The following is a 46,113-nucleotide window of genomic DNA, read 5'->3' on the forward strand; positions in this document are numbered from 1 at the left end:
TCGGAAAGGCGCCATCCATTTCAAGCGCCACCCGGCACTCAATTTACGAGGGGCGGCAGTCTAAGGCCGACTTGAGGGCTCAGCAACTGAAAAGACAGCGAATTTGTCCGACAAAGCCCGGAAAGTGCTCTATGGCAGCCTTTGCGATGGTTATCGGAGTGCGTTTATAGCAAGAAATTCAATCGAGCGGCTGTATAGAGAAGACAAACGGCTGCGCCACGCGGGTCAGGCGTGGCGCATTGGCTGTCCGCTCTACGACTCAGCGCTTGAGTTTACGCTTGTTGCGGTATTGGTCGATCACGACCGCCACCACGATGATCAGGCCCTTGATGATGTCCTGGATATACGCATCCACCCCGACAAAGGTAAACCCGCTCGCCATCACCCCGAGGATCAACGCGCCGATCACGGTGCCGGTGATGCGCCCTACCCCGCCCGCCAGGCTGGTGCCGCCGATCACCGCCGCAGCAATCGCGTCCAGTTCATAGGACATGCCCATACCGGCCTGGCCGGTAGCGGCACGCGCCGAAGCGACAACACCGGCCAGGCCCGCCAGCAACCCGGCAATGCTGTAGACGATGATCAGATGGCGCTTGACGTTGATCCCCGACGTGCGCGCCGCCTGCATGTTGCCGCCGATGGCGTAGGTGTACTTGCCGTACTTGGTGTAGCGCAGGGCGATATGGAAGATCACCGCCACCACCAGAAAGATGATCACCGGCATCGCACCATGACCAATCGCCGTGTAGGAGTCCGACAGCATGCTCACCGGCTGGCCTTCGGTGTAGTAACGCGCCAGGCCACGCGCCGAGACCATCATGCCCAAGGTGGCAATAAACGGCGGGATACCGGTAACGGCGATGATACTGCCGTTNATCGCGCCCGCCAGCAGCCCGACACCTAGCCCGGCGATCACTGGTATCCACACGGGCAAGTCGGTCAGTGAAGGAAACACCGCTCGGGCGAAATCCGAGGTCTGGGCCAGACTCGCAGCGATCATCGCTGACAGCGCCAACACAGAGCCGGAGGACAGGTCGATACCGGTGGTGATGATCACTTGGGTCACACCGATCGCCAGCAGGCCGATGATCGACACTTGCAGGATCATCAGCACCAGGCGCTGGGAGTTCATCAGGAAGCTCTGGTCACGCACGATCCAGCCGAACAGTTCAAATACCAGGCCGATGCCAATCAGCACCAGGAAGATACTCAACTCGGTCGGAAAGCGCCGACGACTCTTGACCGGTGCCGTTGCTGGCTTGTTTTCCAGTATCGCGTTCATAACCCACCTTCAATAGAAAACTGTGTGGCGAGGGAGCTTGCCTTAGTGAACCGCGGACATGCCCGAGGCCACAGCGCTCGCCAGTTCTACGGTATGTTCGAGACATTGGGGCCGCTTCGCAGCCCAGCGGGAGCAAGGGCTTGTTTTCCAGTATCGCGTTCATAACCCACCTTCAATAGAAAACTGTGTGGCGAGGGAGCTTGCCTTAGTGAACCGCGGACATGCCCGAGGCCAGTTGCATGACTCGTTCCTGGGTCGCTTCGCTGCGGTCGAGGGTGCCCATCAGTTCGCCTTCGTGCATCACCATCACCCGGTCGCTCATGCCCAGCACTTCCGGCAGTTCGGAGGAAATCATGATCACCGCCATACCTTCGCTGGCGAGGAAGGAAATCAAGCGATAGATCTCGGCCTTGGCGCCGACATCGATGCCACGGGTCGGCTCATCGAGAATCAACAGGCGTGGGTTGGTCATCAGCCAACGCGCCAGCAGGGCTTTTTGCTGGTTGCCGCCGGACAACGTGTCGATGCACTGTTCTAGGGATGGGGTTTTCACCCGCAGCTTCTTGCACATGTCTTCGCACAAGGCGCGCAGGGCCTTCTGCTGGATAAACCCGTTGCCCGAGTAAAGCGGCAGCACGGCCATCTCCATGTTTTCCAGGACCGACAGGCACGGGAACAGGCCGCTGAGCTTGCGGTCTTCGGTCAACAGCGCAAAACCCTTCTCGATGGCCATGTGCGGATCGCTGATGCGCACCACCTGGCCATCGAGGCGAATCTCGCCACCGTCGCTCGGGGTGATGCCGAAGATCGTTTCCGCCACGTTGGTGCGGCCCGAGCCCATCAACCCGGCGATGCCGAGGATTTCACCGGCGTGCAGATCGAATGACACGTCCTTGAACACACCGTCCAGGCGCAGGTCACGCACCGACAACAGCAGTTCGCCAATGGGCGTCTCGCGCACCGGGAACAACTGGCTCAGTTCACGGCCGACCATCATCGAAATCAGGCTGTCGCTGTTCATGCTGTCGGCGCGCTGCAGACCGATGTAGTGGCCGTCACGAAACACCGCCACTTCGTCGGCAATGGCGAACACTTCGTTCATTTTATGCGTGATATAGACGATGCCTTTGCCTTGGGACTTGAGGTCGGCAATGATCGAAAACAGGTGGGCCACTTCCTTCTCGGTAATGGCTGAGGTCGGTTCATCCATGATCAGGATGTCGGAGTCGTAGGACACCGCCTTGGCAATCTCGACCATCTGCCGCTCGGCGATGCTGAGGTTGCCGACATGTTCTTCGGGGTCAAGGTTGATGCGCAGGCGTGCCAGCAATTCGGCAGTGCAGCGGTGCATTTCACGGTGGTTGACCATGTGCAGGCTGTTGAGCTGCTCGCGACCGATCCAGATATTTTCGGCGATGCTCATGTGCGGCATCAGGTTGAGTTCCTGGTGGATCATCGCGATCCCGGCCTTCTGCGCCGCCAGCGGTGTTTCAAACACAATCGGCTTGCCACGTAGGCGAATTTCCCCCGCGTCAGGCTGGTAGATACCGGCGATGATTTTCATCAGCGTCGATTTACCCGCACCGTTCTCGCCCATCAGCGCCAGCACTGAACCCGGGCGTACCCGCAATTGCACATCGGCCAGGGCCACGACGCCGGGAAAGCCTTTGCTGACGTTGATGATCTCCAGCAGGTACGGCTCATCGACAGGTAGTGCGGTTGGCTGGATACCCACCAACGGGGTGCTCGAAGCAGTCGCTGAAGCGAACATGATCAGGTACTCCATCAGCAAGGTCGCGGTGGCAACCTTGCGTGCTTATTGTTGTTATGGGGCGGACGGGCTATTTGAACGTGTCGACGTTTTGCGGCGTGATCAAGCGGTATGGCACCCACACGGCCTGTTCAACCGGCTCGTTTTTGGCCATCTTCACGGCGGTGTCGATGGAGCCGTCGGCCTGACCTTTCGCATCCTGGAACACCGAGACCGCGAGGCTGCCTTTCTTGATCGCGTTCAAGCCGTCCGGCGTACCGTCGACGCCTGCGATCAGAACGCTGCCCTTGTCGACGCCGGCCTGTTGCAGGGCCATCGCGGCACCAATGGCCATTTCNTCNTTGTTGGCCAGAACCGCATTGAATTCGCGACCTTGGGTCAGCCAGTCGTTGACCAGGGTCATGCCCTTGTCACGCAGCCAGATGCCGGTCTGTTCTTGCTCGATGGTAATGCCGGGGTATTTGGCCAGGATTTCCTTCACACCTTTGGTACGGTTGGTGGTGGAGTTGTTCGCCAGGTCACCCAGCAGAATCACGATGTCGCCCTTGCCGCCCATTTTGTCGGCCAGGTATTGCATCTGCATTTCACCGGCTTCCAGGTCGTTGGAGGCCACCGTGACCACGCCTTTGGGCAGCTTCAGGTCATCGGGGCGACGGTTGACGTAAACCAGCGGGATGCCGGCCTTGACGGCGGCTTCGGTGATTTTCTTGGTGGCGGCGGTGTCCACCGGGTTGACCACGATGGCATCGACTTTCTGGCTGATGAAGCTTTCGACCTGGCTCAACTGCTTGACCACGTCGCTGCGGGCGTCTTCGAATTGCAGCTGCACGCCGTCGGGATAGGACTTGGCTTTCTTGTCCATGGACTCGCGCAGGTAGGTCAGCCAGGTGTCATCGAACTGGGACATGCTGACGCCGATCTTCATGTCGGCGAGGGCAGCGCCACTGGCGAACATCAGGGACAAGGCCAGTGAGGCAAAACGGATCTTGGTCTTCATGAAAAGTCTTTCTCCACATTCTTGTTGGTTTTATGGATGAGGCGTGACGATTTTCAGTAAGCAGGCAAGCGGGAAACGCGTTTAAAACCTGTGCGAGGCAGTTCGCTGGAAATGACTTTATTGGAATATTATTTCTATATCAACTCATTTTAGAATTTTATTCTGATTTTATTCCATGACGCTCAAACGGGCCCAATTCCACCACCTGGCGCCGCTCGAAGCTCAGCCGCGCAGCGTCTAGAACACGGGTGGCCGCCAGTGCATCACGGGCATCCACGGGCAGTGGGCCACCGCTCTGTAACGCGGTTTGTAGCTGCAAATAGAACTGATTCCAGCCCCCGCGCTCCGACGGCACCCGTTCACGCACTTCGCCCTGTTCGAACCAGCCCCAGCGGCGATGCTCCTCCACGCCCCAGCGCTCACCCTCGGATTTCGGCGATAGCCCGGCGAGCGCTGAGGCTTCCTGCCCGTCCAGGCCATCGACGCTGTAACAACCTTGAGTGCCGGTTACGCGAAAACGCGGGCCGGGGGTGTTTTGCAGGCAACTGCCGCCCAGGTGCGAGATCACTCCGTTGGCGTGTGTCAGGGACACAAAGAAGCCGTTGTCGAAGGCCTGGTCTTTTTCCAGGTAATCCAGTTCGGCGTACACCCGGGTCACCGGGCCGAACAGCAGCAACGCCTGATCCACCAGATGACTGCCAAGATCGCGCAGGAAGCCGCCGCCACTGCTGTTGTTTACCGACTGCGGCGAGTAACGCTCAATCCGCGATTCGAAACGGGTGACCTTGCCCAGGGCGCCGGACTCGATGAGTTTGCGCACGGTGAGGAAGTCCGAGTCCCAGCGGCGATTCTGGTAGACGCTGAGCTGTACGCCCTGGCGCTCGGCCATGGTGATCAGGGTCTGGGCTTGCTGAGCATCGGCGGCAAACGGCTTGTCGCTGACCACCGCCACGCCGTGTTCGATGCCGTCGAGTACCAATGCCGGGCGGCCCTTGAGCGGCGTCGACACCACCAGCACATCGATCCCGGCTTCGACCAATTGGCCGATGCTGTCGAAGGCCGGTACGCTCGGGTATTCCGCCGCCAGCAACTGCCGGCGTTCCGGGGAACGGGTGACCACGCCCACGAACGTCGCCGCCGGCAGGCTGCTGATCAGCGGAGCATGGAAAAACCGGCCGCCATGGCCGTAACCGACAAGTCCGATGCGCATGAGTGAATTTTCCTTATAAATAGAACGCAGTCCCTGTGGGAGCGGGCTTGCCCGCGATAGCGGNAGNACAGTCAACATCANTGTTGANTGTCNGATCGCTATCGCGGGCAAGCCCGCTCCCACAGGGGATTGTGGTTAGCCGTAAAAATGGGGGCGGTCTGGCAGGGTGAGTTTTACGATTTGACCGCTGTTTTGGGCTTCGATGCAGGCGTCGGCAGCGACGGCGGCGGCGAAGCCGTCCCATGCTGACGGGCCACCGACCTGCCCCGCTCGCACGCCATCAATGAACGCCTGCAACTCGACGTCATAGGCCGCGATGAAGCGATCCTTCCAGTCCATCAAAATCGCGTTCGACAACTTCGCGCCACTGCGCAGTTGAACCTGCGACGGTTCCGGCAGCTTGGCGATACCGGTCTCCCCCACCACTTCGCACTGGATGTCGTAGCCGTATTGGCAGTTCACAAACACTTCCACGTCGATGCGCGTGCCCTTGGCGGTTTCCAGCAGCACAATCTGCGGGTCGCGCAGGTGGGCCAGGGCCTTGCTGCTCTTGCGTGGGAACACCACTTGCACGGACACGTAATCGTCATCGAGCAACCAGCGCAACACATCCAACTCGTGGATCAACGTGTCGGTGATGGCCATGTCGGTCTTGTAGTTCTCACCCACCGTTGGGTTGCGGTGCGCGCAATGCAGCATCAACGGCTCGCCGATCTGGCCGCTGTCGATCACCGTTTTGAGTGCGCGATAGCCTTCGTCATACGGGCGCATGAAACCGACCTGAACCAGGCGCTTGCCGTGGGCCACTTCGGCCTCAACGATGTTGCGACAGCCTTCGGCGGTGACGGCCAGGGGCTTNTCGCAAAACACGGGTTTGCCGGCGGCGATGGCGGCGAGCACGAATTCTTCGTGGCTCGGGCCCCAGGAGGTCACCAGAATCGCCTCGACNTNCGGCGCCTGGATCAGCGCGTGGCCGTCGGGGTAGACCTCGGCGGTCAGATTCAGGTCGGACACCACTTTGGCGGCTTGCTGCANNTTGATGTCGGTCACCGCAACTACCTGGCTGTTAAGCAAGGTCTGGCTGCAACGACGAATGTGGTCCTGGCCGATGGCCCCGGTGCCGATGACGCCTAACTTTAATGACATGTAAGGACTCCTTATGTTCGATTCAGGGCAATCAGTACTGACGGGCCTTGGCCAGTCGTTCATTGAGGTTCTTGGCCACCGCGTTGGTGCTGGCGCTGGTGGAGACTTGCGCCACGCCGACCCGCCACCACGACAGGTAGCCGTGAATCATGGTTTTGGGCAGGACCTTGATGTCGATCAGCGTCGATACGGTCTGCAAGCGCGCATCCGCCAGTGCAGCTCTCAGCTCTTCAACGGTGTTCACTTTGTAAGTCTTGCAGCCATAGGCCGCCGCGCTCATGGCGAAATCCACCGGCACCAGGCCGCCGTCGAGCTTGCCGGTCTCGGGGTTGCGGAAGCGAAATTCCGTGCCGAAGCTGTCCATGCCGTTGCCGATCTGCAGGTTGTTGATGCAACCGAACGCCATGTTGTCCAGCAGCACCACGTTGATCTTGCGCCGCTCCTGGATCGAGGTGGCAAGCTCCGAGTGCAGCATCATGTAAGAGCCATCGCCGACCAGCGCGTACACCTCCTTTGTCGGTTCAGCCAGCTTCACGCCGAGGGCCGCGTTGATCTCGTAGCCCATGCATGAATAGCCATACTCGACGTGGTAGGTGTTGACGCCTTTGCTGCGCCAGCTGCGCTGCAAGTCGCCGGGCAGGCTACCGGCGGCGGCGACGATGATGGCGTCATCGGCCAGGGTGTCATTGAGCACACCGAGNACNCGGCTCTGGGTCAGGCACGAGCCGGTCAGTTCGATGAATTCGCGCAGTACGGCCGGGTCCATGTGGTCGTTGATTTCCGGGGAGAAGTCTTGAGACTGGTACTCGATCTGATAGAGCCGATCGACCTCCTCATCCAGTTGGGCCTTGGCCTGACGCGGTTGATCGCCCCACGCGGAACGGTAATCGCCCAGTGCTTCGGCCAGCGCCAGCAAACCGGTTTTCGCATCCGCCAGCAGTTGCACGCCATCCAGTTTCAGGGCATCGCACGGGCTGATGTTGAGGTTGAGAAACTGCACGTCCGGATGCTGGAACAGGGATTTCGACGCGGTGGTGAAATCGCTGTAGCGGGTGCCGATGCCGATGATCAGATCGGCGTCTTTTGCCAGCAAGTTCGCCGCCAGGCACCCGGTTTCGCCAATCCCGCCGACGTTCAGCGGATGGCTGGACACCACCGCGCTTTTGCCGGCCTGGGTCTCGGCGAAGGGAATGTCGAAGCGTTCGGCAAACGCCTGTAATGCCGCGTTGGCCCCGGAGTATTTGACCCCGCCACCGCAAATGATCAGCGGCTTGCGCTTGCCTTTGAACAGCGCCAAGGCATCGCCGAGCATCGCTTCGGTGGCCGGACGACGCTCGATTCGGTGCACGCGTTTTTGCAGGAAGTAATCGGGATAGTCGTAGGCTTCGGCCTGCACGTCTTGCGGCAGCGCCAGGGTCACAGCGCCGGTTTCGGCGGGGTCGGTGAGCACGCGCATGGCGTGGATCGCGGCGGTCATCAACTGTTCGGGACGGTTGATGCGGTCCCAGTATTTGCTCACCGAACGGAACGCATCGTTGGTGCTGATGCTCAGGTCGTGGAATTGCTCGATTTGCTGCAGCACCGGGTCAGGTTGGCGGCAGGCGTAGACATCGCCGGGCAACAGCAGCAAGGGAATGCGGTTAGCGGTGGCCGTCGCGGCGGCGGTCAGCATGTTCGCCGCGCCCGGGCCCACGGATGCGGTGCACGCGTAGATCTTGCGGCGCAGGTGCTGCTTGGCAAAACCGATGGCGGCGTGGGCCATGCCCTGCTCGTTGCGGCCCTGGTGCACCACCAGGTCGCCGCTGTCCTGCTCCAGGGCCTGGCCCAGGCCCAGCACGTTGCCGTGACCAAAAATGGTGAACACACCGGCGACAAATTTGCTCTGGACGCCGTCGACCTCGATGTACTGGTTATCGAGGAATTTCACCAGAGCCTGGGCCATGGTCAGTCTTGTTGTGGTCATAACTGATCCTTCAATACACGCAGAAAACTTGTAGGGGTTCTTCATTAGCCTTGGGATTTTTGTAGGTNAGTCTTGTTGTGGTCATAACTGATCCTTCAATACACGCAGAAAACTTGTAGGGGTTCTTCATTAGCCTTGGGATTTTTGTAGGTGATTCATGCTTGCTCCAATGGCCTGCTCGATGTTGGCCAGGCCATGGACGCTGTCGGCAAACGGTTCGAACGACAGATAGCCGCCATACCCGGTGCTGAGCAAGGTGTCGATCTGCGCAGCATTGCCGAGGATATCGCCCTCGCCGACCAGCACGCGGTGGCCGTCGCGNATCGTCTTCANTGGNGCGTCTGCATCTTCCACGCCGGAGATATGCACCAGCCCGGTCAGTTCCGGGAAGAACTCATGCTCGCTGGCCAGGTGATGATGAAAGGTGTCGTGCACCAGGCGGAACACATCCAGCCCACCGACTACCTTGATCGCTTCCACCGCCGTGCGTTTAAGCCGCAGCGAGCATTCTTCGAAACCCAACGGCTCGATGAAACCGAGAATGCCGTGATCGCGCAGGATCGGCGCCAGTTCACTCAAGGCGGTGCGCAAACCTGAAGCGCGCTCGGCTTCGCTACGAGTATCCGCGCGATCATTCAGCGGGCACATGACCAACCCCTGCGCGCCGCAATCACGAGCATAAGCCGCCAGTTTCAAGGCCAGCGTCCGGCGCTCGTCATTCCACACATCAAACGGGTACAGCGCGTTGATCGACAGCACGCTGATGCCTTGGGCCACGCACAACTCACGGACATGCGCGGCCGAGGTGCCTTCCTCGATCTCGACGCCTTTAAGGTCGTTGCGAATCTCGATGGCGTCAGCCTTGAGGGCCACCGCCAGGTTGATGAACGCGGGCAGGGACAAACGTGGGGCGACCATACGGTTCAAGGCGAAACGCAGGGGTTTGCTCATTATTGTTGTTCTCCGCACAGATGAATCACTTGGCTGTCGGCATGCTGAATTCAGGGCCCTTGGCGATGCTGTCGGGCCAGCGTTGCATCACGCTTTTGTAGCGGCTGTAGAAGCGGATGCCTTCTTCGCCATAGGCGTGATGGTCGCCGAACAGCGAGCGTTTCCAGCCGCCAAACGAGTGCCAGGCCATGGGCACCGGAATCGGCACGTTGATGCCGACCATACCGACCTTGATACNNCGNGCAAANGCCCGGGCGATGCCGCCGTCGCTGGTGAAACACGACACGCCGTTGCCGAATTCGTGGGCGTTGATCAATGCCACGGCGCTGGCGAAGTCCGGGACGCGGACGATGCCCAGCACCGGGCCGAAGATCTCTTGCTGATAGATGCTCATCTCGGTCGTGACGTTATCGAACAGCGTCGCGCCGACGAAGAAGCCGTTCTCCGCGCCCGGCACCTTGAACCCACGACCGTCGACAATCAGCTGCGCACCCTGCGCCACGCCCTGATCGATAAACCCTTCGACCTTGGCCTTGTGTTCAGCCGTCACCAACGGCCCCATGTCGCTGTCGCCCTGCATGCCGTTGCCGACCTTAAGCTGATCGATGCGCGGCAGCAGCTTGGCAATCAGCTGGTCACCGACATCACCCACCGCCACGGCAATCGAGATCGCCATGCAGCGCTCGCCGGCCGAGCCGTAAGCCGCGCCGATCAAGGCGTCTGCGGCCTGGTCCAGATCCGCGTCGGGCATGACAATCATGTGATTCTTCGCCCCGCCCAGCGCCTGAACGCGCTTGCCGCGCGAGGTGGCTTGCTGGTGGATGTACTCGGCAATCGGCGTCGAGCCGACAAAGGAAATCGCCTCGATGTCCGGGTGTTGCAGCAGCGCATCGACCGCTGTCTTGTCGCCCTGGACCACGTTGAACACGCCGTCCGGCAAACCGGCTTCGGTCAACAAACGGGCCATCAGCAAGCTGGCGGACGGGTCGCGTTCGGAGGGCTTGAGGATGAAGCAGTTACCGGTGACCAGCGCCAGCGGGATCATCCACAGCGGCACCATCACCGGGAAGTTGAACGGCGTGACCCCGGCGCACACGCCCAGTGGCTGGCGCAGGTTCCAGTTGTCGATGCCGCCGCCGATGTTGTCGCTGAATTCGGTTTTCAGCAGGCTCGGCGCGCCACAGGCGTATTCGACGATCTCGATGCCACGGGTGACTTCGCCCTTGGCGTCGGAGAACACCTTGCCGTGTTCGCGGCTGATGATTTCGGCCAGTTCATCGTGATGACGGTCGAGCAATTCCTTGAACTTGAACATCACCCGCGAACGGCGCAGGGACGATTGCTCGGACCAGGCCGGGAACGCTTTCAGGGCCGAGGCAACGGCGTCATCGACGGTTTTCTCGCTGGCCAGCCCGACACGCGCTTGCACCTCGCCGGTGGCCGGGTTGAAGACATTGCTGAACCGCTCGCTGCCGCTGTCTTGCACTTGACCGTCGAGGTAATGGCCGATGACCGGGGCGTTGCTCATTGTTCTTGTTCTCCGTGCAGANTGTTCTCCGTGCAGAAAGTGGATCAGAGGTCGAGCAGCCAACTGTGCTGCGGATCGTTATGGAACTGCCAGACGCGTTTCGGCCCGGCCATCACGTTCAGGTAGTACGACTCGTAGCCATANGGCACGCTGACCGGGTGATAACCCTTGGGCACGACCACCAAGTCGCTGTTTTCCACGGCCATGGCTTGATCGATGCTGCGGTCGTCGGTGTAGACGCGCTGGAACACGAAACCCTGGGGCGGGTTGATCTGGTGGTAATAGGTTTCTTCGAGAAAGCTCTGGTGCGGCAAATCGTCGGTATCGTGCTTGTGCGGCGGGTAGCTCGATGAGTGCCCCGAGGGCGTGCGCACTTCCACCACCAGCAGCGAATGGGCCGGCTCGCTGTCAGGCAGGATGTCGCAGACGTAACGGGTGTTGGCACCCTTGCCGCGCACGCTGCGTTTCATAGTGTCGGGTTTTATCAGCCGAGGGCCGAGGCCTTTTTCGGTTGAGCCCGGTGCGGCGCAGACGGCGATCTGCACATCGCTCAACGCAACGACCTGAGCCTGACTGCCCGGCGGCAGATAAGCGGCAAACGGCGATTTGTCTTCGAACACCGACTGGCGATCACCGAGGTTGTCCCAGTCGAACGCGCCCTGCCCCGGCGCTTCGCCCTTGATGCTGACCCGGCCGCTGAGCAGCACCAGGCACAGCTCTTTATCGCCCGCCGCCACTGGCAAGGTTTCGCCCAGGCTCAAGCGGTAAGCGGCGAAGCCGACATATTCCAGCTCACCTTTACCCAACTCGACCATGGTCCGGCCACGGGCGTTGCTTTTGACCAGCAGGCTCATAGCGCAACCCTCTCGTCGAGCAAGGCACGCAAGGTGTCGTAGCCTTTTTTCGCGTAGACGTAACTCGGTGCCACGGCCGGGTCTTGCTCGGCCTCAACCACCAGCCAGCCGTGGTAATCGTTGGCCAGCAATACATCGAGCAGCTCGGCAAAGTCGATATCGCCATCGCCGGGCACGGTGAAGGTGCCATTGACGATGCAGTCCGGAAAGCTCCACATCTGATTGCGCGCCAGTTGCACCACCGGCTTGCGTACGTCCTTGAAGTGCACGTGGCAGACGCGGTCGATGTGTTTGCGCAAGACGTGCAACGGCTCGCCGCCGCCCATGTAGCAATGGCCCGAATCGAACAGCAGACCGACTTCGCTGCCGCTCAGTGCCATCAGCTTGTCGATGTCGGCCGGGGATTCTACGTAAGCGCCCATGTGGTGGTGATAGGCCAGGCGCACGCCTTGGGACAGGGTGAAACGCGCCAGTTCGGTGAGCTTGTCGGCGTATTCCTGCCAGGCCTGCTCGCTGTGNAAGCGCGGGCGTTCCACCAAGGGGATGCGCTGACCCTGAATCGAGTCGGCCACTTCACCGTAAACCAGCACCTTGGCGCCGTTCTTCGCCAGCAGCTCGACATGGCTGCCAATGGCGTCAATTTCTTCGGCCACCGAACGGCGCGCCAGACGGCTGGAATACCAGCCGGACACCAGCGCCAGACCGTAAGGCCGCAGCACGTCCCCGACGCCTTTTGCGTTCTTGGGGAATTTGCCGTTGAGCTCAAAACCCTCGTAGCCGATTTCCTTGCCTTCGCTCAGGGCGGTGCTCAGGGGCGTTTCGCCACCCAGCGCCGGCAGGTCGTCGTTGCTCCAGGAGATCGGGTTGATGCCAATTCGGATTGCGGGCATGGCTGCACCTTTATTGTTTTTCAGCTTCACTGATATCTGGTGTGTGTGGAAGCTGGCTTGTCGAATCGACAANCGTTGAATGTGCCGCCGTCTTCGCGAGCAAGCCCGCTCCCACAAGGGGTCAGCGTCAGTCCATCAAGCGCGGGCGGTGCGCCAGGCGTTGATGAGTTCGACGAAGGTGCCCTGCACCTGGTGGATCAGCGTCTCATCATTAATCTCCCCCGCCATCCACGCGCGGCTCGGTTCCTGGAAGATCGTCCTCCCCACCGCGAACCCGCGACAGGTCTGGCTCTGGCTCGCTTGTTGAAACCCTTCGGCCAGTGCCGCCGCCGGCGCATTCAGCCCCAGCAACACCACGCCCCGGCAATACGGATCTCGCTCCTGAATCAACTCATCAAGCTGCTTCCACTCCTCGGCGCTCTGCGCTTCGATCTTCCACCACGCCGGGTAAATCCCCAGGTTGTAGAGGCGTTTCAGCGCGCGATACAGCACGTCCGGGTGCGGCGACGGATGATCCTTGGGCGGGATGATTTCCAGCAGCAGTTCATGGCCGCTGACCTGGGAAGCCTGGTACAACCCCTTGAGTTGCGCTTCCTGTTCCAGGCGCAGCATCGGCTCGTCGTCAGGGTGGAATTGCACCAGGCACTTGATGATTTGCTCCTGCGGCCAGGCGATCAGATTGCTGCCAATCGAGCGCCCATGTTCGAACGCCAACGGCCGCGAGCCCTGCACTTCCACCGGCCGCGCCACCCACCAGCCGCGCCCTGTAGCGGCGTTCAGCGAGTCCTGGCCGAAACGTTGATCGGCCAGTAACCCGACATCAGCCTCGATCCCTTGCTCACGCAAATCCGCTTCAACCCGCTCCACGGCTTTGATAAAGAGTTGCTTGAGTTCGCAGATGGCGTTGAGGTCGCGACCACCCTTGTGCGCCAGTTCCACCAGTTGTCCACGGTGATCAAAGGCAAAAATGAACAGTTGCTTCCACTGTTTGCGCGGGACGCTGACCTGATGCAGACGCTGCAGCACGTCGTCCTGATCCGGCCGGGTGATCGGCACCGGGCTGTTGAACAGGTAATCGAGTTCGGCACGGGTCGGCATCGCTGGGGCACAGGCATGACGCGACACCACGAGACCACCGCAGGCGTTGGCCAACTGGCTGCAGCGCTCATCGCTGGCATCGTTTATCCAGCCGCTGAGGAAGCCCGACATAAACGCATCGCCGGCCCCCAGCACATTCAGCACTTCAACCCGCACGCCCGGGTAAATTGCGCCATCCTCCAGCCGCGCTGGCACCGCCCCGTGGATCACCGTGCAACCCTGCGGCCCGAGCTTGACCACCAACGTGGCATCACTCAGGCGCCGAACATTGCGCAACGCCGTGAGCAAATCCTCCGAACCGCCCGCAATCAAAAACTCTTCTTCCGTGCCGACGATCAAGTCGAAACGTGGCAGGATTTTCTGCACATGCTGGCTGACATTCTGGTCGGCGACAAACCGGGTTTCACCATCCGCCTTGCCCGCCAGGCCCCACAGCACGGGGCGGTAGTCAATATCCAGCACCCGNTTGACGTTGTGCTTCTCGGCGTAATCCAGGGCCTGGATGCTCGCCTTGTACACGCCATCGGTGGAGAAATGTGTGCCGGTGATCAGCAAGGCTTTGCTGGAGGCAATAAAGGCTTCGCTGATGTCCTCAGCGCGCAGCGCCATGTCGGCGCAGTTTTCGCGGTAGAACACCAAGGGGAAGGTTTCGCGGTCCTTGAGGCCCAGCAGGACCAGGGCGGTAAGGCGCTCCGCGTCGACCTTGATGCCGCTGACATCACAGCCTTCACGGGCCAGGGATTCCACCAGGAAGCGGCCCATGTGGTCGTCCCCTACCCGGCTCAGCATCGCCGACTTGAGCCCCAGCCTCGCGGTGCCGAACGCAATGTTGGCGGACGATCCCCCAAGGTATTTGGCGAAGCTTGAAACATCTTCCAGCCGCGCCCCGACTTGCTGCGCATAGAGGTCGACGCCAAGGCGCCCGAGGCAAATCAGATCCAATTGACGCCCACTGGCAAAACGAGTCTGGCCCATGCTGGCTCCTGTTATTTTTATCAGCCTGCGTTCGGGGCGTTTCAGGCGCCGAACGCTCTTGGTGGGATGCAGACTAAAACGACCGGGACCGAACAATCAATAATTATTCCAAATAATTTTTACGTGGAATATTTTTTCCAATAAACTTTTACAAAAGCATTCCAGACACAGTGCATCGTTTCAGCAAACCGCATGCCGGCCGCAAGCTCAAGATTTTATTCCGGCCTACCCTGTAGACTGCGCACAGCCAACCTATTGTCAGGGGACGACGCAACCGTCAGCCCTATAAGAACAAGCCAGAAGGATTCCCTATGTCCCGCACCGATCAGCCGGCTACGACCGAGAGCACGCCCGAANACCCTCTCGCCAGCCCCCCGATCAATGCCGAGCGCCTGTTGCAGCTGATCACCGACGAATATGAAAGTCTGCCGCGCCAGCTCAAACGCATCGCCAGCTACATGAGCCAGCAAAGCGACCGGATCATGGTTGACCGCATCAGCGACATCGCCCGCGAATGTGAAGTGCACCCGTCGGCCATCGTGCGGTTTTCCCAGCGCTTCGGCTTCAGTGGGTTCAGTGAGATGCAGGCGCTGTTTCGCGAGGCCTACACCCACAAGACCACGCCGGTGCAGAACTACCAGCAGCGCATCCGCAGCATGATCGCCAACAAATCGCAGAAAGCCAGCGGCGGCGACCTCGCCCGCGAGTGCATCGACGCGACCCTGTCGGGCATCGAACGGCTGGGGCTGGAACTGGACGATGTGGCGTTTGAGAAGGCCGTGGACCTGGTGGTCAATGCCGACAATATCTACGTGGTCGGTGTGCGCCGCTCCTTTGCGGTGGCCGATTACCTGGTCTACAACCTGCAACACACCAACAAGCGCATTCACCTGATTTCAGGCCTGGGCGGCAGCTACCGCGAACAGATGCGCAGCGTGCGCGCCAATGACCTGGTGATTGCCATCAGCTTTACGCCCTACGGCAAAGAGACCCAGCACTGCCTGCGCATTGCCCAACATCACCAGGCCAAGACCCTGATCATCACCGACAGCAACCTATCGCCCCTGGCCAAACGGGCGAACGCGGTGCTGTTGGTGAATGAAGGGTCATCGTTTGCCTTCCGCTCGTTGAGCGCCACCTTGTGCCTGTGCCAGGCGTTGTTTATTGCCGTGGCGTACCGNCTGGAATTGAAGGTCGACGAGATACACGAGCAAGTCGGTTTCGAGGATTAGCCCCGCGCCGTTTGCACGTCGCCGAACCTCAGCTAAGGTAGTCCATCCCGACATGGACACCTGAAGGAGCGGCGCTATGAAACTGATCGGCATGCTGGATTCGCCCTACGTGCGGCGCGTGGCCATTTCCGCCAGACACCTGGGCATCGACCTGGATCACGAGTCGGTTTCGGTGTTCCGCCACTTCGAGCACTTCCAGCAGATCAACCCCGTGGTCAAGGCGCCGACCCTGGTGCTGGACGACGGCGAGGTGTTGATCGACTCGACGCTGATCATCGACTACCTCGAAGCCCTGGCCGCCCCCGGAAAAAGCCTGATGCCCGCCGACCTCAAGCAACGGCTGCGCGCATGGCGCCTGATCGGGCTCGGGCTGGCGGCGTGCGAAAAATCCGTTCAGCTCTACTACGAACGCAACCTGCGCCCGGCCGAAATTCAATACCAGCCGTGGGTTGAGCGGGTTGAAGGTCAACTCGCAGCAGCCTATTCAGCGCTTGAACGCGAACTGGAAAAACAGCCACTGGCAAACGGCGCCTTGATAGAGCAAGACGGCATCACCCTCGCCGTCGCCTGGAGCTTCACTAACCTGGTGACACCGGACCAAGTCGACGCCTCACGCTTCCCGCGCATCGCCGAATTCACCGCGCAGGCAGAAAAGCTTGAGGCCTTCATCAGTACCCCGATAACCTGACCGGCCCCCTCGAACGGACCCGACCATGACCGCCGCCGAACAACCTGCCCCGGCGCTGCACGACGGGTCCGCTAGGCGCTTTCTGCGACTTGCGACGAGTACGCAGGATAATCGATGTAGCCATGCGCTCCCCCGCCGTAGTAAGCCTCCCTTCCCGCTTCGGCCAGTGGCCAGCCATGGCGCAAGCGATTGACCAGATCGGGATTGGCTATAAACGGCCGGCCAAAAACCACCAGGTCGCTTAATCCTTCTTCGATGGCCTGCTGCGCGGTTTCAAGGGTGAACCCGCCCGACACCATCAAGGTGCCGTCGTAAGCTGCGCGGAAGTCTTTTTGAAAGTCTGGCGTGCCGAGATGGCTCGCATGCAAGTAGGCAATCTGGCGTTGCGACAGTGCTCCGGCCAGAGCGAGCCAAGTGGCCTCTTCGCCATCGAACGGGTGCAGATCCGCCAGGTGGGCAAAAGGCGACACGCGCACACCCACCTTCGAACCGCCGATCTGCGCACTCACCGCATCGACCGTCTCAAGCAGTAATCGCAGGCGATTCGCGATCGGTGCACCACCGTAACGGTCTTCACGCGTGTTGAAGCCGCCGTTGATGAACTGTTCAAACAGATACCCGTTGCCGGCGTGAATTTCGACGCCGTCAAAACCTGCCGACAGGGCATTGGCCGAGGCCAGGCGAAAGTCTGCAATGACCTGCCGAATCCCCTCGGCATCCAACGCCACGGGCGCACTCGCCGGAACTTGCGCAGGCTTGCCGTCGCTGTCGTAGGCATGCACCAACGTTTGACTGGCGGGCATGGCCACAGGCGCGACAGGTGAGCGTCCTTCCAACAAGGAAGAATGCGAGACGCGCCCCACATGCCAGAGCTGGAGGAACATGCGTCCCCCGGCTTGATGAACCGCATCAGTCACCCGCTTCCAGCCTTTAATTTGCGCTGTGCTGTGGATCCCCGGGGTGTACAGGTAGCCGCGTCCCAGTGGAGAGACCTGCGCACTTTCACTGATGATCAAACCGGCTCCGGCGCGCTGGGCGTAATAGGTCGCCATGTCTTCAGACGGCACGGTGCCCTCGACGCGAGCGCGGGTCATCGGCGCCATGACGATACGATTTGGCAGCAACTGATCCGCGAGGTCATAAGAGTCGAAAAGTGATGACATGAGTGATTCCTCCGCGTGATCTCAGGCATGTGACGGGAAGTACGGCAGAACGTACTCGCCGAGTTCGTCGAGGATTTCGCCATAGGGTTGACGGCTGACCTTGGGGTTGAGCGCGATATGCGAAACCCCGGCAGATTGCGCGTGCTCCAGGTAATTGCGCAGGCCGTTGCGCCCTGCCCGGAAGCCACCCTGAATGCGCTGGAATGGCTGATCCGGGTTGTCGCTGAGGTCGAAATAGCCGCCCAGGCCCAACGGCTTAAAGGCGTTGCGGTTCTCGGCCTCCTGCACGGCGGCGCGCCAGTTCTCGCCCAACGATGCCAACCGCTCCGGGCTTTGGACGCCGGCAAGATAGCCATCAAGGTGCTGAGCCAACCATTCAACGCTCTGTTGCGCCTGGCCGACAGCAATTGACGGGACGCGGCCATACGGCGCTTTCGGCACCAGGTCCAGGTTTCCGTGTGAGCCACCGAATCGCTCGGAACGGAAACGCGGAAAGCTCTGCTCGATCAGGGTTCGAAACACCGAAAAAGCATCACGGTAGCGATCACCACGGGATTCATAATCGATGCCCAGCATCGGGTAATCACTGTATCGATCACCCGAGGACAGCCCCAACACCAGTCGACCTTCACTGAGTTGATCGAGGGACGTCGCTTGCTTGGCCAGATACATCGGATCACGGGTCGGCAGCACAATACCCGTGGTGCCCAAGACAATGCTGCGAGTGGCGGCGGCCAGGTAACCGATGTAGACCAGCGGCTCAAAGATCTGCGCCACATCGCCATAATCCGGATCGTAGAAAGGTATGTCGCGCATCCATAAGGCACCAAAGCCCAGCGCTTCGGCGCGTTGCGCCATCTCCACGTGATCACGCATGGTCGGCGCCGGTCTGCCCGGGTGGGTTTCGAGGGGCAAAATCAGGCCAATCGTGAGCGCCTGCGGTTTAAACAAGCGTTGAAAACCGGGATGGCGCTCAAGCGAAGGATGGGCCGTCGGTAACGTGGCAGGTTGAGCGGGCGACGAGAAGTGTGCGGCGGTAGTCATAATGGCAGTCCCGTGAGTGACGATGACTGACATATTTATTGATTCCTCAGGCTGGATAAACAGCAGTTCGCGACCGTTACACGGTCCGCTGAGTCCCCAATATCGCTATCTTTCCCAAGGCACTCCTGTTTCCCAACGCTCGATCAACAGGTCAATAAACCTGCGAACGCGGGGGGACAGGTGACGCTTGCTGGTGTAGACGACTCTGATGGGATCAGGCGGTGCGCGATAGGGTTTCAACACTTCCACTAACGTGCCATCGCGCAGGTCGTTACCCGTAATGTAGGTCGGCAGATGAATCAGGCCGATGCCTGCCAACGCCGCTTCTCGCGTGGCTTCTGAACTGTCGATATTCAGTCGCCCCGGCTGTTCGTAGAGATGAAGGCCGGCAGGTGCTTGGTAACGCCAGACGGTCGGCCGCTCGCCACTGAACAAAGCGATGGTGTCATGCCCGACAAGGTCAGCCGGCGTTTGCGGCACGCCGCGTTGGGCCAGATAAGCAGGCGATGCACACGTCGCGAATTGCTGCCACGCCACGGTACGGGTAAATAATTGGGAGTCATCTTTGGGCATGCCAATTCGTATGGCGATGTCGATGCCCTCTTCGACCAGATCAACAAGGCGATCGGTAAACCAGACATCCGCCCGCAGTTCGGGCCATTGCTTCAGATAAGCATCCAGAATCGGCAGAATGTGGCGTTGACCAAAGGACAGCGGTGCCGTGAGCTTAAAGGTCCCGGTTGGCCTTCCACGGCGCAAGGCCATGGTCGCATCCACTTCATCCAGGTCTTCGAGAATCTGACGCCAGCGCTCAAAGGCCACTTGCCCCTCGTCAGTCAGGCTCAGTTTGCGCGTCGTGCGATTGAGAAGCCGTGCGCCCATCCGGCTTTCCAGGCGAACTATACTTTTTCCCACCGCCGACCGGGTCAGACCGAGAGAGGCCGCCGCCGCGGTAAAGCTTCCAGCCTTTACGGCGCAGACAAATGCAGCGATGTCACCAAATCGGTTGGCTTCCATGGGTCGCTTTACTCCAGGACATGCAGAGAGTGTATGCGGAGCATGAGGCCCATAAAATTTCCTGTTCATTTATCAATAGGACCGGATCATGATCCTCAAGCGCGCAGGCTCGCAACCCTCGATAAAAGCCCCTGAAGCGTACTTCACAGGCACCGTCCGTATGGACCCACTCAACTCCCCTCCCGAACCGGCCCGAGCGTCCATCGTCAGCGTCACCTTTGAACCCGGCGCTCGTAGNNNCANTTGACCCATGAACCTGCAAATATCGCCGAATTCACCGCGCAAGCAGAAAAGCTTGAGGCCATCATCAGTACCCCGATAACCTGACCGGCCCCCTCGAACGGACCCGACTATGACCGCCGCCGAACAACCCGCCCCGGCGCTGAAGGAAATCTTCAACGCCGAACGCCTCAAACACATCGCCACCGAAATGACGGCGGTCTACCCGGCATTCAACGCCAAAGCCTTCCTGAAACTGGCCAACGACGGCCTCGCTGACCTGTCGATCATGCAACGCATGGCCCGCGTCAGCGAATGCCTGCACGCCGTGCTGCCGCTGGACTACGACGAAACCCTCGAAGTCCTGCGTGCCCTCGCCCCCCGCCTGAACAGCGGATTTGTCAGCATCTCGCTGCCGCATTACGTGGCGATGTATGGCACGCATGATTTCGAGCGATCGATGGAAGCGCTCAAATACTTCACCGCGTTCGGGTCGGCGGAATTTGCGATTCGGTATTTTCTGCGCAGCGATCTGCAACGGTCGTTGGCGCTGATGCAGGCATGGTCTCGGGATGAGAACGAGCATGTGCGGCGCCTGGCCAGCGAAGGCAGTCGGCCGCGCTTGCCGTGGTCGTTTCGGTTGGAACAGATTCAGAGCGATCCGACATTGGCGGCGGCGATTCTCGACAACCTCAAGGCAGATGACAGCCTTTACGTGCGCAAGTCGGTGGCCAATCACCTGAATGACATCACCAAGGACCATCCGGAGTGGGTGCTGGACTTGATTGAGGGGTGGTCGCTGGAGAACAAGCACACGGCGTGGATTGCCAAGCATGCGTTGCGCAGTTTGATTAAGCAGGGGAATCAGCGGGCGTTGGCGATTATTGGGGCGAGTGGTAAGGCTGAGGTTGAGATTGTTGGGGTGAAGGTCGAGCCGGCGGTGATTCGGTTGGGGGGAGAAGATTACGTTGTCGTTTGCGGTGAAATCCACGGTGGCGGAGAGTCAGCGGTTGGTGATTGATTATGCGATTGACTACGTTAAAGCCAATGGCAGCACTTCGGCGAAGGTGTTCAAGCTTAAGGCGTTGACGTTGGGTGGTGGGGCGACTGAACGGGTTAGCCGTGGGCGCAGATTAAGGAGCTCACCACTCGGAAGCACTATGTGGGCGAACACGCGGTGCACATCCTGGTAAACGGCGAACGCCTGGCCACCACCTCCTTCGAAATCCTCGCCTAACTTTTTTGTAGCAGCTGCCGAGCAGCGCGAGGCTGCGTTCGGCTGCGAAGCAGTCGTGAAATCAGGCAACGGGTTCTTTCAGGCAACAATAGGCCTGCCATTTGGGGCACTATCCCCCTCGACAACAAGGATTTTTTAGAAAGGAATCGCATAGTGACAGTGTCATTTTCACTTATTTTTAACCCAGAAGTTTATTCCCTATCAGTACTCCAACGAACAGATTGCGCATTGACTCAGTTATTCCTCCGCTGGGAGGCTGAGTATTTAGTTGCAAAAACCACATTCAACAAAATAAATATTCTGACCAATAGCGTAGACCAATTTAAAGTTTCAGCTAAACGCAACTTAACTTCAAGCGAGCTGACCACTTAAGGTAAAACGGCATAAAATAATACAATTCCGAAAGAACAAAAAAGCACCGATATTGTATACGACTGATCTTCACGAACTACAAAAGGACAAAAACATGGCCAAAAGAGACCCTAACAAAACCGCACGAAACCGAATGATAGCCTCAATAAAAGAAAAACTTAGAGAGCTACTGCCAACGGTCTTGGCAGAAACAGGGTTCGCAGGAGAGCAATCTCTTAACGCTACACTAGGAAGTAAAAATGACGAATTTTTTGATCTGAAACATGACATTATAAACAGCCAAGAAGAATTTGTGACACGGTGGCTAGACAAGTTAAAAGAAGGGGCTCTAAAACATGGCGTTGCCGCTCACGCCTCAATATGGAACAAACTAAAGAAATCAACTGCATTCCGTGAGTATGCAATTTTATTTATAAAGCGTTCATTCCTAAACCACTTTGACGAGCTTTCAAAAAGCCGTCCAGCAGTCGAGGATGCTGAGCTTTGGATAGGGCAAGAAAATGCAAGCTATGGACTGCTTGTATGCCCAAGATTCAAAGACGGAGAATGGGAAAATGACAAAAGTGAGATAAGGGCGTTCGGTGAACCATACTGGACAATCGGCCATGTTATGCATACAGGACTAGTTATACCTGGAAAAAACACAAAATTCCCTTTCAAGGATATTGAGCAGTATTTAGTATTCTTTAAAGACACTATAGTAAGAAACTCCGGATCAAAATACGAATACGAAATCGCCGAACTATACTGCGATTTTGTTAGAAACCATCAAAACCCTAAATCCGTACCTTTACTTATACCCGAATTCAGATATGCCGGGCTAGCAAAAAAGCATATATATCGACTAGACTTCTTAATAATAAATCCTTTCACACTTGATAAAATCGGATTTGAGCTTTCTCCTTGGTCGACTCACGGCTATCTATCGAAAATTAAAGAACTTACTCAGAAAAAAATTAATGAAATAGCAGCCGACAATTTCGCAAAAGAGATAAAAAAGCATCGTGCCTATTTCAAAGAACATGACATCACGACACTAATATTCACAGACGACGACCTAAAAGACACAAAAAAGTTATTCAACGAAGAAATCCTTCCCTATCTATCACCTGAAAGAACCCAAGTGCAACTATCATTCCAAATAATGGAAGAGTTTTTCACATAAGCCGTTTTTGCAGTCCGTATGATCTCACCTATATTTATATAGGTGAGAAATCCGAATCTATAGGCTTATCTCTGAACTTTTAAAAAGTGAAAAGTCGATGTAGATACTAATACTCAACAAACAAATTGACGGGTTTATCATCATAGAAAATTAAACGACCCGAACTCGCTGGTAAACGAAACCTAGCATGAGCAATTTTTTACCCTGCAACATGCTTCAAAATTGAGAAAAATGGCCTATAAAGGCGACTTGAATGGTAAGGATGGATTTATGAAGCCTCTATTTAGGGCGCTGTCTAGCGCCCTTGAACATTTAATTCCCCCCAAGCGTGGGGAGGGTTTTGAAGATTTGTGCTTGGACGTATTTGAATACGTCCTGAAGAAGAGAGGTATTCCTTTAAGCGGGGATTGTTTCGCTAATATGGATGCACGTGGCGTCAGCGGTGATGGTCAGACTGGGATAGATATTTGGGATCCCGCGACCCTGGCCGTAGCCCAGTGCAAAAATCAGAAGGATATATATCCATCCCATCTGGATGCTGAGGCTGAGAAGCTACTGGCGTACGACGACCGTGTTTCTCATTACTTTTTCCTGATCAGTCATGAAAGAGTGAGAAGGACTCTTCAAGATTGGGTAAAAATCACCAATCAAAAAAATGAACATAGCAATACTGAAGGAGGGTCACTTCCCTGTCAGCCATCCGAGAGACTTCCGAAATTCCATATAGTGGGCTGGGGTGAGTTGAAGGGATATCTGCTGGAAAGTAATTTTCTGATGTGGAAGTGGTGCTTAGCTCATCCAGTTATTCATCATTACCCCTACTTGCCGTCGCTCGATATTAAATTTCTTGTCGAATCCTTCGAAAAGACGAAGGTAAAATCAATTAATACCCCTAGTCGGCGAGAGTCCAAAGACGCCGTTGCAGGCATGCTCCGAAGTATAGACATTGACGCGCTTGCTAATATTGTAACCGATGGAAAGGTGCTCCGAAACGTATTCGATGGCCTAAACCAGTTCGTTGACGAATGGCGCGAAACTCTGAATGTCGCAAGAACCTATTCGGTTGCGGTGGAAGATATTGATAGTCGAGACCCTATCATTATGGAACGAGGCTGCTCGCTCATGAATGAGTTAGCAAGGCACCTCCCAAGGATATCTATATTGAGATACTTGCATGAGGTGTATCGGGCCTGTGATGATTTTCTGAAAGTTTTTCGAGAAGAAGACAGCTATGCGCGGGAGTATGTAACTGTAGAGGAGCATGGTGAAGAGCGTGAGTTTGAAGGTGACACCACACTTCTCTTTAACTTTTCGAACACAGACTGGACTAGCCCTTACTATATTGATCCGAAATACGTCAACGGCTTATTAGGAAAAATAATAGAGCTAGTAACGAAAACCAGACTTGAAGCCTTACATGATACGGATTTGAAGCGTAACGTTTTTTAAACTAGTTAAGCTCATACCGAAATTACAGTCGCTACCGATAGAGACCAGCAAGATATCTGTCAATAACCGAAATGTGTCACCACCGCCCATACTTATGTGGCCCAGTGCTCGCACACAAATCTGACTCAATAGATATTCCGGCTATGCGTGAGGTATTTACAGCTATCGGATGCAACATTTAACTCAATTAGGAAGAAACTTTCACTGCGCCCCCTGTTGGTTTATTAATCAGCGACGCAACGCTGACTTGCTCACCCGGTGAGTGACTGGCTTTGATATGGCTATAGCTCTAATAAGCACGAAGCTTACGGCCTCGTATTTGAATTCAGCGGAAAAGGAACGACGCTGTTTTATCATCAGACATCTCGCGAACAGCTCGCAGAAATGGGTGTCCGATTTCATTACACCAATAAATTCGACCCCAAGAATGTTTTAAACGGTGGAAGACGACCCGAAGCGGCCTTTGGAGGAGGCACCACCTAGCGTATAACGCCGTTACGTCTGATGGTCCCCATGTGGCTAGCTTCCGCGAAGCGGCATGATGTTCATAACCCGCTACGCTGTATGAAACCGAACCGGACTCACTACAAAGACGCATAGACAGGACGACGGCAAAGCGATAGCGTCGACCTCTCGCAGTACCTTAAACTGGAGAAATGCATATGGATGTCTTAGGTATTCAACTAGAGAATTGCTACGGAATTCAAAAGCTTGACGCAACACTCACGTTTAAAGGAAGTGCGAAGATTCCGAGTGGTTCAGCCTTCTCTGTATATGCGCCAAATGGCTTCATGAAGACTTCGCTAGCGCGAACATTTATGGACGTCCAAGAGGGACGGAACAGTCAAGATTTGATATTTCCAGCCCGTCGAACCAGCAGATTAATTACTTCCGCCCCAGCCATACCAATCACTCCTGAGTCCCTTTTTGTCATTAAGCCGTATGTTGAACGATATGCCGGAGCGGGAACTTCAACGCTACTAGTTAATCCAAAGTTGCGACATGAATACGAAGAGGCTGTTCGAAACATCGACTCAACTCAAGAAAGTCTTTTGAAAACGTTGAAGGAGATCTCAGGTTGGCCAGGAAAAGCTTCACCGGCCTCTGAAATCAAGGATGTATTTCAATTTAAAAATCCATATGACTTTTTTGCAGATCTAGCTGATAGATTAGACGGTGATACTCGATTTTCAGATTTGGCATATGCCGACATCTTCAATGACAAGACGATTGCGGCGTTCAACGCTGGGACTTTGCACGAACAACTGCAAGAATATATGCTGAAGTATCAGGAACTTGTCGAGAAATCTCCGCTACTCAGCAAAAAGTTTAACCATACTGGTGCCGCCGATGTTTCCAAGAACCTTCAAACAAATGGTTTTTTTGATGCCAACCATACGCTGAATATTTCAAGTGGTGGCGAAAGGTTAGAGGTCACCTCAGCAAAAGACTTAGAGGAGCTTATTGTAGCGGAGAAGCAGCGCATTCTAGGTGATAAAGAGCTAACTGCAAAATTTGAAGCCGTAGATAAGCAACTCCAAAAAAATGTGGAGCTTAAAAAGTTTCGCGAATATCTAACAGGACATCCGGAAATTTTGGCCGAGCTTGGCGATTTCAACGGGTTCAGGAAGAAACTATGGAGTTCCTATTTTAACGCCGCGAAGCCCGCTTTGATCTCATTTGCTGCTGCTTATGCCTCAGCTAAGGATGTAATAGCAGAGACGGCACATCAAGCTGAGGCAGAAAAGACGAAGTGGGCTTCGGTTGTTGCTCAGTTCAACGAAAGATTTTACGTGCCATTCAAACTTGTTATTCAGAATCAACAAGATGTTATTCTCAAAGGGGAGCCTCCAAAAGTTACTTTTGAATTTCAGGATGGGCAAGGAACATGTGGCGTAGATGAGGAAAAGCTGCTTCAAGTTCTCAGTCAAGGAGAAAAACGCGCGCTATATATACTAAACGTTTTATTTGAGATTCAAGCGCGACGCGAGTCAAATCAACAAACACTGATGATAATTGATGATATTGCAGATTCATTTGATTACAAAAACAAATACGCAATAATTGAGTATTTTAACGAAATCTCAAAAGTTCCATTTTTTAGACTAATTTTCTTAACGCATAATTTCGACTTCCATCGAACGATTAGTAGCAGACTTCAAATTACTAGGAGTCGGAGATTATTCGCTAAAAAGACCCAGGGAACTCTAGCTTTTGTAGAGGAAAAATATCAGAAAAATCCTTTCACTACATGGAAGGGGGGGCTAGCAAAAAATCCTGCGTTTCTTGTAGCTAGTATCCCATTCGTGCGAAATTTAGCTGAATACTGCCATGGCATTACGAGTCCGCACTATCTCATGCTCACATCATTGCTGCACGTCAAAGCAGATAGCGCGTCGCTGACCATCCGTGATTTAGAAACGTCATTTAAAGCTACACTGCTAGATCAGGCAAATTTATCACTTCCGAATCCGACGAACTCTGCAATGCAACTTATTTACGATGAAGCAGAAACATTGGCCATCAAGGCGGATGATGATGTTGAATTAGAATCCAAAGTAATTTTATCAATCGGGATACGGCTAAAAGCTGAAGAGTTTATGATCACCAAAATAAATGACTATAAATTTGTCAATGATATCAACAGCAACCAAACCTTTGAGTTGTATAGCAAGTTTTCGTTGATGTTTCCTGACGCAAGCAACCAAATAATGGTGCTTTCTCAAGTCAACCTCATGACCCCGGAGAACATTCATCTGAATTCATTTATGTATGAACCTATTTTGGATATGTCGGCGCTACACCTCTACGATTTGTATGGGAAAGTTAAAGCCCTGGTCTGAAAGGGACAAGAAATCAGTAGGCGGCACACAGTCACCTGATTCGGGTCGGAAGCAGCCCTTCGCGACTGCTGAAATGGGCCGATAGCAGCCAGCAATGAGTCAATTTCGCCCAAAAGCTGAGCCTCATGGATACAGTTGCCGACTTGCCCTCCCCTCTGTGACGACGGACGAACCCACCGCCACAGAGGGATTGCCCTTACTCCTTCACCTCAACCTTATCCAACGCCTGATTCACCGCCAATTCCCCCAACATCACCACCTGCGTAATCCCCAGCAGCGTCTTGCGGTGCGAGTTATCCAGCAACGCCGCAAAATTGCTGAGCATGGTAGTCGCCGAGCCCAGTGATTCGCTGGCGTTGGCCAGCAGGGATTCGGTGTCGTATTTGGGGTTGGCGAGGAACATGGGTTCGGGTTCGTGGGTGCTGGCCATGATGTTGGCACCTGGGTTGAGGTAGTGGTCGAGGGCGCGTTCGGCGGCTTCGTGGAGTTTTCTGGAATCGAGGGATTCGTAGGGGGATGCTGGATTGTTGTCTGGTGGGTTGGGTGTTGGTTTGATCATGGTTGTACTCCTATTGCAGATTTTAAGGAGCCATCACCCTTGCTACCAAACGAGGGTGGCGGCCATACGCGGGTTGGTAGACCGGCTGCAATAGGAAACCCACCATGAACGCAAAGTCTTGTGAAACCGACTGCGTAAAGGTGAAGCCATGAGTCTAGAACGATCCGGGCTACCAAACCCGATCACTGTTTTTCAGTGACCCAGCCACGATAGAACCCCTGTCCTAGACGCACAAGCCGGCGGATTCTGGCGCACGCGTAGGCAACGACGCAAGGCGTTGTAGCCGTTAGGACGTAACACTGAGTGTCTTTAAACGTGGGCCTTGAAACCTGTTTAAGTGCATCAACAGTTGGGCAAAACATCCGAGCCTGGATATGGGGTGTCAGGTCTGGCGTCATCGCGGGCAAGCCCTCTCCCACAGGGTTTGTGGCGCGCTCGACGTCTTGGGGTGGCAATGTATGCGGCCTGCACCGGGTTGGGGTTTGACCGGCCTCAGATCATGGATTGAATTTCAAATGCCGATTTCACCGGAAATTTGAGGTGGCACGGATACGGTTGCCGACGGACTCTCCCCTTTGACGAACGAACCGACCGCCACAAAGGGTTTTGGACTTACTCCTTCACCCCAACATCACCAACCGGGTAATTCCCAACAACGTCTTGCGGTGCGAGTTATCCAGCAACGCCGCAAAATGGCTGAACATGGTCCTAGCCGAGCCCACTGATTCGCTGGCGTTGGACAGCATGGATTTAGTGTCGTTAACGACTCGTCCAAACCCAAGGGGCTGCGTTGGGTCGATCTCCGCCCTCCACGACCGGCAGTCTTTTTCAAAAAGTTTTCTGAATGTAATCGGTTGTCCTCCAGCTGAGTGACTCAAACGCAATACAAGTTCACAACAGCCTTTGCTGACCGCACACGTGCAACCCACACAAGAAAACGCAGCAGCTATCGCCCTCGATATTTAGCTGAATGGGGTCGGCTTTTATTGTGCGGCCGCACCTCCACCACTGCATATGAGCTGCTTTTAGGGGCCCAGCGACACTATAAACCTTCCAGTTCGCACGGCTGATCGACGGCAATAACATTCATGGGATGCGAGGGTTTCGCATACGTGACCGGGTAAGGATTGCCGAATTTCACATAGTCTTAAAGACTAGTCAGTAGTCATACGGACTAATATTTGTGTTGTACATATGACTACATGAATTTCTATCTAATTGATATATAAAGAATAATATATTGGCATGCTTTATGGATTGTTTAGAGAAATGAACCCCGAAGCAGGAATACGCCATGTCTCGTTCTATCCTCCTACCTTTCACCCTCTTCTTGTTGCTCTCGCCCGTGTGTATGGCCGATCAGGTCGTTCGTGAGGTGCCTGATACCACCGCCGGCAAGGCCGTCGGTGTCGTGACAGGGTTGATGGTCGGTGCCGTGGGTGGCCCCGTTGGAGCACTGATCGGTGCCGGCGCCGGATTCTTTGCCGGCAGCTCGGTTCAAGAAGCAACCGGCCTCACGGAAACCGCTTACGAAGTGAAAGACACCCAAGGCGAAATCAGCACCGTTCGCTCGCCCAATGCTCGCTTCGAACCGGGTCAGCAAGTCACTCGGAAAGGCCCGCGCCTGATACCTCAGGACAGCTGAAACCGCCATCGCCACGAACTCCTTTTTAGGATCCGCTCATGGGTCGGATCCTCTTTTTTCTCAGTATGCCCCTCAGTCAGTTGACTGATTTATCACGACTAAAAATAGAAGTGCCTAAGCCGTGGGTGCGCCGAATTCGAATTCGCAGCAACAACTTTTCAATCATTTCAGGGGAAACACAATGCAAGCCATCAACGCCAAAGTCTTGAGTGCACTGGAAAACGTCATGGTTATTTCCACCACTGACTTGCAAGGCAACATCACTTACGTCAATGACCTGTTTTGCAAGCTTACCGGGTACACCAAAGAGGAATTACTGGGCCAGCCACATAACGTGGTGCGCCATCATTCGGTGCCAAAGAGCACCTACAAGCAGATGTGGGACACCATCAAGAAAGGTGAGATCTGGACCGGCGTGATCCCCAACGTTGGCAAGGGCGGCGGCCTGTACGTGGTAGATACCACGGTGCAGCCGCTGTTTGATGAACAGGGAAATATCGTCGAGTACATCAGTATCCGCAGGGTAATCAACGACTTGATGAGTGACTTCGAAGCACTGGAGTTTTCCAAGGAGCAATTCGACGAACATTACGACAGGTAACCGTCATGACAGACGTAATCGAACGCATTGTGATCGGTTACGGCTCTGAGTCCGGCAATGCACGCGGGTTGACGCAACGCTTATTGCGTCTGCCCTGTCTGCAGCCGTATGAACTGGCCGTGCAGGATCTCAACTCGCTGAACCTCGACAAACTGAAGCCTCGTGACGTGTTGATCATCGTTTGCAGCTCTTTCGGCGACGGTGATCCGCCGGGAAATGCCGATCGTTTCATGGATCAACTGAATGCTTCGCCATCCCTGAACGGCCAGCCCTACGCGATCTTCGGGCTGGGCGACACGGCTTACCCGACCTTCTGCGGTTTTACCAAAAGCCTGGATGCCGCACTGCTGCAAAAACAAGCCCGCCCGTGGATCACCCGCGTGGACGCCGACACCGATTTCGACGGTTTTTTCGACATCTGGTGCGCAACCCTTGCAGCAGTGCTCAAGGGTGATCGGCGTGCCGGCAGCACCTTGAACCTGCAAGTCACCGCCTATGGCGAAAACGCCGCGTGGCCGGCACGCGTCATCTCTCGCACCCGGCTGAACACCACGGCGCCTTACGCATGGCAGATTCGCCTCGACATTGAAGGCAGCGGCATCAAGTACCGTGCGGGTGACAACCTGTACGTGCTGGCGCAAAACGATCCGCAACTGCTGGCGCAAATCAGCCAATGGTTCGGCCGCGAAGAGGCCGCCACTTTGCTGGCTACCAAGGAGCTTCGGCAGCTGGGCAAATCGCTGCTGCGCGAACTTGCTCGGTGCAGTCAGCACGACACCTTGAAAACCTTACTGAAAGTCAGCAACCGCAAGGATCTGGAAGTCTATCTGTACGGCAAGGATGTGCTCGACGTGCTGGACGATTTCTGTGATCCCGCGCAGCTGAGCCTGGAAGATTTGATCGAATGGTTGCCCGACTGTTTGCCGCGCGCCTATTCGATTGCCTCTCATGACAACCCCGGTTACGTGGACGTGTGCATTCGCGAAATCGCTTATGACATGGCGGACCGCTCGCGCACCGGCACCGCGACCGGGCACCTCACCGGGGAGCATCCCAGCGCCCGGGTATTTGTCCGCAGTAATCCGCGCTTTCACCTGCCACGCCAGGTCGGACACCCGGTAGTGCTGATCGGTACCGGCACCGGCATCGCGCCATTGATCGCGCTGCTGGAGCAGATGGAGCAGATGGAGCAGCAAAACAACCCTCTGCAAACCTGTCTGATCTTCGGGGACCGGCGCCGTGAAGCGGACTTCCTCTACCGGTCGCGCCTGGAACATTGGCAAGCCAATGGCGTGCTCGATCGGGTGATTACCGCGTTCTCCCGGGACTCGCAAACCCGTTACTACGTGCAGGACGCAATGCTTGAACACGGTGCTTACTTGTGGGGAATACTGAACCTGGGCGCACATCTGTATGTGTGTGGCAACAAAAATAATCTGGAACGCGCCATCGAGCAGGCCCTGAAGAACATCGCAATGAACTTCGGCCAACTGGATGAGGACGACGCGCAGGCCTTCGTCGACGAGTTATCAGCCGGAAATCGCCTGCACAAGGAAGTGTATTGAGCCTATGAAGCGATGCCCGGCAACGGACGCCGAGCCCAGTCCATTAGGAGCTGCCGACATCACTTGCAGATGATGGGGTGGCAGCTATGCGCGGGTCTGCAAGACCGGGGAACCAAGAACCCGGCAGACCCGAAAGTCTCCCGCGCAAAGCCGCCATCAAAACGGACACAAAGAGTGTCCTTTTGGCAATGCTATGCGATTAGTTCCACGGGCTTGCAGACCCGATCACTGATGAGCAGTGACAGGAATCAAGTTACCGACGAGCCCCAAGGCGCACAAGCCGGCGGATTCTGGCGCAGTTGTAGGCAAAGGCGCAAGGTGACGTAGCCTCTTGCGACAGTTACAAATGATGTAGTGATCAAGCGGCTAAACACCCCGCAATGACAGACGTTCAGACCTGAAACGTCTCCCTGAGATTGATGGCGTCTGGGATGACGCCATCGCGGGCAAGCCCTCTCCCACANNNACAGGGTTTGTGGCGCGCTCGACGTCTTGGGGTGGCAATGTATGCGGCCTGCACCGGGTTGGGGTTTATCGCTGGCGCTGGTTGATGGGATTACTGGATCGGCCGGGCAGCATGCGGGTCAGGGTGTTGTCGCGGACCCAGTAGTGGTGAAACAGCCCCGCCGCTGCGTGCAGGCCGATCAGCCAGTAACCGGTGCTACCCAGCAGCTCATGCCAGTACTTGAATTGCTTGGCCAGGTCCGGATCAACCGCCACTGGCGATGGCAGGTAGAACTCGAAATAGGGCATCGGTTTGCCGCCGGCCGAAAGCATCAGCCAGGCCAATAACGGTGTGGCGATCATCAAGACGTACAACGCCAGGTGCATCAGGTGCGAAACGCCGGTCTGCCATTTGGGCAGTGCCGGGGTGATCGGTGGCCGAGGCGTCAGGCGTCCGAGCAAGCGCACCCACACCAGGGCGAAGATGCTTAAGCCGAAGAGGCCGTGCAGCCCGAGAAACATGGCTCTCAACGGTTGGCCCTTGGGCAGCAGGCCTTTGATTTCGATGCAGGCGTACACGCCCACGAACAGCGCCAGCATCAGCCAGTGCAAGGTGATTGAGAGTTTTCCATACCGATGGGTCATTGATTCGCGGGTCATAACGGGCCTCTTGAATGTCATTGCCGGCGGCCGAGTCATTCGTGCGGCCGGGGTGCGGTGTGTCAACGCACCGACGGGGCACACCCTGCCCGCGAAGTCTTAAGGCAATCTGAAGACAGCGGAAGATGATCTTTTTGTCACCTTCAGATTCCGTTAAGAAATGGCTTCGATACTTCTCCCACACTTACTCGGGAGGCGTCTTCCAATGCCTGACTTTGAATGGAATATTCCTCTACCCCTGCGCTTCGGCCAGGCCGAAACCCCGCCGATGAGCCTGGCCAGGGCGTTGCCGGACGACTTCGAGCGCCCGGTCTTTGAAGCTTTTATTCAGCAGCGTTTTCGTAAGGCCCATGGCGCCGACATTCGTCATTTCATGCCGGAGCTGTTTGGCGTGAGCGATGCCGCCGGCACGCTGTGTGCGGTTGCCGGTGTGCGCATGGCCAATGCTGAATCGTTGTTTCTGGAACGTTATCTGGACGAGTCGATCGAGCCGTTGATCAGTGCTGCGGCCGACCGCCCGGTGGATCGTGCCGGTATCGTCGAGGTCGGCAATCTGGCCGCCAGTGACACCGGCAGCGCGCGGATGAGCATCATCGCCATCACGTGGTTGCTGGCCATGGGCGGCCTGGAGTGGGTGGCGTTCACCGGCAATATCGGGCTGGTCAACAGTTTCCANCGCCTGGGCTTGAAACCGGTGACGCTGTGCGCGGCCGACCCTGAGCGGCTGGGGGACGAACGCCAGCACTGGGGCAGTTATTACGAAAGCCAACCGTGGGTGCACGTCGGCAACATCCGCGCCGGGTTCATCCATTTGCGCAACATGGGCCTGTTCTCACGCCTGGGTTTGTCCTCGACTCTTGAGGAGTTCAGCCATGTCGCCTGAAGTCGAGCGTTTCAAACAGACCCTGCGCAGCCATGCCGAGCGCAAGACCAGCGCCATCGCGTTGTGGGGTGACAATCAGAAGGTGGATTACGCCACGCTGTATGCCGAAGTGGTGTATCGCCAGCAACGGCTGCGCGATGAGCAGGTCAAGGTGATTGCGCTGGCCTTGGACAATGGCGTCGACGCCATGCTNTGGGACCTGGCCGCGCTGTTCGAAGGCCTGACTTGCCTGACGTTGCCGCCGTTTTTCAGCACCGCTCAGCGTGCCCATTGTCTGGAACAGAGCCAGGCCGAACGGGTGATTGCCGAACCCGCGCTGGACGACGAATTGCAAGCGGCCGGCTACGAGAAGACCGGTGAGTTCTGGCGCCGCACGTTCAGCGGCCCGAACCGTATGCCGGAAGGGACCGCCAAACTGACGTTCACCTCGGGCACCACGGGTACGCCCAAAGGCGTGTGCCTCAGCGCCGAGAGCTTGTTGACGGTCGCTCGCGAACTGAATCAGGCGAGCAAACCCGCTGATCCGCAGCATCATCTGGCGTTGTTACCCCTGGCGATTTTGCTGGAAAACCTTGGGTGCTACGCCGCGCTGTATGCCGGCGCCACCTTGAGTGTGCCCAGNCAGAAAACCCTGGGCATTCAGGGGGCCAGCGGTGTTGATGTGCCGCGTCTGCTCGGTTGCCTGGCCACCCGGGCGCCGGAGAGCCTGATCCTGGTGCCGCAGTTGTTGCAGATGTTGGTCAGCGCCGCCGAGCAGAAAGCCTTCAGTCCTTACTCGTTGCGGTTTGCGGCGGTGGGTGGTGCGCGGGTGTCCGAGGAGTTGTTGCACCGCGCGCAACGCATCGGCATTCCTGTTTATGAAGGTTACGGCTTATCGGAATGCGCCTCGGTGGTGTGCCTTAATCGCCCGGATGCACAGCGCCCGGGCAGTGTCGGCAAGCCCCTGCCCCACGTAACGATTCGCCTGGCCGAGGACGGCGAAGTGCTGGTCAAGGGCTCGACCTTGCTCGGTTATCTGGGAGAGGCGCCGCACACCGATGAATGGTGGCCGACCGGCGATCTCGGCGAGTTCGACCCGGACGGCTTTCTCTACCTCAAGGGTCGCAAGAAACATCAGTTCGTTACCAGTTATGGGCGCAACGTCAACCCGGATTGGGTCGAGGCCGAATTGACTCAGNGCCGCCATATCGCCCAGGCCTTCGTCTACGGCGAAGCCATGCCGCACAACCATGCGCTGCTCTGGCCCCACCGCCCGGACTGCACCGATGCCGAACTGGCTGCCGCCGTCGCCGAGGCCAACGAGGTCTTGCCCGGTTATGCGCAGGTCCATCACTGGACACGTCTCGATCAACCCTTCACCCCTGCCAATGGCTTGCTCACCGCCAATGGCCGCCCGCGCCGTGACGCCATCGTCGAGCGTTACCGGGCGCAACTGACTGAATCTGTACTTTCCGAGGAATCCGCATCATGAGTTTTTTCGACACGCTGCAAGAAGCCACGCAACACGAACGCCATGAACTGTTCAGCCTGCCGATCATTCGAGATGCGCTGGAGGGCAAGGTCAGCCTGGAGAGCTATCGTGCGTTCCTGGCCCAGGCCTACTACCACGTGCGTCATACCGTGCCGTTGATGATGGCCTGCGGTGCGNGCCTGCCCTCACACTTGGAATGGCTGCGCAAAGCGGTGTGCGAGTATATCGAGGATGAATACGGCCACGAACAGTGGGTGCTGGACGATATCGAAGCCTGCGGCGGCGACCGCATTGCCGTGCGCGACGGTCGTCCGAGCCTGCCGATTGAATTGATGGTCAGCTATCTGTATGACCTGATCGCGCGTGGCAACCCGGTCGGCCTGTTCGGCATGGTCAATGTGCTGGAAGGCACCAGCATCGCCCTCGCCACTCATGCAGCCGGCAGCATCCGCGAGCGTCTGGCGTTGCCGGAAAGCGCCTTCAGTTACCTGAGCTCCCATGGCTCGCTCGACATCGAGCACATGCAGACTTATCGCCGGTTGATGAACACCCTCGACGATCCGGCCGATCAGGCGGCGGTGATTCACGCCTCCAAAGTGGTTTACAGGCTTTACACCGACATGTTCCGCGGCTTGCCGCGTGACGGGGAGGCCCTGCATGAAGTTGCATGAAGCCCGCGTGGTGCTGACCGGTGCCAGCGGCGGCATCGGCCTGGCGATCGCCACTGCGTTGTGTGCCAGCGGTGCCCGGGTGCTGGCGGTGGCTCGGCACCAGGAACCGCTGCTGCCTTTGCTTGAACGCTATCCGCAACACCTGTGCTGGGTCGGCGCGGACCTGACCGTGCTGTCCGACCGACGCAAGGTGCTGACCGCGGCCGAAGCCATCGGCGGCGTCAATCTGCTGATCAACGCCGCCGGCATCAATCATTTTGCCATGCTCGAACAGCTGGAGGACAGCGACATCAACGGCATGCTGGCGTTGAATATCACCGCACCCATCTGCCTGACCAAGCTGCTGCTGCCCCTGCTCAAGCAAGCCGAGAGCGCCATGGTGGTGAATGTCGGCTCCACCTATGGCTCCATCGGCTACCCCGGCTATGCCACTTACTGCGCCACCAAGTTCGCCTTGCGCGGGTTTTCCGAAGCCTTGCGCCGGGAACTGGCGGACACCCGGGTCAGCGTGCTCTACGTCGCCCCGCGTGCCACCCGCACCAGCATGAACAGCCCGGCGGCGCAGGCGTTGAACGATGCGCTCAAGGCCAACGTCGACGATCCGCAAACTGTCGCCGCCGCAGTGATGCATGCGATTGCCGGTGACCGGCGCGACTTGTACCTCGGCTGGCCTGAGCGCTTTTTTGTGCGCCTCAACAGCCTGTTGCCAAACCTCGTNGACCGTGGCTTGCGCAAGCAATTGCCGCTGATCCGTCGCCTGAGTCAGAAGCCCGACAACGAGACCCTCAAACCATGAAGAAAATCATCGCTTGCCTGCTGCTGGGGGCTCTGAGCCAGAGCGTCTGGGCACTGGAACCCGCCGATCAGCAACGCCTCCAGGGCATTCAGCAAAGCTGGGCGCACATTCAATACGAAGTCCCGGAAGCGCAACGCACCGCTGCGTTCGAGAAACTGGCAGCCCAGGCATCCGCGTTCACTCAGGAACGTCAATCGGTGGCCGAAGCCTGGATCTGGTCCGGGATTGTCACCAGCAGTTGGGCCGGCGCCCAAGGTGGGCTCGGCGCATTGAGCAAGGTCAAGTCGGCCAAGGCAGACCTTGAGAAAGCGCTCGCTCTGGACCCCAAGGCCCTGCAAGGCTCGGCCTACACCAGCCTCGCGGCGCTGTACGATCGCGTACCCGGCTGGCCGATTGGCTTTGGCGATGCCGACAAGGCTGAACAGCTACTCACGCAAGCCTTGCAACTGAACCCGACGGGCATTGATAGTCTGTATTTCTGGGGCGATCACCTCTACCGTGAAAAACGTTACAGCGAAGCTAAAGTCGCGCTGCAAAAGGCCCTGCAAGCTGCTCCAAGGCCAGGCCGGGAAATCGCCGACGCCGGGCGTCGCAAAGAGATCGAAACGCTGCTGGTGGACGTGAACAAGAAAATCGACTGACAGGAGTCCGTGTGCGCTTATTACTGATTGAGGACGACGTGGCCCTCGGCGAGGGCATCCATCAAGCCTTGGGCCGCGAAGGTTATACCGTCGACTGGCTGAAGGACGGCACCAGCGCCTTGCATGCGCTGCTCAGTGAAACCTTTGACCTGGTGGTGCTCGACCTGGGCTTGCCGCGCATGGACGGGCTTGAGGTACTGCGCCGCCTGCGGGACAGCGGGTCCAACCTGCCCGTGCTGATCCTCACCGCGCGCGATGCCACCGAAGACCGTATCGCCGGGCTCGACGCCGGTGCCGATGATTACCTGGTCAAACCCTTCGACCTCGCCGAACTCAAGGCGCGCCTGCGCGCACTGCTGCGGCGCAGTGCCGGCCGTGCGCGGGTAGTGATCGAGCACGCCGGCATCAGCCTGAACCCCGGCACCCAGCAAGTCAGTTATCAGGGCGAGCCGGTGGCGTTGACGCCCAAGGAATATCAGCTGCTGCACGAACTGCTATCGCCACCCGGCCGCGTGATGACCCGTGACCAGTTGATGCAGTTGCTGTATGGCTGGAACGAAGAGGCCGAAAGCAACACCCTGGAAGTGCATATCCATCATCTGCGTAAAAAATTCTCCAGCGAGCTGATCCGCACTATTCGCGGTGTCGGATACCTGGTGGAGGAGCGCCGATGACGTCGATCCGGCGCCGCACGCTCACGCTGATCATTGGCCTGATGCTGGTCGGGCTGGCGGTGATCAGCCTGTTGAACCTGCACGACAGCAATCACGAAATCGCCGAAGTCTACGATGCCCAACTCGCGCAAAACGCCCGGCTGTTGCAGGGTGTGATGCGCATGCCGATGGCGAGCAAGGAACACGCCGATCTGTATCAGGCCTTCAACAAGGCGCTGGGCGAGGCCGAGCCCAGGGTCGACGGCCATCCCTACGAATCCAAAATGGCCTTTCAGGTCTGGAACCGTAACGGTGAAGTGCTGGTGCACACCGCCAGTGCCCCCTCCTTCAACGCGCCTCCGTCGACACCCGGTTTCAGCGATGTGGTGGACCTCAACAACCGCCATTGGCGTGCGTTCCTGCTGGTAGACAAACAGAACGACCTGAGAATCTGGGTCGGCGAACGGGACGACGTGCGTTCGGATCTGGTGGACCGGATCCTGCGCCATACCTTGGGGCCCAATGTGCTGGGCAGCCTGATTCTGGCCGCGATGGTCTGGCTGGCCATCGGCTGGGGGCTCAAGCCGCTGGCGAATATGGCGGCGACCTTGCGCGCACGGCATTCCGGCTCCCTGGANCCGCTGCAACTGACCCCGTTACCCAGTGAACTGGAGCCGATGCAAGCGGCGCTCAACCGCATGCTCGCGCAGATTCAGGAAGTGATGGGCCGCGAGCGGCGCTTTATCGCCGATGCCGCTCACGAAATGCGCACACCGCTGGCGGTGCTGCGTGTGCATGCGCAAAATCTGCTGGAGGCCGGCACCGAGCAAGAGCGCCGCGANTCCCTNGNGTTCCTGATCACGGGCGTCGACCGCACCAGCCGCCTGGTCAATCAATTGCTGACCATGGCCCGCCTCGAACCCAAAGCCATCGCGCCGGTACTGCGCAGCATCGACCTGGCCAACACCGTGCGCGACAGCCTCGTGCAGCTCACGCCGTGGTTGCTGAGCAAGAACCTTGAACTGGCCTTCGACGTCACCGATCGCCCCTTTGAAGTGGTGGCCGACGCCGCCGCTATCGACATCGCCTTGAACAACCTGATCAGCAACGCGGCCAACTTTTCCCCTGAGCATGGGGTGATCACGGTGCAGCTCAGTCAGGCGGACGGCTTCTATTCGCTGAGCGTCGAGGACCAGGGGCCCGGCATCGACGAAGCGGATCGCGGGCGGTTGTTCGAACGCTTCTACAGCCGTGGCAATGCCCATGGCGCGGGTCTGGGCCTGACCATCGTCAACACCATCGCCACCCGGCTGGGCGGACGCATCACCCTGACCAACCGCCCGGAAGGCGGCTTGCGCGCCACGCTGTCGATTCCCGACAGCCAACCCCGCGATCCGCTACAACGCACCACGCGCGAGTTGCCGCCGAATGCTTGAGTGATCCGGACAGGATGTGGTGAGCCAGCTGACGCCATCGCGGGCGAGCCCGCTCCCACAAGGATTTGTGTCGACCGCAACACTCAACAACGACACCAAACCCTGTGGGAGCGGGCTTGCCCGCGAAGACGGCGGCACATCCAGCCTCCCTCTGACAGTCATACCCCGCAGCAAGCCATTTACAGTTCCCTCACTTTTTAGCACTCGCCAAATAATGCGCCACCAACGCATTGGCATGCCCATGCCCCATTCCATGCTCATCCTTCAACCAAGCCACCATTTCCATATGCTTCTTGCCACTCACCGTCCCGAGCAGCTCCAGCCAATGGCTGATGGGTTGCCCATACTTTTTCTCGATGGACGGGAAGTACGACGCCGGGCCTTTCACTTTTGTCTCTTCGGTCATGCTGCAAGCTCCCTTTATCACGACGGAGTGTCGGATAACGCTCCTTGTCGTCATCCCTCGAATTGAAGGCCAGGATGGCTGCGCAGTCCAGTGGGAGCAAGCTCCCTCGCCACAGGGGTTGTGTTGGTTGCTTCATTGTTTGGCTGATCAGCGTCTGTGATGGGTGCCAGGCTATCCCATCAACAACCCCTGCTCCGCCTCGCACAACTCCACCACGTAATCCCACATCACCCGCAGCCTTACCGACTTGTGCAGCTCGCGGCGCGAGCTGATCCAGTAGCTTCGCTGAATGCCCTCCCCCGGCAGCAACGGCACCAGGTCCGGATCGCCGGCAGCCATGAAGCATGGCAACACGGCAATCCCCAATCCCGAACGCGCAGCCTGATGCTGGGCGATCACGCTGGTGCTGTGGAACACCACCTTGGGGTTTCGGCAAAAGCTGCTGAGGAGTTTAAGTTCCTGGCTGAACAGCAGGTCGTCGACGTAGCCGATCCACGCGTGGCGACCGAGGTCTTCGCGGCTGAGCAGCGGCGGTGCCTTGTCGAGGTACGTCTGGCTGGCGTAGAGCGCCAGGCGATAGTCGGTGAGTTTGCGCGTGACCAGTTGATCGACGCTGGGTCGTTCGAGGTGGATGCTGATTTCCGCTTCGCGGTTGAGGATGCTGACGAAGCGCGGCACGGCCACCAGTTCCACTTCCAGCCCCGGATAGCGTTCGAACAGGCCGTTCATGCGGCTGGCGAGGAACATGATGCCCAGCCCTTCAGTGACGCCGACGCGGATTTTGCCCAGTGGCGCGGTGGATTGGGTGATTTCCTCTTCGGCCAGCAGCGCAACGTTTTCCATGGCTTCGGCGTGTTTGAGCAGGGCTTCGCCGGAGGGCGTCAGCTCGTAGCCCTGGGCGTGCTGGACAAACAGCGCGGTGCCGAGGCTCTTTTCGATGGCCTCGATGTGCCGGGCAACAGTGGCGTGAGTGGTGTTCAAGCGGCGTGCAGCGGTGAGCAAACGTCCGCTGCGCTGCAACTCGAGAAAAAACCGCAGGTCATTCCAGTCGAACATGAGTCGTCCTTGGGTCTACGCTGTGTGAGGCGCTGTCTGAAAACGCACAGCGGCTGCGCAAAAACTAACATTCTTTTGACGAAAGCTAACAACTAGGATGACCGACAACAAGAACAACAATACGAGGTCAGGGATGCAGACTTCCCTTGATGAATTCGACTACATCGTGGTCGGCGCCGGGCCGGCCGGGTGTTTGCTGGCCAATCGGCTGTCAGCCGACCCGCAACACCGCGTATTGCTGCTCGAAGCCGGCGGCCGCGATAACTACGCATGGATTCACATCCCCGTGGGTTACCTGTTTTGTATCGGTAACCCTCGCACCGACTGGTGCTTCAAGACCGAAGCCCAGGAAGGCCTGCAAGGTCGTGCGCTGAGTTACCCGCGCGGAAAAGTGCTGGGCGGCTGTTCCTCAATCAACGGCATGATCTACATGCGCGGCCAGGCCGGCGACTATGACGGCTGGGCCGCTGACGGCAATCCGGGCTGGAGCTGGAACGACGTCCTGCCATTGTTCAAGAAAAGTGAAAACCATTTTGCCGGCGACTCGGAGTTTCACGGCGCCAGCGGCGACTGGCGGGTCGAGCGTCAGCGGCTGTCGTGGCCAATTCTGGATGCGTTCCGCAGCGCCGCCGAGCAAAGCGGCATTGCCAGCATCGATGACTTCAACCAGGGCGATAACGAAGGCTGCGGCTACTTCCAGGTCAACCAGAAGGCCGGGGTACGCTGGAATGCGGCCAAGGCATTTCTCAAGCCGATCCGCCAGCGGNCCAATCTCACCGTACTGACCGACGTTGAAGTGGACCGTGTGCTGCTGGAAAACGGCCGTGCTTCGGCGGTCAGCACTCGCTACCAAGGTCAGGCGAAAACCTTCAAGGCGCGCAAGGAAATCGTGTTGTGCGCAGGCTCCGTCGGTTCACCAAGCATCCTGCAACGCTCCGGCATCGGCCCTCGCCCGCTCCTGGAAAAACTGGGGATCGGCGTGGCCCATGAGCTGCCGGGCGTGGGCGGCAACCTGCAGGATCACCTGCAATTGCGGCTGATCTATAAGCTGGAAAACGCGCGAACCCTGAACCAGATCGCAGGCACCGTGTGGGGCAAAATGGGCATGGGCCTGCGCTATCTGTATGACCGCAGCGGTCCACTGTCGATGGCGCCCAGCCAGCTCGGCGCCTTTGCTCGCTCTGACCCGGAACAGACCTCGGCCAACCTTGAATACCATGTGCAGCCGCTGTCGCTGGAGCGCTTCGGTGAACCGCTGCACGCCTTCCCTGCTTTTACCGCGTCGGTTTGCGATCTGAGGCCGCAGAGTCGGGGGCGGGTGGAGATTCGTTCCGCCGATCCGCAGGAAGCGCCGCTGATTCAACCCAATTACTTGAGCCATCCAGAGGATTTGCGGGTGGCCGCCGATGCCATTCGCCTGACCCGACGCATCGTCGCCGCCCCGGCCCTGCATGCGTTCAAACCGGTCGAGTACTTGCCCGGCGACAGCTTGCAGACTGAAGAACAACTGCACGAAGCCGCCGCGCGTATCGGCACGACTATTTTCCACCCGGTGGGCACCTGCCGCATGGGCAGCGACACCGACGCCGTGGTCGANGCCGAGTTGCGGGTTCACGGCATTCCCGGCCTGCGCATCGCCGATGCTTCGATCATGCCGCGCATTACCTCGGGTAATACGTGCTCGCCTACGCTGATGATTGCCGAAAAGGCTGCGCATCTGATCCTAAACCCTGCTGTACACACCGAACCTGTGGGAGCGGGCTTGCCCGCGAAAGCGGTGGATCTTCAACATTGATGTGCACTGACACTCCGCCATCGCGGGCAAGCCACGCCTTCGCGAGCAAGCTTCGCTCCTACAAAGATCGACGTACACCCGGCTTTATGGAGCAACCCACTGTAGGAGCGAGGCTTGCCCGCGAAGAACGATGACGCGATGTGTCAGGCCTGACGCCTTCGCGAGCAAGCTTCGCTCCTACAAAGATCGACGTACACCCGGCTTTATGGAGCAACCCACTGTAGGAGCGAGGCTTGCCCGCGAAGAACGATGACGCGATGTGTCAGGCCTGACGCCTTCGCGAGCAAGCTTCGCGCCTACAAAGATCGACGTACACCCGGCTTTATGGAGCAACCCACTGTAGGAACGAGGCTTGCCCGCGAAGAACGATGACGTGGTGTGTCAGGTCGGACGCCTTCGCGAGCAAGCTTCGCTCCTACAAAGATCGACGTACACCCGGCTTTATGGAGCAACCCACTGTAGGAACGAGGCTTGCCCGCGAAGAACGATGACGTGGTGTGTCAGGTCGGACGCCTTCGCGAGCAAGCTTCGCTCCTACAAAGATCGACGTACACCCGGCTTTATGGACACACCNACTGTGGGAGCGGGCTTGCCCGCGAAAGCGGTGGATCTTCAACATTGATGTGCACTGACACTCCGCCATCGCGGGCAAGCCCGCTCCCACAAAGGATCGCGCTGGATTTACAGACGTAGAAATTACCCGCTGCAAGGAACACGCAACACCAGTGGAACAACAAAAACAATCACTGTGAGGGATACCGATATGTCAGAACATGTTCAGCCCCTGGATGCCACGCGCAGCGTCGACACCAGCCCCGATACTCGCAAAGTCATCTTCGCGTCGTCACTCGGGACGGTGTTCGAGTGGTATGACTTTTTCCTGTACGGCGCCCTGGCGGCGGTGATCAGCAAGCAGTTCTTTGCCGGGGTCAACGACACCACGGCGTTTATCTTTGCCCTGATGGCCTTTGCCGCCGGTTTCATCGTCAGGCCGTTCGGCGCGTTGGTGTTCGGGCGATTGGGGGACATGATCGGGCGTAAATACACGTTCCTCGCCACCATCATCCTCATGGGCCTGGCGACCTTCTGCGTCGGGTTGCTGCCGACCTACTCAAGCATCGGCATCGCCGCGCCAATCATCCTCGTNGCGCTGCGCATGTTGCAAGGCCTGGCGTTGGGCGGTGAGTACGGCGGCGCAGCCACCTATGTGGCCGAACATGCGCCCGNGGGTAAACGCGGCTTCCACACCAGCTGGATTCAATCCACCGCCACCCTCGGTCTGCTGCTGTCGCTGCTGGTAGTGCTGGCCTGCCGTTACTTCACCGGCGACCAGTTCGAAGTGTGGGGCTGGCGTATTCCGTTCCTGTTTTCCATCGTGCTGCTGGGCATTTCCACCTGGATTCGCATGAGCCTGCANGAGTCGCCGGCCTTCGTGAAAATGAAAGAGGAAGGCAAGCTCTGCAAGTCGCCGCTGCGCGATTCCTTCGGTAAATGGGAAAACCTCAAGGTGGTGCTGATCGCGCTGTTCAGCATCAACGGCGGGCAAGCGGTGACCTTCTACGCGGCGCAGTTCTACGTGCTGTTCTTCCTCACGCAGTTTTTGAAGATGGACCCGGCCCTGGCCAACAGCCTGCTGATTGTCAGCGTGNTCATCGGCGCGCCGTTCTTTATCCTGTTTGGCTGGCTGTCGGACAAGGTCGGCCGTAAACCGGTGCTGATGATCGGCCTGTTGCTCGCAACTGCGTTGTACTTCCCGATCTTCAAATCCATCGCCCACTACACCAACCCGGCGATGGACCAGGCCAGCCACCAGGCCCCGATTACCGTGCTGGCCGACCCGGCCACGTGCACCTTCCAGTTCGACCCGGTGGGCAAGGCGCGTTTTGACAGCCCGTGCGACAAGGTCAAGACCTTCCTGGTCAAGCAGGGCCTGCCGTATAGCAGCGCGGTAGCCCCGGCGGGCAGCGCGGTGCAGGTCAGCGTCGGTGACGTGAAACTGGATGGCTTCGATGAAGCGGCCTTGCGCGGTGCGGTGACCTTGGCGGGCTATCCGTCACAAGCCGATACGCAACAGGTCAACAAGCCCATGATCGTGGGGCTGATCGTAGCGCTGATCCTGATCGCCGCCATGTGCTACGGCCCGCTGGCGGCGTTGATGGTAGAGCTGTTCCCGACGCGTATCCGCTACACNTCGATGTCCCTGCCCTACCACATCGGTAACGGCTGGTTTGGCGGGTTCCTGCCGACCGTATCGTTTGCCTTGGTGGTGTACACCGGCGATATTTTCTACGGACTGTGGTACCCGGTGGTGATTACCGCGGTGAGCCTGGTGGTGGGGATGATCTGTCTGCGTGAGACCAAAAACGTGGATCTGGACACCAACTAAGGGCAATACACACCCCACAACGCCCCGCCATGCGGGGCGTTTTCAAGTGTGGCGGCGATCACATCGCAAGGGTTCGTTTTGCCTGCTGCCTTGNNCGGCTGGAGAGTTAGGCCGGGATAAAACAACCTTTCGTTGCATACGCTAACCTGATTCCACGGCTCGATGCCGTCACAGCCCCGACCCATTTCAGACCGAGGCCCCATGATCATTTCATCCGCATCCGACTACCGCGAGGCAGCACGCCGCAAACTCCCGCGTTTCCTGTTCGATTACATCGACGGCGGGGCTTACGCAGAACACACACTGCGGGCCAACAGCGCCGACCTGACAGGCATCAGCCTGCGTCAGCGCATCCTGAAAAACGTCGAAACCCTGAGCCTCGAAACCACCCTCTTCAATCAACCGCTTTCAATGCCGGTCATTTTGGCGCCGGTCGGTCTGACGGGCATGTTCGCCCGCCGAGGTGAAGTGCAGGCGGTCAGAGCGGCGGAGAACAAAGGCATCCCGCTGTGCCTTTCAACGGTGTCGGTGTGTTCGATCGAGGAAGTCGCGGCGCAGACCCAGCAATCCATCTGGTTCCAGCTGTACGTGTTGAAAGACCGGGGATTCATGAAAAACGCCTTGGAGCGTGCGAAGGCCGCCGGGGTGAAGAACCTGGTGTTTACCGTCGACATGCCCACGCCCGGCGCCCGCTACCGGGATGCGCATTCGGGCATGTCCGGGCCGTTTGCGTCGTCGCGGAGAATGCTTCAGGCCATGACCAAACCGGACTGGGCGTTCAACGTCGGCGTCATGGGGCGTCCGCACGACCTGGGCAATATCTCGAAGTACCTGGGCAAAGCCGTCACGCTCGAAGATTACATGGGCTGGCTGGCCAACAATTTCGACCCGTCGATCAGCTGGGCCGATCTGCAGTGGATTCGCGAGTTCTGGAAGGGCCCGATGATCATCAAGGGCATCCTTGACCCACAGGACGCCAAGGACGCGGTAAGTTTCGGTGCCGATGGCATCGTGGTCTCCAACCACGGCGGCCGTCAGCTCGATGGCGTGTTGTCCACCACCAAGGCGTTGCCGCCGATCATGCAGGCGGTGGGCAATGATTTGACGGTGCTGGTCGACTCGGGCATCCGCTCGGGGCTTGATGTCGTGCGGATGCTGGCCATGGGCGCGAAAGGCGTATTGCTGGGGCGATCCATGGCCTATGCGCTGGCGGCCGACGGGCAACGCGGGGTAGAGAACATGCTGGATATTTTCGCCAAGGAAATGCGCGTAGCCATGACCTTGACCGGAGTGACGTCGATCAGTCAGATCGATGAATCGACGTTAGTCGAAGCTGTACGGGGCTGAACAC

Annotated in this window: 36 protein-coding genes and 2 pseudogenes; 19 read left to right on the forward strand and 19 right to left on the reverse strand. The window is 57.8% G+C overall.

What is annotated here, in order from left to right:
• Positions 1–259 precede the first annotated feature (259 nt).
• The 11 genes from B7L09_RS03400 to B7L09_RS03450 form a co-directional block, all read right to left on the reverse strand.
• Positions 260–1,282, reverse strand: coding sequence for an ABC transporter permease (locus tag B7L09_RS03400; RefSeq protein ID WP_094467744.1), 1,023 nt, complete (start codon positions 1,280–1,282; stop codon positions 260–262).
• A gap of 205 nt (positions 1,283–1,487) precedes the next feature.
• Positions 1,488–3,053 carry a sugar ABC transporter ATP-binding protein gene (locus tag B7L09_RS03405; protein ID WP_094467745.1) on the reverse strand — a complete coding sequence of 522 codons (1,566 nt, stop codon included), beginning with the start codon at positions 3,051–3,053 and terminating at the stop codon, positions 1,488–1,490.
• Between the two features lie 70 nt (positions 3,054–3,123).
• Positions 3,124–4,050, reverse strand: a complete 927-nt coding sequence (locus B7L09_RS03410) for a sugar ABC transporter substrate-binding protein (protein WP_094467746.1) — start codon at positions 4,048–4,050, stop codon at positions 3,124–3,126.
• A 157-nt stretch (positions 4,051–4,207) separates the two neighbouring features.
• The gene (locus B7L09_RS03415) at positions 4,208–5,260 is read right to left on the reverse strand and encodes a Gfo/Idh/MocA family protein (RefSeq protein ID WP_094467747.1); all 1,053 of its coding nucleotides are present in this window, start codon (positions 5,258–5,260) and stop codon (positions 4,208–4,210) included.
• Between the two features lie 135 nt (positions 5,261–5,395).
• Positions 5,396–6,406: a bifunctional inositol 2-dehydrogenase/D-chiro-inositol 1-dehydrogenase gene (gene iolG, locus B7L09_RS03420; RefSeq protein ID WP_094467748.1), complete on the reverse strand. Its 1,011-nt coding sequence runs from the start codon at positions 6,404–6,406 to the stop codon at positions 5,396–5,398.
• Positions 6,407–6,437: 31 nt separating this feature from the next.
• Complete coding sequence (gene iolD / locus B7L09_RS03425; protein ID WP_094467749.1) at positions 6,438–8,369, reverse strand: 3D-(3,5/4)-trihydroxycyclohexane-1,2-dione acylhydrolase (decyclizing); 1,932 nt, start codon at positions 8,367–8,369, stop codon at positions 6,438–6,440.
• 129 nt (positions 8,370–8,498) lie between these two features.
• Positions 8,499–9,320, reverse strand: coding sequence for a TIM barrel protein (locus tag B7L09_RS03430; RefSeq protein ID WP_094467750.1), 822 nt, complete (start codon positions 9,318–9,320; stop codon positions 8,499–8,501).
• Between the two features lie 25 nt (positions 9,321–9,345).
• The gene (locus B7L09_RS03435; protein ID WP_094467751.1) at positions 9,346–10,848 is read right to left on the reverse strand and encodes a CoA-acylating methylmalonate-semialdehyde dehydrogenase; all 1,503 of its coding nucleotides are present in this window, start codon (positions 10,846–10,848) and stop codon (positions 9,346–9,348) included.
• A 44-nt stretch (positions 10,849–10,892) separates the two neighbouring features.
• A complete protein-coding gene (gene iolB / locus B7L09_RS03440) occupies positions 10,893–11,702 on the reverse strand; it encodes a 5-deoxy-glucuronate isomerase (RefSeq protein WP_094467752.1) in 810 nt (269 codons plus the stop codon).
• Entirely contained in the window at positions 11,699–12,592 is an 894-nt protein-coding gene (iolE, locus tag B7L09_RS03445; RefSeq protein WP_094467753.1) for a myo-inosose-2 dehydratase, read from the reverse strand. The genes iolB and iolE overlap by 4 nt, the downstream gene beginning before the upstream one ends.
• 135 nt (positions 12,593–12,727) lie before the next feature.
• A complete protein-coding gene (locus tag B7L09_RS03450) occupies positions 12,728–14,665 on the reverse strand; it encodes a bifunctional 5-dehydro-2-deoxygluconokinase/5-dehydro-2-deoxyphosphogluconate aldolase (RefSeq protein WP_094467754.1) in 1,938 nt (645 codons plus the stop codon).
• 311 nt (positions 14,666–14,976) lie between these two features.
• Here B7L09_RS03450 and B7L09_RS03455 point away from each other — a divergent pair, with 311 nt between their 5' ends.
• Complete coding sequence (locus tag B7L09_RS03455) at positions 14,977–15,897, forward strand: MurR/RpiR family transcriptional regulator (protein ID WP_094467755.1); 921 nt, start codon at positions 14,977–14,979, stop codon at positions 15,895–15,897.
• A gap of 76 nt (positions 15,898–15,973) precedes the next feature.
• On the forward strand, positions 15,974–16,585 hold the full coding sequence (locus tag B7L09_RS03460) for a glutathione S-transferase (protein ID WP_094467756.1): 612 nt from the start codon (positions 15,974–15,976) through the stop codon (positions 16,583–16,585).
• 71 nt (positions 16,586–16,656) lie between these two features.
• Here B7L09_RS03460 and B7L09_RS03465 read toward each other — a convergent pair whose 3' ends face one another.
• From B7L09_RS03465 to B7L09_RS03475, 3 genes are all read right to left on the reverse strand, one after another.
• The gene (locus B7L09_RS03465) at positions 16,657–17,748 is read right to left on the reverse strand and encodes an alkene reductase (RefSeq protein WP_094467757.1); all 1,092 of its coding nucleotides are present in this window, start codon (positions 17,746–17,748) and stop codon (positions 16,657–16,659) included.
• A 21-nt stretch (positions 17,749–17,769) separates the two neighbouring features.
• Positions 17,770–18,792, reverse strand: coding sequence for an LLM class oxidoreductase (locus tag B7L09_RS03470; protein ID WP_255141732.1), 1,023 nt, complete (start codon positions 18,790–18,792; stop codon positions 17,770–17,772).
• Between the two features lie 105 nt (positions 18,793–18,897).
• The gene (locus B7L09_RS03475) at positions 18,898–19,809 is read right to left on the reverse strand and encodes a LysR family transcriptional regulator (protein WP_094467759.1); all 912 of its coding nucleotides are present in this window, start codon (positions 19,807–19,809) and stop codon (positions 18,898–18,900) included.
• A gap of 352 nt (positions 19,810–20,161) precedes the next feature.
• On the opposite strand from B7L09_RS03475, the pseudogene B7L09_RS03485 reads away from it, so the two are divergent.
• The 4 genes and pseudogenes from B7L09_RS03485 (at position 20,162) to B7L09_RS03500 (ending at position 27,094) form a co-directional block, all read left to right on the forward strand.
• A pseudogene (locus B7L09_RS03485) lies at positions 20,162–21,265 on the forward strand (DNA alkylation repair protein).
• A gap of 466 nt (positions 21,266–21,731) precedes the next feature.
• On the forward strand, positions 21,732–22,802 hold the full coding sequence (locus B7L09_RS03490) for a hypothetical protein (protein WP_010459612.1): 1,071 nt from the start codon (positions 21,732–21,734) through the stop codon (positions 22,800–22,802).
• Between the two features lie 270 nt (positions 22,803–23,072).
• Positions 23,073–24,251, forward strand: a complete 1,179-nt coding sequence (locus tag B7L09_RS03495) for a hypothetical protein (RefSeq protein WP_141213422.1) — start codon at positions 23,073–23,075, stop codon at positions 24,249–24,251.
• A 662-nt stretch (positions 24,252–24,913) separates the two neighbouring features.
• Positions 24,914–27,094, forward strand: a complete 2,181-nt coding sequence (locus B7L09_RS03500; RefSeq protein WP_010459608.1) for an ATP-binding protein — start codon at positions 24,914–24,916, stop codon at positions 27,092–27,094.
• 196 nt (positions 27,095–27,290) lie between these two features.
• Here B7L09_RS03500 and B7L09_RS03505 read toward each other — a convergent pair whose 3' ends face one another.
• Both B7L09_RS03505 and B7L09_RS32215 read right to left on the reverse strand, forming a co-directional pair.
• Positions 27,291–27,653 carry a DUF6124 family protein gene (locus B7L09_RS03505; RefSeq protein ID WP_094467760.1) on the reverse strand — a complete coding sequence of 121 codons (363 nt, stop codon included), beginning with the start codon at positions 27,651–27,653 and terminating at the stop codon, positions 27,291–27,293.
• Positions 27,654–28,273: 620 nt separating this feature from the next.
• Positions 28,274–28,408: pseudogene (locus tag B7L09_RS32215) on the reverse strand (DUF6124 family protein); the annotation flags it as partial.
• A gap of 539 nt (positions 28,409–28,947) precedes the next feature.
• Between B7L09_RS32215 and B7L09_RS03510 the strand changes: the two are divergent.
• The 3 genes from B7L09_RS03510 (at position 28,948) to B7L09_RS03520 (ending at position 31,464) form a co-directional block, all read left to right on the forward strand.
• Positions 28,948–29,298 carry a hypothetical protein gene (locus B7L09_RS03510; protein ID WP_042932121.1) on the forward strand — a complete coding sequence of 117 codons (351 nt, stop codon included), beginning with the start codon at positions 28,948–28,950 and terminating at the stop codon, positions 29,296–29,298.
• 181 nt (positions 29,299–29,479) lie between these two features.
• Positions 29,480–29,899, forward strand: a complete 420-nt coding sequence (locus B7L09_RS03515; protein ID WP_010459602.1) for a PAS domain-containing protein — start codon at positions 29,480–29,482, stop codon at positions 29,897–29,899.
• 5 nt (positions 29,900–29,904) lie between these two features.
• On the forward strand, positions 29,905–31,464 hold the full coding sequence (locus B7L09_RS03520) for a diflavin oxidoreductase (protein ID WP_010459600.1): 1,560 nt from the start codon (positions 29,905–29,907) through the stop codon (positions 31,462–31,464).
• 531 nt (positions 31,465–31,995) lie between these two features.
• Here the strand turns inward: B7L09_RS03520 and B7L09_RS03525 are convergent.
• Positions 31,996–32,568 (reverse strand): cytochrome b, encoded by a 573-nt coding sequence (locus B7L09_RS03525; protein ID WP_094467761.1) that lies wholly within the window; start codon positions 32,566–32,568, stop codon positions 31,996–31,998.
• Between the two features lie 205 nt (positions 32,569–32,773).
• On the opposite strand from B7L09_RS03525, the gene B7L09_RS03530 reads away from it, so the two are divergent.
• The 7 genes from B7L09_RS03530 to B7L09_RS03560 all read left to right on the forward strand — a co-directional run bounded on the left by B7L09_RS03530 (position 32,774) and on the right by B7L09_RS03560 (position 39,119).
• Positions 32,774–33,451 carry a thermostable hemolysin gene (locus B7L09_RS03530; protein WP_094467762.1) on the forward strand — a complete coding sequence of 226 codons (678 nt, stop codon included), beginning with the start codon at positions 32,774–32,776 and terminating at the stop codon, positions 33,449–33,451.
• The gene (locus B7L09_RS03535; protein ID WP_094467763.1) at positions 33,441–34,922 is read left to right on the forward strand and encodes an AMP-binding protein; all 1,482 of its coding nucleotides are present in this window, start codon (positions 33,441–33,443) and stop codon (positions 34,920–34,922) included. The genes B7L09_RS03530 and B7L09_RS03535 overlap by 11 nt, the downstream gene beginning before the upstream one ends.
• Positions 34,919–35,593, forward strand: a complete 675-nt coding sequence (locus B7L09_RS03540; protein ID WP_094467764.1) for an iron-containing redox enzyme family protein — start codon at positions 34,919–34,921, stop codon at positions 35,591–35,593. Before B7L09_RS03535 ends, B7L09_RS03540 begins: the two co-directional genes overlap by 4 nt.
• The gene (locus tag B7L09_RS03545; protein ID WP_094467765.1) at positions 35,580–36,389 is read left to right on the forward strand and encodes an SDR family oxidoreductase; all 810 of its coding nucleotides are present in this window, start codon (positions 35,580–35,582) and stop codon (positions 36,387–36,389) included. Before B7L09_RS03540 ends, B7L09_RS03545 begins: the two co-directional genes overlap by 14 nt.
• Positions 36,386–37,030, forward strand: coding sequence for a tetratricopeptide repeat protein (locus B7L09_RS03550; RefSeq protein WP_094467766.1), 645 nt, complete (start codon positions 36,386–36,388; stop codon positions 37,028–37,030). Before B7L09_RS03545 ends, B7L09_RS03550 begins: the two co-directional genes overlap by 4 nt.
• 11 nt (positions 37,031–37,041) lie before the next feature.
• A complete protein-coding gene (locus tag B7L09_RS03555; RefSeq protein WP_094467767.1) occupies positions 37,042–37,704 on the forward strand; it encodes a response regulator in 663 nt (220 codons plus the stop codon).
• Positions 37,701–39,119 (forward strand): ATP-binding protein, encoded by a 1,419-nt coding sequence (locus B7L09_RS03560; protein ID WP_094467768.1) that lies wholly within the window; start codon positions 37,701–37,703, stop codon positions 39,117–39,119. Before B7L09_RS03555 ends, B7L09_RS03560 begins: the two co-directional genes overlap by 4 nt.
• Before the next feature lie 190 nt (positions 39,120–39,309).
• Here B7L09_RS03560 and B7L09_RS03565 read toward each other — a convergent pair whose 3' ends face one another.
• Together B7L09_RS03565 and B7L09_RS03570 are read right to left on the reverse strand one after the other, a co-directional pair.
• Positions 39,310–39,525, reverse strand: coding sequence for a DUF4287 domain-containing protein (locus B7L09_RS03565; protein WP_094467769.1), 216 nt, complete (start codon positions 39,523–39,525; stop codon positions 39,310–39,312).
• 171 nt (positions 39,526–39,696) lie between these two features.
• On the reverse strand, positions 39,697–40,581 hold the full coding sequence (locus B7L09_RS03570; protein ID WP_094467770.1) for a LysR family transcriptional regulator: 885 nt from the start codon (positions 40,579–40,581) through the stop codon (positions 39,697–39,699).
• A 133-nt stretch (positions 40,582–40,714) separates the two neighbouring features.
• Here B7L09_RS03570 and B7L09_RS03575 point away from each other — a divergent pair, with 133 nt between their 5' ends.
• From B7L09_RS03575 to lldD, 3 genes are all read left to right on the forward strand, one after another.
• Positions 40,715–42,376, forward strand: coding sequence for a GMC family oxidoreductase (locus B7L09_RS03575; protein ID WP_094467771.1), 1,662 nt, complete (start codon positions 40,715–40,717; stop codon positions 42,374–42,376).
• 763 nt (positions 42,377–43,139) lie between these two features.
• On the forward strand, positions 43,140–44,762 hold the full coding sequence (locus B7L09_RS03580) for an MFS transporter (RefSeq protein WP_094467772.1): 1,623 nt from the start codon (positions 43,140–43,142) through the stop codon (positions 44,760–44,762).
• Positions 44,763–44,963: 201 nt separating this feature from the next.
• Positions 44,964–46,109, forward strand: a complete 1,146-nt coding sequence (lldD, locus tag B7L09_RS03585) for an FMN-dependent L-lactate dehydrogenase LldD (protein ID WP_094467773.1) — start codon at positions 44,964–44,966, stop codon at positions 46,107–46,109.
• Positions 46,110–46,113: the final 4 nt, after the last annotated feature.

The organism is Pseudomonas mandelii, assembly GCF_002251635.1.
In the GTDB taxonomy this organism is placed as follows: Bacteria; Pseudomonadota; Gammaproteobacteria; order Pseudomonadales; family Pseudomonadaceae; genus Aquipseudomonas; species Aquipseudomonas mandelii_B.

Excerpts from the sequence above, each read along its gene's own strand:
- B7L09_RS03405 (WP_094467745.1), bottom strand. The coding sequence starts at position 3,053 with ATGTTCGCTTCAGCGACTGCTTCGAGCACCCCGTTGGTGGGTATCCAG.
- B7L09_RS03415 (WP_094467747.1), bottom strand. The coding sequence starts at position 5,260 with ATGCGCATCGGACTTGTCGGTTACGGCCATGGCGGCCGGTTTTTCCAT.
- B7L09_RS03460 (WP_094467756.1), top strand. The coding sequence starts at position 15,974 with ATGAAACTGATCGGCATGCTGGATTCGCCCTACGTGCGGCGCGTGGCC.
- B7L09_RS03465 (WP_094467757.1), bottom strand. The coding sequence starts at position 17,748 with ATGTCATCACTTTTCGACTCTTATGACCTCGCGGATCAGTTGCTGCCA.
- B7L09_RS03470 (WP_255141732.1), bottom strand. The coding sequence starts at position 18,792 with ATGACTACCGCCGCACACTTCTCGTCGCCCGCTCAACCTGCCACGTTA.
- B7L09_RS03475 (WP_094467759.1), bottom strand. The coding sequence starts at position 19,809 with ATGGAAGCCAACCGATTTGGTGACATCGCTGCATTTGTCTGCGCCGTA.
- B7L09_RS03490 (WP_010459612.1), top strand. The coding sequence starts at position 21,732 with ATGGCCAAAAGAGACCCTAACAAAACCGCACGAAACCGAATGATAGCC.
- B7L09_RS03495 (WP_141213422.1), top strand. The coding sequence starts at position 23,073 with ATGAAGCCTCTATTTAGGGCGCTGTCTAGCGCCCTTGAACATTTAATT.
- B7L09_RS03500 (WP_010459608.1), top strand. The coding sequence starts at position 24,914 with ATGGATGTCTTAGGTATTCAACTAGAGAATTGCTACGGAATTCAAAAG.
- B7L09_RS03505 (WP_094467760.1), bottom strand. The coding sequence starts at position 27,653 with ATGATCAAACCAACACCCAACCCACCAGACAACAATCCAGCATCCCCC.
- B7L09_RS03510 (WP_042932121.1), top strand. The coding sequence starts at position 28,948 with ATGTCTCGTTCTATCCTCCTACCTTTCACCCTCTTCTTGTTGCTCTCG.
- B7L09_RS03515 (WP_010459602.1), top strand. The coding sequence starts at position 29,480 with ATGCAAGCCATCAACGCCAAAGTCTTGAGTGCACTGGAAAACGTCATG.
- B7L09_RS03520 (WP_010459600.1), top strand. The coding sequence starts at position 29,905 with ATGACAGACGTAATCGAACGCATTGTGATCGGTTACGGCTCTGAGTCC.
- B7L09_RS03525 (WP_094467761.1), bottom strand. The coding sequence starts at position 32,568 with ATGACCCGCGAATCAATGACCCATCGGTATGGAAAACTCTCAATCACC.
- B7L09_RS03550 (WP_094467766.1), top strand. The coding sequence starts at position 36,386 with ATGAAGAAAATCATCGCTTGCCTGCTGCTGGGGGCTCTGAGCCAGAGC.
- B7L09_RS03565 (WP_094467769.1), bottom strand. The coding sequence starts at position 39,525 with ATGACCGAAGAGACAAAAGTGAAAGGCCCGGCGTCGTACTTCCCGTCC.
- B7L09_RS03570 (WP_094467770.1), bottom strand. The coding sequence starts at position 40,581 with ATGTTCGACTGGAATGACCTGCGGTTTTTTCTCGAGTTGCAGCGCAGC.
- lldD (WP_094467773.1), top strand. The coding sequence starts at position 44,964 with ATGATCATTTCATCCGCATCCGACTACCGCGAGGCAGCACGCCGCAAA.